This is a genomic window from Streptomyces sp. YS415, assembly GCF_023544665.1.
Classification (GTDB): domain Bacteria; phylum Actinomycetota; class Actinomycetes; order Streptomycetales; family Streptomycetaceae; genus Streptomyces.
On record NZ_JAMJFL010000006.1, the window covers coordinates 230,188 to 287,858 of the forward strand.

At 70.8% G+C, this 57,671-nt stretch carries 47 protein-coding genes (2 of these 47 only partly in view); 23 read left to right on the plus strand and 24 right to left on the minus strand.

Annotated elements, in window-relative coordinates:
• Positions 1 to 714 carry the beginning of a PLP-dependent aminotransferase family protein gene (locus M8H82_RS10365; RefSeq protein ID WP_250072403.1) on the minus strand. The gene continues 729 nt to the left of window position 1, outside the view, so only the first 714 of its 1,443 coding nucleotides appear in the window; it begins with the start codon at positions 712 to 714; the stop codon falls past the left edge of the window.
• A gap of 116 nt (positions 715 to 830) precedes the next feature.
• Here M8H82_RS10365 and M8H82_RS10370 point away from each other — a divergent pair, with 116 nt between their 5' ends.
• Together M8H82_RS10370 and M8H82_RS10375 are read left to right on the plus strand one after the other, a co-directional pair.
• Positions 831 to 1,424 (plus strand): TIGR03086 family metal-binding protein, encoded by a 594-nt coding sequence (locus tag M8H82_RS10370; protein ID WP_250072404.1) that lies wholly within the window; start codon positions 831 to 833, stop codon positions 1,422 to 1,424.
• Positions 1,425 to 1,579: 155 nt separating this feature from the next.
• Positions 1,580 to 1,897, plus strand: a complete 318-nt coding sequence (locus M8H82_RS10375; protein WP_250072406.1) for a hypothetical protein — start codon at positions 1,580 to 1,582, stop codon at positions 1,895 to 1,897.
• Between the two features lie 27 nt (positions 1,898 to 1,924).
• Here the strand turns inward: M8H82_RS10375 and M8H82_RS10380 are convergent, their stop codons facing one another.
• The 3 genes from M8H82_RS10380 to M8H82_RS10390 all read right to left on the minus strand — a co-directional run bounded on the left by M8H82_RS10380 (position 1,925) and on the right by M8H82_RS10390 (position 4,391).
• Entirely contained in the window at positions 1,925 to 2,764 is an 840-nt protein-coding gene (locus tag M8H82_RS10380; RefSeq protein WP_308293243.1) for an aldo/keto reductase, read from the minus strand.
• Between the two features lie 97 nt (positions 2,765 to 2,861).
• Positions 2,862 to 3,623, minus strand: a complete 762-nt coding sequence (locus tag M8H82_RS10385) for a hypothetical protein (RefSeq protein ID WP_250072410.1) — start codon at positions 3,621 to 3,623, stop codon at positions 2,862 to 2,864.
• A gap of 267 nt (positions 3,624 to 3,890) precedes the next feature.
• Positions 3,891 to 4,391, minus strand: coding sequence for a hypothetical protein (locus M8H82_RS10390; protein WP_250072412.1), 501 nt, complete (start codon positions 4,389 to 4,391; stop codon positions 3,891 to 3,893).
• 310 nt (positions 4,392 to 4,701) lie between these two features.
• Between M8H82_RS10390 and M8H82_RS10395 the strand changes: the two genes are divergently transcribed.
• Positions 4,702 to 5,274, plus strand: a complete 573-nt coding sequence (locus M8H82_RS10395; RefSeq protein ID WP_250072414.1) for a transcriptional regulator — start codon at positions 4,702 to 4,704, stop codon at positions 5,272 to 5,274.
• A 109-nt stretch (positions 5,275 to 5,383) separates the two neighbouring features.
• On the opposite strand, the gene M8H82_RS10400 is transcribed toward M8H82_RS10395, so the two are convergent.
• Positions 5,384 to 5,755: a hypothetical protein gene (locus tag M8H82_RS10400; protein ID WP_250072416.1), complete on the minus strand. Its 372-nt coding sequence runs from the start codon at positions 5,753 to 5,755 to the stop codon at positions 5,384 to 5,386.
• Positions 5,756 to 6,355: 600 nt separating this feature from the next.
• Here M8H82_RS10400 and M8H82_RS10405 point away from each other — a divergent pair.
• From M8H82_RS10405 to M8H82_RS10440, 8 genes are all read left to right on the plus strand, one after another.
• Positions 6,356 to 6,967 carry a hypothetical protein gene (locus M8H82_RS10405; protein WP_250072418.1) on the plus strand — a complete coding sequence of 204 codons (612 nt, stop codon included), beginning with the start codon at positions 6,356 to 6,358 and terminating at the stop codon, positions 6,965 to 6,967.
• The gene (locus tag M8H82_RS10410) at positions 6,964 to 7,572 is read left to right on the plus strand and encodes a toxin (RefSeq protein WP_250072420.1); all 609 of its coding nucleotides are present in this window, start codon (positions 6,964 to 6,966) and stop codon (positions 7,570 to 7,572) included. Before M8H82_RS10405 ends, M8H82_RS10410 begins: the two co-directional genes overlap by 4 nt.
• A gap of 169 nt (positions 7,573 to 7,741) precedes the next feature.
• Positions 7,742 to 8,905, plus strand: coding sequence for an MAB_1171c family putative transporter (locus tag M8H82_RS10415; RefSeq protein ID WP_250072422.1), 1,164 nt, complete (start codon positions 7,742 to 7,744; stop codon positions 8,903 to 8,905).
• Positions 8,898 to 10,292, plus strand: coding sequence for an NAD(P)/FAD-dependent oxidoreductase (locus M8H82_RS10420; RefSeq protein ID WP_250072424.1), 1,395 nt, complete (start codon positions 8,898 to 8,900; stop codon positions 10,290 to 10,292). Before M8H82_RS10415 ends, M8H82_RS10420 begins: the two co-directional genes overlap by 8 nt.
• A gap of 174 nt (positions 10,293 to 10,466) precedes the next feature.
• The gene (locus M8H82_RS10425) at positions 10,467 to 11,063 is read left to right on the plus strand and encodes a hypothetical protein (RefSeq protein ID WP_250072427.1); all 597 of its coding nucleotides are present in this window, start codon (positions 10,467 to 10,469) and stop codon (positions 11,061 to 11,063) included.
• 11 nt (positions 11,064 to 11,074) lie between these two features.
• A complete protein-coding gene (locus M8H82_RS10430; RefSeq protein ID WP_250072429.1) occupies positions 11,075 to 11,671 on the plus strand; it encodes an ImmA/IrrE family metallo-endopeptidase in 597 nt (198 codons plus the stop codon).
• Positions 11,668 to 12,864, plus strand: coding sequence for an MAB_1171c family putative transporter (locus M8H82_RS10435; protein ID WP_250072431.1), 1,197 nt, complete (start codon positions 11,668 to 11,670; stop codon positions 12,862 to 12,864). The genes M8H82_RS10430 and M8H82_RS10435 overlap by 4 nt, the downstream gene beginning before the upstream one ends.
• A 218-nt stretch (positions 12,865 to 13,082) precedes the next feature.
• Positions 13,083 to 13,562 carry an ATP-binding protein gene (locus M8H82_RS10440; protein WP_250072433.1) on the plus strand — a complete coding sequence of 160 codons (480 nt, stop codon included), beginning with the start codon at positions 13,083 to 13,085 and terminating at the stop codon, positions 13,560 to 13,562.
• A 32-nt stretch (positions 13,563 to 13,594) separates the two neighbouring features.
• Here M8H82_RS10440 and M8H82_RS10445 read toward each other — a convergent pair whose 3' ends face one another.
• The 4 genes from M8H82_RS10445 to M8H82_RS10460 all read right to left on the minus strand — a co-directional run bounded on the left by M8H82_RS10445 (position 13,595) and on the right by M8H82_RS10460 (position 22,187).
• Positions 13,595 to 15,970 carry a SpoIIE family protein phosphatase gene (locus M8H82_RS10445; protein WP_374211647.1) on the minus strand — a complete coding sequence of 792 codons (2,376 nt, stop codon included), beginning with the start codon at positions 15,968 to 15,970 and terminating at the stop codon, positions 13,595 to 13,597.
• A 235-nt stretch (positions 15,971 to 16,205) separates the two neighbouring features.
• Positions 16,206 to 20,474 carry a HAMP domain-containing protein gene (locus M8H82_RS10450; RefSeq protein ID WP_250072435.1) on the minus strand — a complete coding sequence of 1,423 codons (4,269 nt, stop codon included), beginning with the start codon at positions 20,472 to 20,474 and terminating at the stop codon, positions 16,206 to 16,208.
• A 466-nt stretch (positions 20,475 to 20,940) separates the two neighbouring features.
• Positions 20,941 to 21,873, minus strand: a complete 933-nt coding sequence (locus M8H82_RS10455; RefSeq protein WP_250072437.1) for an anti-sigma factor RsbA family regulatory protein — start codon at positions 21,871 to 21,873, stop codon at positions 20,941 to 20,943.
• Entirely contained in the window at positions 21,870 to 22,187 is a 318-nt protein-coding gene (locus M8H82_RS10460; protein ID WP_250072439.1) for an STAS domain-containing protein, read from the minus strand. The genes M8H82_RS10455 and M8H82_RS10460 overlap by 4 nt, the downstream gene beginning before the upstream one ends.
• 316 nt (positions 22,188 to 22,503) lie before the next feature.
• On the opposite strand from M8H82_RS10460, the gene M8H82_RS10465 reads away from it, so the two are divergent.
• On the plus strand, positions 22,504 to 22,926 hold the full coding sequence (locus M8H82_RS10465; protein ID WP_250072441.1) for an ATP-binding protein: 423 nt from the start codon (positions 22,504 to 22,506) through the stop codon (positions 22,924 to 22,926).
• A 105-nt stretch (positions 22,927 to 23,031) separates the two neighbouring features.
• On the opposite strand, the gene M8H82_RS10470 is transcribed toward M8H82_RS10465, so the two are convergent.
• Positions 23,032 to 24,213: a phospholipase D-like domain-containing protein gene (locus tag M8H82_RS10470; protein ID WP_250072533.1), complete on the minus strand. Its 1,182-nt coding sequence runs from the start codon at positions 24,211 to 24,213 to the stop codon at positions 23,032 to 23,034.
• Positions 24,214 to 24,471: 258 nt separating this feature from the next.
• On the opposite strand from M8H82_RS10470, the gene M8H82_RS10475 reads away from it, so the two are divergent.
• Entirely contained in the window at positions 24,472 to 24,642 is a 171-nt protein-coding gene (locus M8H82_RS10475) for a hydrophobic protein (protein WP_250072443.1), read from the plus strand.
• 94 nt (positions 24,643 to 24,736) lie between these two features.
• Here M8H82_RS10475 and M8H82_RS10480 read toward each other — a convergent pair whose 3' ends face one another.
• Both M8H82_RS10480 and M8H82_RS10485 read right to left on the minus strand, forming a co-directional pair.
• Positions 24,737 to 25,144, minus strand: coding sequence for a DUF3224 domain-containing protein (locus M8H82_RS10480; protein ID WP_250072446.1), 408 nt, complete (start codon positions 25,142 to 25,144; stop codon positions 24,737 to 24,739).
• 78 nt (positions 25,145 to 25,222) lie between these two features.
• Positions 25,223 to 25,576, minus strand: coding sequence for an STAS domain-containing protein (locus M8H82_RS10485; protein ID WP_250072448.1), 354 nt, complete (start codon positions 25,574 to 25,576; stop codon positions 25,223 to 25,225).
• A gap of 529 nt (positions 25,577 to 26,105) precedes the next feature.
• Here M8H82_RS10485 and M8H82_RS10490 point away from each other — a divergent pair.
• The 6 genes from M8H82_RS10490 to M8H82_RS10515 all read left to right on the plus strand — a co-directional run bounded on the left by M8H82_RS10490 (position 26,106) and on the right by M8H82_RS10515 (position 29,777).
• A complete protein-coding gene (locus M8H82_RS10490; RefSeq protein WP_250072450.1) occupies positions 26,106 to 27,305 on the plus strand; it encodes a hypothetical protein in 1,200 nt (399 codons plus the stop codon).
• A gap of 12 nt (positions 27,306 to 27,317) precedes the next feature.
• Positions 27,318 to 27,905 (plus strand): hemerythrin domain-containing protein, encoded by a 588-nt coding sequence (locus M8H82_RS10495; RefSeq protein ID WP_250072452.1) that lies wholly within the window; start codon positions 27,318 to 27,320, stop codon positions 27,903 to 27,905.
• A gap of 89 nt (positions 27,906 to 27,994) precedes the next feature.
• Positions 27,995 to 28,246: a hypothetical protein gene (locus tag M8H82_RS10500; RefSeq protein ID WP_250072454.1), complete on the plus strand. Its 252-nt coding sequence runs from the start codon at positions 27,995 to 27,997 to the stop codon at positions 28,244 to 28,246.
• A gap of 241 nt (positions 28,247 to 28,487) precedes the next feature.
• Entirely contained in the window at positions 28,488 to 28,904 is a 417-nt protein-coding gene (locus tag M8H82_RS10505; protein ID WP_250072460.1) for a CBS domain-containing protein, read from the plus strand.
• A gap of 125 nt (positions 28,905 to 29,029) precedes the next feature.
• Complete coding sequence (locus tag M8H82_RS10510; protein ID WP_250072461.1) at positions 29,030 to 29,290, plus strand: DUF5133 domain-containing protein; 261 nt, start codon at positions 29,030 to 29,032, stop codon at positions 29,288 to 29,290.
• On the plus strand, positions 29,274 to 29,777 hold the full coding sequence (locus tag M8H82_RS10515) for a DUF6098 family protein (protein WP_250072463.1): 504 nt from the start codon (positions 29,274 to 29,276) through the stop codon (positions 29,775 to 29,777). The genes M8H82_RS10510 and M8H82_RS10515 overlap by 17 nt, the downstream gene beginning before the upstream one ends.
• 13 nt (positions 29,778 to 29,790) lie before the next feature.
• Here the strand turns inward: M8H82_RS10515 and M8H82_RS10520 are convergent, their stop codons facing one another.
• Entirely contained in the window at positions 29,791 to 30,324 is a 534-nt protein-coding gene (locus M8H82_RS10520) for a hypothetical protein (RefSeq protein WP_250072465.1), read from the minus strand.
• 135 nt (positions 30,325 to 30,459) lie between these two features.
• Between M8H82_RS10520 and M8H82_RS10525 the strand changes: the two genes are divergently transcribed.
• On the plus strand, positions 30,460 to 30,924 hold the full coding sequence (locus M8H82_RS10525) for a hypothetical protein (RefSeq protein ID WP_250072467.1): 465 nt from the start codon (positions 30,460 to 30,462) through the stop codon (positions 30,922 to 30,924).
• Positions 30,921 to 32,108, plus strand: a complete 1,188-nt coding sequence (locus M8H82_RS10530; protein WP_250072470.1) for a zinc-dependent alcohol dehydrogenase — start codon at positions 30,921 to 30,923, stop codon at positions 32,106 to 32,108. The genes M8H82_RS10525 and M8H82_RS10530 overlap by 4 nt, the downstream gene beginning before the upstream one ends.
• Positions 32,109 to 32,191: 83 nt before the next feature.
• On the opposite strand, the gene M8H82_RS10535 is transcribed toward M8H82_RS10530, so the two are convergent.
• The 10 genes from M8H82_RS10535 to M8H82_RS10580 form a co-directional block, all read right to left on the minus strand.
• Positions 32,192 to 32,515 carry an alpha-amylase gene (locus tag M8H82_RS10535; RefSeq protein WP_250072472.1) on the minus strand — a complete coding sequence of 108 codons (324 nt, stop codon included), beginning with the start codon at positions 32,513 to 32,515 and terminating at the stop codon, positions 32,192 to 32,194.
• Positions 32,516 to 32,659: 144 nt separating this feature from the next.
• Positions 32,660 to 35,323, minus strand: coding sequence for a hypothetical protein (locus M8H82_RS10540; protein WP_250072474.1), 2,664 nt, complete (start codon positions 35,321 to 35,323; stop codon positions 32,660 to 32,662).
• Between the two features lie 6 nt (positions 35,324 to 35,329).
• Positions 35,330 to 36,427: a hypothetical protein gene (locus M8H82_RS10545; protein WP_250072475.1), complete on the minus strand. Its 1,098-nt coding sequence runs from the start codon at positions 36,425 to 36,427 to the stop codon at positions 35,330 to 35,332.
• The gene (locus M8H82_RS10550) at positions 36,427 to 37,500 is read right to left on the minus strand and encodes a hypothetical protein (protein WP_250072477.1); all 1,074 of its coding nucleotides are present in this window, start codon (positions 37,498 to 37,500) and stop codon (positions 36,427 to 36,429) included. The genes M8H82_RS10545 and M8H82_RS10550 overlap by 1 nt, the downstream gene beginning before the upstream one ends.
• Complete coding sequence (locus tag M8H82_RS10555) at positions 37,494 to 40,055, minus strand: hypothetical protein (protein ID WP_250072478.1); 2,562 nt, start codon at positions 40,053 to 40,055, stop codon at positions 37,494 to 37,496. The genes M8H82_RS10550 and M8H82_RS10555 overlap by 7 nt, the downstream gene beginning before the upstream one ends.
• Entirely contained in the window at positions 40,052 to 43,666 is a 3,615-nt protein-coding gene (locus M8H82_RS10560; protein ID WP_250072481.1) for a tubulin-like doman-containing protein, read from the minus strand. The genes M8H82_RS10555 and M8H82_RS10560 overlap by 4 nt, the downstream gene beginning before the upstream one ends.
• Before the next feature lie 102 nt (positions 43,667 to 43,768).
• Complete coding sequence (locus M8H82_RS10565; RefSeq protein WP_250072483.1) at positions 43,769 to 46,042, minus strand: vWA domain-containing protein; 2,274 nt, start codon at positions 46,040 to 46,042, stop codon at positions 43,769 to 43,771.
• 398 nt (positions 46,043 to 46,440) lie between these two features.
• Positions 46,441 to 47,634, minus strand: a complete 1,194-nt coding sequence (locus tag M8H82_RS10570) for a hypothetical protein (RefSeq protein WP_250072485.1) — start codon at positions 47,632 to 47,634, stop codon at positions 46,441 to 46,443.
• Complete coding sequence (locus M8H82_RS10575; RefSeq protein WP_250072487.1) at positions 47,631 to 50,591, minus strand: DEAD/DEAH box helicase; 2,961 nt, start codon at positions 50,589 to 50,591, stop codon at positions 47,631 to 47,633. Before M8H82_RS10575 ends, M8H82_RS10570 begins: the two co-directional genes overlap by 4 nt.
• Entirely contained in the window at positions 50,585 to 52,375 is a 1,791-nt protein-coding gene (locus tag M8H82_RS10580) for a hypothetical protein (RefSeq protein ID WP_250072489.1), read from the minus strand. The genes M8H82_RS10575 and M8H82_RS10580 overlap by 7 nt, the downstream gene beginning before the upstream one ends.
• Positions 52,376 to 52,891: 516 nt before the next feature.
• Here M8H82_RS10580 and M8H82_RS10585 point away from each other — a divergent pair.
• On the plus strand, positions 52,892 to 53,176 hold the full coding sequence (locus M8H82_RS10585; protein ID WP_250072491.1) for a DUF3253 domain-containing protein: 285 nt from the start codon (positions 52,892 to 52,894) through the stop codon (positions 53,174 to 53,176).
• Between the two features lie 649 nt (positions 53,177 to 53,825).
• A complete protein-coding gene (locus tag M8H82_RS10590; RefSeq protein ID WP_250072493.1) occupies positions 53,826 to 56,600 on the plus strand; it encodes a glycosyl hydrolase in 2,775 nt (924 codons plus the stop codon).
• A 101-nt stretch (positions 56,601 to 56,701) separates the two neighbouring features.
• On the opposite strand, the gene M8H82_RS10595 is transcribed toward M8H82_RS10590, so the two are convergent.
• Positions 56,702 to 57,671: the 3' portion of a LacI family DNA-binding transcriptional regulator gene (locus M8H82_RS10595; protein WP_250072534.1), read on the minus strand. The gene runs 41 nt beyond the window's last position; the window shows 970 of its 1,011 coding nt (coding positions 42–1,011); its start codon lies beyond the right edge, outside the window; the stop codon is at positions 56,702 to 56,704.

Consider the following 57,671-nt stretch of genomic DNA (forward strand, 5'->3'; position numbering starts at 1 on the left):
GTCCACCGGTACGCCTGTGACCTCGGCGCCCTGTGCCAGGAAGGGCAGCCGGGCCGGTGGGTAGCCGGGCTCTTCCACGGCCACCCGGTCGCCCGGTTCGAGCAGCACCCGTCCGATGAGGTCCAGGGCTTGCTGGGTGCCGTTGGTGATCAGTACGTCGTCCGGGCCGGTGCGCACGCCGCGGGAGAGGCCGATGTGCCGGGCGAGTGCGGCCCGCAGCCCGGCGTGGCCGGCCGGATCGCCGTACCCGACCGCCCCGGCCCCCGACAGGCGCAGTTCCCGGGCGATCAGGGGGCGCCAGGAGTCGTAAGGGAAGAGCCGGGCATCCGGCAGTCCGACCCGGAAGTCGTGGGCCGCGTTGGTCGGTCCCGTGAATTCCGGGTCGGCCCAGGGGGACAGGCCCGCCCACAGGGCGCGGGGGCGCAGTCCCGAGGCGCCGGTGTCGGTGGCGGTCGCGGCCCCCTGCGTGGGCAGTCCGGTCGTACGCACAAAGGTCCCGGAGCCGACTTTGCTGTCCGCGTATCCCTCGGCGACGAGCCGTTCGTAGGCGACGCCGACGGTATTGCGGGCCACCGCGAGGCGCCGGGCCAACTCCCTTGTCGGGGGCAGCGGATCGCCGGGCCTGAGCAGTCCGTCATGGATCGCGGTGCGCACCTGGCGGTAGATCTGCCCGGACAGGTCGCGTTGTCCGGCCAGCGTGACGTGCACGTCCATCGCGGCTCTTTCCGTTCCGGGCTCACCTGTGTGTGCTTCTCACCCGGCCAGTGGCCCAATCACTTGGCAGCATATTGGCTCTGGAGCTGAGCCACTGCGAAATTTACGCTCCTGTCATGGACATACGACGACTGGACCGCCAGGCGCTGTTGCTGACCGGGGAGGTGATCTCCCAGGTGAAGGCCGATCACTTGCGGTGGGCGACGCCGTGCGCGGACTGGACCCTGTACGGCCTGGTTCGTCATCTGGTCAGTCAGAACGAGGGGTTCGCCGCCGCTGCCCGCGGCGCGGGCGAGACGTGGGCCGTGTGGCGCGACGGCGACCTCGGCGATGACCCGGCCGGCGCGTACGAGGCCTCGGTGGACCAGGTCACCGCAGCGTTCGCCGAAGACGACGTACTGGAGCGGAGGTTCGCGCTGCCGGAGGTCGGCGAGGGCTTCACCGTTCCGGGCTGGACAGCGATCGGCTTCCACCTGCTCGACTACGTGGCCCATGCCTGGGATGTCGCGGTGACGATCGACGCGCCGTGGGCGCCCTCCGCCGAACTCACCACCGCCGCCCTGCGCATCGCCGCCCTGGTCCCGGACGAGGGCCGCGGGCCCGGTGCCGCGTTCCGCCCGCGGATCACCGTCCCCGACGACGCCCCGCAGGGCGACCGGTTGCTCGCCCTGCTCGGCCGCGACCCGTCGTGGACGCCGACGCCATGCTGACCAGCCGCTGGTGCCAGGGCCCAGCCGGAGACCGGCTCGGTAACCGCTCAGCGGCGCACGACGCCGACAGCGGCATGCCCGGTCGCCCGAGCGGCCCGCTGATCGTCAGCGTTACCGACTTCACCAGCGACGCATACTGGGACTTGCCCGGAATCGTGCGTCGCGGCTTGGCGCTGCGGCGGCACTGGCCGCATCTCGGCGGAGCCGTCGGCATGTGGCTGTGGGTCGCGCCCCTGACCCGCCGCTGCGGATCGATCTCGGTGTGGACGGAGCGGCGGGCCATGGCGGAGTTCGTACGCCTGCCGGACCATGTCGCGATCATGGACGAGTACCGGGAGCGAGGCACGACCCGGTCGGTGCTCTGGGAGTACGAGACCTTCGACGCGGCGCAGATACGGCGGGACGCGGAGGCATGGCTGAGGTCCGACGACCGCTGCCGTGCCGCGGGGGAGGCGCCCCGGCAGCTCGGCTGACGTGGAGGTGGCCGGCGCGCAGGCGCCCTATGCCACTTCGGCCAGACGGTCGAGGCGCTCACGGTGCACCGGCGTCATCTCGATACGCTCCGCAGCGAGGTTCTCCTCCAAGTGAGCGATCCGGGCGGTGCCCGGGATCGGGAGGATCACGGGGGAGTGGCCGAGAAGCCAGGCGAGCGCGACCTGGGTGGGGGTGGCGTCGAGTTCGGCGGCCACGGCGGCGACCTCCGCCTGCGCCCCCGAATCGCCCCACGCCACGGGGCGCCACGGCAGGAAGGCGATGCCTGCCCCTTCGCAGGCCGCGAGCACGGCCTCGTGCTCGCGGTCGAGCAGGTTGTACCGGTTCTGCACGCTCGCGATGTCGACGATTGCGCGTGCCTGGTCGAGTTGGTCGACGGTGACCTCGGAGAGCCCGATCCGGCCGATCTTGCCCTCGGCCTGCAAGTCCCGCAGCGTGCCCACCTGGTCGGCGAGCGGCGTGTCGGGGTCGATGCGGTGCAGTTGCAGCAGTTCGATCCGCTCCATACGCAGTCGGCGGAGCGCCTGCTCGACCTGCTCCCGCAGCACGGCCGGCCGCCCGTCGAGCTTCCAGTCGCCCGAGGGGCCCGACCGGGCAACGCCCACCTTGGTGGTGATCAGCAGCCCGTCCGGGTAGGGGTGCAGTGCCTCGACCAGCAGTTCCTCATTGGCTCCTCCGCCGTACAGGTACGCGGTGTCGATCAGGGTGACACCCAGTTCGACGGCTCGCCGGGCGACGGCGAGAGAGTTCTCGCGGTCCGGGCCCGGGTCCGTCGGCAAGTGCATGGCCCCGAACCCCAGCCGCCGCACTTTCAGATCCCCGCCGATACAAAACGCTGCCGATGTCACGTGTTGACTTCCCCCTCGCTCAAGAGGCAACGCTAACAGCGCAGTTGACCTTCCGGAACAGGCCCCCGTGCGGCCTGCTCATGCCTGGAAGGCGACCTCACACCTCGGTGATGAGCGGTTCATGGAAGACCGCGACGAGCCGGTCGCTGAAGGAGCCGGAAGTACCGCCCCCCGCCGCCTCGGCGCGGTACGTCCGGATCGCCGCGTCGGCGAGGGTGAGAGTCAGTACCGGGCAGTCCGCGACGTCGTTGGTGTGCTCAGGTGAGCACTTGTTGATGCTGAACAGGTCGTGGCCCGGGCACACGGCCGCGGCAGGCAGCTCCACCTCCAGGAGCAGCTCCTTGCCGGGATCGACGCGGAAACTGCCGGACGCCGGGATGTCGAGGGGCTTGCCCGGGTAACCACCGTCCACGACCGTCGCGGTGAGCCCGCGGGCGGAGGCACGGCTGCCCTCACCGTGCGGTCCGTAGAGATCGACCGTCACCCGGCCCTTGGCCAGCGGCGCATCGAGCACCAGTGGCCGATCGCCCGTGCGGATGGCCGCATTGACGGTGAAGCGGCGTTTGCCCGGCGACTTCGCGCCCGGATCGTAGGCGCCCCAGCTGGTGAGCACCAGCTGGGGATCCTTGCTCCGCTCACCCTTGCCCAGCGGCGCCGGGCGGGGCCAGTCGTTCACCCCGCAGTTGGAGAGTTGGGCCGTGCCGCCGCCGGGGAGCGGGCTGTCCCGCAACGGCTCGGCAGGAGCGGGCCGTTCCGCGGATGCGGGCCGGCCGGACATGGTGGCGGAGTACGTCAATACCAGCAGACCCACGACCAGCACGGCCAGGATCAACCAGGAACGCAGGGAAAGGCGGAACACTCAGCCACGCCCTCTCGCCCGGCCGGCCGCTGCGGCACCGCCCCCAAGTCGCCCCCGGCCACCGGCCGGCGGCAACGGACCACGGTCCGGACGGGTCGTACACGTGCTCCGCTTGCTGGCGGAGAGGATCAATGCCACGGCGCTCATGATTCTTCCTGCGCGTCCGCCGGTAAGAGTGTCACTGCGCCGATACCTCAAGCGGGCCCGACTGCCATGCGGGCGGGTCGCTTCGGGGAGGAAGACTTGCCCGTGCTCGGCCGAACCGGCCTACGCATAGGGCCGGATGGCTACCGTGACATCCATGTCGAAGGCGTTCGACCCCGCCGCGGACGGCAGGTCCAGGACGCGGTCGATTGCGCGGTTCAGGCGGCCGCAGCCACTGGTGCCGGGGGCGGCGAACTCGGTGTCCTGGGCACTGAAGGCGACGATGAGGGGGTCCTTGGACAGCACCCGGGTGGGCGCGGTGTCCTTGAGTACGAGGTGGACTGCGTCCTCATTGCTGCCCACCGAGCAGCCCGACGACGGCAGGGCCGGCAGGACGCGTGCCGCGCCTATGGCGAACTTGATGTCGAATTCGCCGCGCCGGGTGTCGTCGGACAGGAAGTCCGAATAGCCGCCGTACTGCGGAGTCAGGGTGAGCGGGGTGCGTCCTACCCGGACGGGTGCCGCGGCCATCTCCCCGAAGACCTGGCGGAATTCACCGTCCACGCGGCCTTCCGCGAAGGCGATCTTCATAGGTTCGGTGAGCGGCTCGTCGACGGCGCCCATGCGTAGATGCCCCGTGGCGTGCATGACTTCGCAACGCCAGGTCCCGGGGTCCGCATCCGCGGGCAGCTCGTCGACGGTCGGGCAGGCGGAGAAGTCGAACTCGGGCAGAGGCGCTGTTCCTTCAGCTCCCTGAGCAGGTGCGGCGCCCAGGGACAGTCCGGCAAGCAGTGCTCCCGCGGCAGCACATGTGAGGCGATGGGCGGTGCGCTTCAAGGTCACTCGGTTCGGCGTCATGCGTCACAGCATTGCAGAGGTTTCTCTGCAGAGGAAGGTCTGCAGAGAAATGGCTGCGGTCGGTTAGACTGCCGCCATGACGAAGGAGCGGAGAGCCGAAGCCGCAGAGCGGCGCACCGTCGACAGCCCTGAGGTGCTCAAGGCCCTCTCGCATCCCCTGCGCCTGCGCATCCTGCGCCATCTCGGCTCGGCGGGCCCTGCCACCTCGACCACGCTGGCCGCCGCCCTCGGCGAGAACACCGGGACGCTCAGCTATCACCTGCGCATGTTGGAGCGCAGCGGCCTCATCGAAGACATCCCCGAGCGCTCCACCGGGCGTGAGCGCTGGTGGCGCGGGGTACGGGGCCTCGACATCCGCAGACCGCCGCAGAGTGAGATGACGGAGGCGGAGCGGGCCATGTCGGCCGAGCTGGACCGGATGAGGATGGAGGAGGACGTCGAACTCGCCCGGCAGTTCACCGCTGGACAAGCGGAGTCCGAAGGCTGGATGCGCGGTTCGCGCAGCCTCAGTCACCTCACGAAGGGGGAGCTGGCCGCCTTCCATGACGACTATCTGGCCCTGCTCGCGCGCTATTCCCGCGGACCCGAGGACGCCCCCGACGACGCCCGCCCCGTACTCCTGCGCTGGTTCGGCCTGCCCGCGGACTGACTGGCGGCGACCGGCGAACTGTCGGACCGACCGACGTGCCGTACGGACGGGTTGAGGGAACGGGTCGGGCGACCACGGTCTCCTGGTATGCCCAGAGCGACCGCCTTCGTCATGGGCGTTCCGCGTCCCCGTCTGCCGGATCGGTGGTAGCCGCTTCTTCCGCCGGGGCGGTACTTCGGGTGGCGGCGTTGCGGGGTGCGGGGATGGAGGGCGGAGGGCTTGGGTAGACGCTCCGGCGGGCGCGGGTGCTGATCTTGCGGAGGTCGCGGCGGGTCTGGTTGAGGCTCCGGGAGAGGGTTTCGATGACCGAAGCGGCCTCGGTGAATGCGGCCGTGCCGGAGGCGGCGGGCGTCCAGGTCCCGTTCGGTGCGTGCTCGGCGGCAACGGAAGCGCAGACGGTCAGCAGGTCTGTGATCACTTGATGGAGCTGGCGGAGATCTGCTTCGGTGTCGGCGGGGGTTCTTGCCGACTGCATGGTCACTTCGTCTCCCTTGGTGAGAATGTGCGCTCGGCATCGGAGCGGCAGTTGGTGGCCTCGCTTCAGGGCGCCCCCGGGAGGAAGTGACCCGCGCGGGGCCATGCGGCAACGGCGGCAGTGCGGCCCGGGCGCAGGGCATGTGCAGCGGGCGCACCGGTGACGGATGCAGACCGGTACGGGCACCGCGTGACCCCACCAGCGGGAGCCGGTTCCAGCGCAGGCGGCAGCGAGTGCGGCGTTACCGCTGGTCTGTGCTGAGCATGCATCGGCGAGTCTCCCGGACAGTTGCGTGACGAGGCAGGGGTCATCACGGGCAGCGATCGTGTCCCCCATCGGGCTGCCGTTGTTCGCCGATAGTGCTCCAGGCATAACCCGGCTGTCAACGATAGTTTTAAGCTGGCAAACGATCGTTTAGTGCGGGTCCGGTTCGGGTGCTTTCGCCGCGCAGGGAGCGGGTGCCGGGTCTGCCCCCGTCCGGGTGGAACGCCGGGAAGATAACGATCGCTTGTGGCGAATAAACGATCGTTGAACACGCTGGGAAGCAGCGCGTACGCTGCCGCGTAGCGTCAAGCGAGCCGCCACCGGCTTTCCAGGGAGTCATCGTTGGAGCAACACACCCCACTGCATAAGACGCTTCAGCGCCTGGACGACCTGATCGGCGAGCGGGGCTTGAATCGATCGGACATCCTCGATCCGCAGACGCTGGCCGCCCGGACGGCGTTGCCCCAGAGCACCGTCCGCAGCCTGCTCAAGGGGGCCGCGCCACCGGCGGACACCGTCAACGAGCGCGTCTGCGCACGCATCAAGGCGCTCAGCGACGCCTATCTCGCCCGCAGCGGCAAGCGCATGTCCGATCTCGCCACCGCCGTCGCCGCCCGACTGGAGATCTCCGACGTATGGGCGCGCTCGGTCTGCGACGGCAAAAAGATCCCCAACGTCACGCATCTGCACCGCCTGGTGCAGTTCTTCGACGTCGAGGGTGGCGAGTCGTTCTTCACGGCGCCCGCTGACGAAGCACTCAACCGCGTACTGCTGCCCGCGCTGCAGCGACTGGAGCACCCGGAGCAGGACCCCGTGGCGGCCCTGCTGGACCGGTACGGAGTAAAGGGCGCGGACCTGCGGGCTCACGGCTCCGTCTCGCGCGTTCAGCTGGAGCGGATCCTCGAAGGAGTCCTGCGGTCGGTGGCGCCTGAGGAGGAGGATCCCCAGCGATGAGCACCAAAGCGATGAAGTTACTCCTGGCCGCGCTCGGTGAAGAGGCATCGACCTCACTGCAGCGGCCGGCCGAACCCAGAGACGTCATGCAGGAGTTCTGCCGGGCCATGAGCGTGCGGAAGGGCCGCAGCATCACGCTCGAGTTCCGTGCCTTTCCCCCCGACATCGCGGTGTCGGGCATACGCCTTGACTTAGGGGACCGCTCCATCATCGTCGTGGAAGCCTGTACTGCCCCTGAGGCCCAACTGGTGATCCTCGGCCACGAACTGTGGCACGAAGAGGAAGACGACCGCGGCCATCACATCCCCGGGCTGCAGGCGGCGACCCGTACGCTGAGCGCCGCCCAGGCACCCGACGCCGTCCGCGAAGCCGTGGAGCAGATTCTCCACGAGCACGAAGTGCCCCGCGAAGCCATACTCACGGTGGCCGCCCGATCAGACTCCGCCTCCGAACACGAAGTGGACGCCGAGACCTTCGGTCTACTCTTCGGCCGCGAGGTGCGCCCCTGGATGAAGGGACGCTACGCGGAAGGACCCGTCAACGCCGCGACCGTCGAGGGACGCATCAACCTGTCCCTGCTCAACCGCAGGGGCCGCATCCTGTGACGCCTCCTTCCTCCACCGCGTCGTCCCGCGGCTCCGCGCAAGCTCACGCGCTGCCGGCCCGCGAACGCCTGTGGCAGCGCCACGCCGCCCCGGCGAACGTCACGGCTCACCAGGCTGAGTTACGCCGATGAGCGCGGCCGGCTTCCATATTCCGTACACCCTGCCGATCGTGCTCCTGATTCTGGCACTGGGCCTCAAAACGCCCACCTTCATCCGAGCCTGGAAGGATCCGGACGTCCGGGCGACCACCCTGTTCCTGCTGCTGGCCTCCGCGGTGTTCGTGTCCGCGGTACCGGCCAGCATCCACCGGATCAACACGATGGCCGGGGTGCCGAATATCGCCGCACCCTGGGTGTACTCGCTCCTGACAGCCTTCTGCGCCTCCTGCCTGACCATGGTCATCACTTGGCGGGACGAACCGTCCTCACGGCGCAGCGACCGGATATGCCGCATCTGGCTGATCTACCTCGGCATCATCGGCGCGCTCTGGGTCACGTTCTTCCTCGGCGACGCCCCCACCGAGCGCATCTACGACCTGGACACCTACTACGCCAGGCAGCCCTGGATGCGCGAGCACATCCTTCTCTACCTGGGCGCGCACATGGTGTCCGCGCTGGTCGCCGCGTACATGATCTGGAAGTGGATCCCGAAGGTGAGCGGCGGCTGGCTCAAAGCCGGACTGGTCTTCCTCCAGGCCGGCTACGCCTTCGGCCTCCTCTTCGACGTCGCCAAGCTGACAGCCGTCGGCGCGCGCTGGACCGGAGGGAACCTGGACTGGCTCTCCACCAAGGTGGCGCCGCCCTTCGCGATCCTCGACGCCAGCCTCGTAGGTATCGGCTTCATCCTCCCCCAGGGCGGCCCGTTCCTGCAGAAGTGGATCCGTGACCAACGCACCTACCGGCGGCTGCGACCGCTCGCGCGGGCGCTGCAACCCGTCGCCCCGCCCGCCACACGTGCCCGCGTCGGCAGATTCGCCCCGCTCGACCTGCGCGTCCTGCAACGCCAACAGCGCATCCACGACGCACTGCTGCGGCTGACCCCCTTCCTCGACACCGGCCTGCACCAGCGGGCCTATGAAGAGGCCCGCAGCGCCGGCCACCGCGTGGAACACGCCCGCGGCATCGCGGGAGCCGTCGCCATCCGTGCTGCCCTTGCCGCCTCGACCGCCCCGCCCTCACCGGGCCGCCGCCCCGGCAGCGGTGCGCCCGCCGTCCGCTCCCGCACCGGCCTCGACGACCTCGACGCGATCGCCCACGCCCTCCATCGACCCCGCACCGTCGAGGCCATCTGGCAGCGAGCGGCCTGCAGAGAAAGTGACACCGGACATGTCTGACCCAGCACGCCGCCCGACCGCCATCATCGTCGGAGCCAGTGCGACCGGCTTATTGGCCGCCGCCGCGCTGGCCGGTTCCGCCGAGGTCACCATCGTCGAGCGCGACCACCTGCCGGACGGCCCCACATCCCGCCGCGGCGTCCCGCAGGCCCGGCACGCGCACCTCGTATGGAGCGGCGGGGTGAAGGCCTTGGACGACCTGCTGCCCGGCGTGGTCGACGAGGTCGTCAGCCGCGGCGGGCGTCTCGTCCACATCATGGGCGACATGGTCTCCCGGGCCCCCAACGAGGTCTGGTTCCGCCGCTTCCAGGCAACCCACCACCGCAACCTGGTCTGCTCCCGCAACCTTCTGGACGCCGTCCTGCGCGAGCGCGTACTCGTCGACGAGCGCCTCACCGTGCTCCAGAACACCACCGCACTGGAACTGCAGGGCAACGCCCACCGCGTCACCGGAGTCCGCGTCGACAGCGGCGGCGAGATATCGACGATCGGCGCGGACCTGGTCATCGACGCCTCCGGCCGCGGTTCCCACACGTCCCAGTGGCTCGCCGGCCTGGGAGTGGCCCGCGTCGCCGAACGCACCGTCGATGCCGGTGTCGCCTACGCAACCCGCCTCTTCCGCGCCCCCCACAGCGCCGCCGACCACGGTTTCCCGCTCATCAACGTCCAGGCCAATCCCGCCAAGGCACCCGGCCAGGGCGGCATCATCCTGCCCATCGAGGACGGCCAGTGGATCGTCACGCTCTCCGGCACCCGCGGCGGCGAGCCCACCAGCGATCCCGACGCCTTCCTCGACTTCGCCCTCGGTCTCGCCGACCCCGTCATCGGCGAACTCCTCAAGAACGCCGAACCGCTCGGCGGCGTCGACACCACCCGCTCCACCGCCAACCACCGCCGCTACTACGAAAAGGCCAAGCACTGGCCCGAAGGACTCCTCGTCCTGGGCGACGCCGTCGCCAGTTTCAACCCGGTCTACGGCCACGGCCTCACCGTCGCCGCCCAATGTGCCCTCGCCGTCCGCGACCTCGCGCGCACCACGCCACTGACTGCCGCGGGCACCGCCCGCCGCATGCAGCGAGCCGCAGCCCGTCCCGTCGGCGCCGCCTGGGACCTGGCCGTGGGACAGGACGCCTTCTATCCCGGCGCCACCGACACCCCGCCCAACGCCGCGGAGCGGTTCCTGGCCCGCTTCGTGGACCGTGCCGTCGAGACCGGCGCCGCCAACCCCCGCGCCCTGGAAGCCCTGCTGGACGTGATGAGCCTGGAAAGGCCCGCAGCCCGGCTTTTCTCACCCGACATGCTCATCCCGATGCTCTTCGGCCCGAAGAAGCCGCGACTGCAGGGCCCGCCGCTGAGCGAAGCCGAACGCAAGACCGCCACCTCCTGAAAGGCACACGTGCCCGCCGTACGCCACGTCGACGGACCTCTCCCGCCGGCGCCGCAGCATGCCGAACGGAGAGGGACGGCGCAAAGAGTGCGTTACGGCACACGAGTTGGCGACGTACCGTTCGACATCAACAACTCAGACTCCCCATCCTCACCCTCGATCCCAGGAGCACCTGTGGAGCCCGAACTGCACGAGACGCTTGAGCGCCTGCACCGGCGCATCGAGGAACAGTCTCTCGGCAGTTCGGACCCGCTGGACCCCTCCGCCCTGGCGAGGAGGACCGCCTTGCCGCGAGCAACGGTCGAAGCCCTCCTCCGGGGAGAAACCCCGGAGCCGCACCGGGCCGGCCACCGGGTCAGCGACCGGCTGAAGGCCTTCACACGGACGCACCTCGAGGACACCGGCCAGACGTTGCCCGACCTCGTGTCCCAGGTCCACGACCAACTGGGCATCTCCCGCCGACGCGCCCGCGGCTTCCTCAACGGGAAGAGGACACCGCATCCCTCCCATCTGCCCCGGCTGGCCGCCATCCTCGGAGCCGAGGACGGCGCGGAATCCTTCACAGCGCCGCCGGCGCAGGTCCTCAACCGCGTCCTTGAGGCCGAGCTCACCGAACCCCGGCGCCCGGCCACGATCGAAGACGTCATGAGAAAGCACGGTGTGCTTTACACCGACCTGCGGCTGCACGGAACCATGGCAGCCGACCAGTTCGAGCAGTTCATCACCAAGATCATCGAATCCCTCAACCCCCCGACAGGTGACAAGCAGTGAGTGCCAAGGAGATGAAGGCTCTACTCGCACAGCTCGGCGCGGCGGCAGCGCAGCGGATCACCCGGCCCGCTGAACCGCGCCCGCTGATGCACGCCTTCTGCGCTGCCATGAGCGAGCGCCGCAGCCGTCCCATCCGGCTGCTCTTCAGCGTCTTTCCCGCAGACCTGGAGATCTCGGGCGCCCGGCTGGACTGCGGGGACCATTCCGTTATCGTGATCGAGGAACGCGCCCTGCCCACCGCCCAACTGGTCATCCTGGGACACGAACTGTGGCACGAGGAGAAGGGCGACTGCGGCCAGCACCTCACCGGCCGCGTTCCGCCCGCCGCCCGCAGCCACGGCGCGGACCAGCCCGCTCCCGACCTGCAACACGCCATGGCACGCATCCTCGCCGAGCACCACGTGCCCCGCGACGCACTCCTGCAGATCGCCGCCCGCGCCCGGTCCCACGACGAGAGCGAGGAGGCAGCAGAGACCTTCGGGCTGCTCTTCGGCCGAGCGGTCCGCTCCTGGATGACGGGCCCGCACGCGCTGGACCCCGTGAGCGAATCGACCGTCGAAGGCCGCATCAATCTGTCGATGACCAGCCACCACGGGCGCGGCCTGTGAATCTCACCGACCCCCACCTGCTGTATCTGCCGCCCACCGCCCTGCTGATCGCCGGACTCGCCCTCAAGTCCCCGGCGATCCTGCGCTCGTGGAAAGACCCCCACACCCGGGCCACCTGGTTCGTCCTGCTGTTCGCCGCGGCCGTGTTCGTCTCGGTGACACCGGCGAACATCCACCGCATCAACACCGTGACCGGCGTACCGAACATCGCGGCACCCTGGACGTACTCCCTCATCAACGCGTTCTGCGGCGCCTGCCTCACCATGATCATCACCTGGCGGGAGAAGCCCTCACCACGCCGCCATCGCAGGATTGCCTGGACCTGGGCCATCTACGCAAGCGTCATCGCCGCCCTGTGGATCACGTTCCTGATGGCCGACGTGCCCCACGAAAGGATCTACGACCTCGACACCTACTACGCCACCACACCCTGGATGCGCGAACACATCGTCCTCTACCTGGTCGGCTACCTGACCTCGACCGTCGTATCGGCGTGGCTGATCTGGACATGGATCTCCCACGTCCACGGACGCTGGCTGAAGGCGGGCCTGGTCTGCCTGCAAAGCGGCTACGCCATGGGCATCGCGTTCGTGGCAGCCAAAGCCTGCGCCATCGCAGCCCGCTGGACCGGAGCGGACTGGGACGCCCTCAACACCAAGGTCGCGCCCCCCTTCGCACTCCTGGGAGGCACCCTGGTCGCCGCCGGATTCATCCTCCCCGTGGCCGGACCGTTCCTCCAGAAATGGGTACGCGAACAGATCCTCTACTGGAGTCTCCTGCCGTTGGCCCGGGCCATCCGGCGCGTGGCACCCTCCGCCGCCAGAGCCAACGTAGGCCGCTTCGCACCCCTGGACCTGCGCCTCATGCAGCGCCAGCAGCACCTCTACGACGGACTCCTGCGCCTCGCCCCGTACTACGACGACACCCTGTACCAGCGCGCCTACCAAGCATCCCTCGACCAGCACGGCGGCAGGACCGCTCGCAGCCTCGCCGGAGCAGTCGCCCTCCGCGCAGCACTCGACGCCTACGGTCGACAGCAGGTCCGCCGCGCTGAAGGGCAGCCCGCACAGATCGCGGCGGAAGTCGCCGACCATCTCGCACCGATCTCCCGCAGGATGATCCGACCGCGCAGAGTCGAAGCCCTCCACCGGCGCCTGACGACCCACCCCGAGGCTGCGACCGCACAGCTCTGAAGGATGCCCGGACCGCCCCAGTGCCGCTGCCCGGCCGACATCGGCATGCGCGCTTGAGGCAACGCTCACGTACACGTACGCCGCAGCATGGTGTAAATCTCTTTTGTCGGATGGGGCTGAGGAGCCCTGTGCCGGGGCAGCCGAGAGGTAGCCGTGCGATGCTGCCTCGGCGCAGCGTGCATTTTGCGTGATGATCATGTGAGACGGGGACGGGGTGCATGGGCCAGACCGCAGGAAATCAGGGACAGAAGACGGGGGAGAGGGAACCGCTGTGGGCTTCAGCAGCCTTCGACGGCGATTCCTCCTGCATCGGCGCCGCGCGACGCCTGGCCACCGGCTTTCTCGGCGAGGTCGAAGCGGTGCACGGGGTGCCGGTGTCCGAGCGGGCGCTGGGCATGACGCAGCTCGTGGTCAGCGAACTGGTCACCAACGCGGTGAAGTACGCGCCGGGGCCGGTCATGCTCGATCTGCGGATCGTCGGCGGTGCGGTACGGGTATCGGTGTGGGACAGCGACCCGGTCCTGCCGGACGTCGCCGCCACCGATCCGCGCCGGGTGGGTCGGCACGGCCTGGAGATCACCCTCGCCGTCAGCCAGGGCTACGAGGTCCGCCGTGAGCCGGTCGGCAAGCGCGTCACGGCCCTGATCGCGCTGGCCGACGACCCCGGCGGGCACATCGCCGGCAGCACTGCTCCGTGACGTGCCCCCGGCCCGAAGTCCAGGGCTTCCCGTCACCCGAGCCGGATGCCCACGATGCACGTGTCGTCGTCGGTGTCGGAGTTGCTGTAGGTCAGCAGGCGGTCCAGCTGCTGGTCGAGTGTGCTGGGCGCCGTGCGGGCAGTGGTCAGCAGATGGACCAGGGACTCCTCCACGGACCGGTCGCGGCGTTCGATCAGGCCGTCCGTGTACATCAGCAGGGTGTCGCCCGCAGCCAGTTGGATCTCGCCCTCCTCGTACCCGACCTCCGGCAGTGCTCCGAGCAGCATCCCCTTGACCAGGGGCAGGGCAGCTGCCTCACGGCCCTGGACGAGCACCGGCGGCAGGTGGCCCGCCCGGGCCCAGCGGAGCGTCCGCAGGGCCGGGTCGTACAGACCGCACACCGCCGTCGCGGTGACGGCGCCCGTCAGGTGGTGCGCCACGATGTTGAGCCATGACAGCAGCTGGCCCGGCCCGGCGCCGGTGACCGCCAGGCCGCGCAGGGCGTTGCGCAGGACGACCATGCTGGTCGCGGCCTCTATGCCGTGGCCGGCCACATCGCCCACGCACAGCAGCACCTGGCCGGTGGGCAGCTCGACGGTGTCGTACCAGTCGCCGCCCACCAGCTGCTCGGTCTCCGCGGGCCGGTAGCGGACGGCCACCTGGAGGCCGGGGACCTCCAGCGGTGTCTGCTCGGGAGGCATGATGGCGTGCTGCAGCTGCAGGGTGAGCCGGTTGCGTTCGGTGGCCTGCTGTTCGGTGTGCGCCAGCTGGTCGCGGGTGGCGGCGAGCGCCACCTCGGTCCAGTGCTGGGCGGAGATGTCCTGGCAGGCGCCCCGGACGAGGAGCAGCCGGTCGTCGGTGTCGAGCACCGGCTCGGCGACGATCCGGATGTGGCGGGTCACCCCGTCCGGTCGCTGGAGCCGGAAGGCCGCGGCGGCCGGACGCCGGTGGTGCAACAGCGTGCGCAGGAAGCGGCGGATGGCGACGCCGTCATCCGGATGCGCGTGGGCCGGCAGGTTCTCCAGGGGCACCGGGGTGCTCGACTGCGGGCGACCGTAGAGGTCGAACAGCTGCCCGTTCCAGGTGATCTCACCGGTCAGCACGTTCTCCTCGAAGCCGCCGATGCGGCCGAGGCGCTGGGCGTGCTGGAGCAGGCTGGCCAGTCGCGCCGTCTCGTCCTCGATGCGCCAGATGAGCAGGACGGTGGTGCCGTGCCGGCTGATGCTGATGTCAGCGACCGTGGAGAGGGAGACCTGGTCGACGAGGGCGGTGAGGTTCATCCGGCGGGCCCGGAAGGGTTCACCGGTGGCGTACACACGCTCGATGCGCTGGAACAGCTCGCTGTCCCCCGCGGCCATCGGGTACGCCTCCAGCAGCAGCGCGCCGCTCACTACCGCACGCGCCCGGCCGGCCGGGTCCAGGAAGCGGTTGTTGACGTGCTGGATGCGGAAGTCCACCAGGTTTCCGGCGTCGTCCAGATGGGGCACCAGGACCAGCGCGGGATCGTGCAGCCCGTCGGCCAGGTCCATCAGCTCCGCGGCGTCCGGCAGGACGCGCGGCTCCTGGGCGGGACCGTGCAGCAGCGTGTAGGTCTCCAACGTGTGACCGCACAGCTCCGCCAGGGCCTCCACCTGACGGACGATCTGCGGCGGCTGCGGCCCCAGGGGCGTCGGCCAGGCGATCTCCAGTACGCCGTGGATGCGCCCTCCGGTGCCGGCGGGCAGGGCGACCCGGCCTCCGTGCGGATGATGGTGCAGGCCGATGCTGGGCAGCCCGGTCTCCGCGAGGGACGTGAACCACTGCCCCGTGCGCTCGCTGAGGCCGCGCCGCGCCACCGTCGCCACGTCCGGAGGGACGTACCGCCAGCGGGCGGCCTCGGCCGGGGAGAACCCGGCGCTGCCCGCCAGGGTGAGCGAGCCGTCGGAACCCGCGGCCCACACGGCCACGGCCACCGCGCCGAGCGGCCGCAGCGCCTGCTCCAGCAGGGCTTCGGCGACGGCCTGGGTGTCGTCCGCGGCCAGCGCGCCGCTCTCCGCCGCGCGCAGGCGTACGGCGGCCGATTCGGCCTTGGCCTCCTCCGCGGCCCGGGTGGCGGCGAGGAAGGCGTCCGTCACCTCGGACATACGGTCCCGGGCCGCCTGGTTGATGATGTCGACCGCGAGTTCGAGGGGGGTGACCTGGGCCTGGTCGGCCAGTTCGGCGAGCTGCCGGGCGGCCTGGGCCGGCCCGCACGTCAGCCGTTCGACCAGGATGCCCTTGGCGAGTTCGATCAGGGCGCGTCCCTCGGCTTCCGCCTGGGCGGCCCGTACCTCACGGCTGAGCCGCTCCACGGTCGCTGCCAGTCTGCCCACCGGTGAGGCGGCGGGGACGTCCGCGGGATCCGCGAGCGCCGCGTCGGCGTAAGGCACCGACAAGGAGTCGGCGGAGGGCACCGACAAGGAGTCGGCGGAAGGCACCGACAGCGACGATGACGCGCCGGGAGTTGCGGATTCAAGCTCCGGCGCACCGCCCTGATCCGGTTCGCCCGGATGCTCGGACTTGCTCACGGTGTGAAGGCTCCTCGGCTGAAGCGCCCTGGGGCGCGGAACGGCAGACGCTGCGGGGCGTCCGTCCCACAGGGGTGCGGGACGGACGCCGGGGTGCTCATACGGGCAGCCAGCGCCGGACACAGGCGATGAGGTCGCGTGTGTCGACGGGCTTGGTGACGTAGTCGCTGGCGCCCGAGGCGAGGCTCTTCTCCCGGTCGCCGGGCATCGCCTTGGCCGTGACGGCGATGATGGGCAGTTCCGCGTACTGCGGCATCTTGCGGATCTCGGCCGTCGCGGTGTAGCCGTCCATCTCCGGCATCATCACGTCCATGAGCACGAGCGCGACGTCCGGGTTGTTCACCAGCGTCTCGATGCACAGGCGCCCGTTCTCGGCGTGCAGGACCCGGAAGCCGTGCAGCTCCAGGATGCCGCTGAGCGCGAAGAGGTTGCGCGCGTCGTCGTCGACGACGAGGACCGTACGGTTGGCCGGCGCGTCGTCGACGGGATGCGGCGGCACAGGCCGCGAGTCCTCGGCCCGGACCAGGGACAGTACGTCCCCGGGCTCCTCGGCGGACAGATGCAGGACGATCCGCTCGCGCAGCTCGTCGAGACTGGACAGGAACTCGAGTGCCCTGCCCGCCGAGTGGGACCGCAGCGTCTCTTCCCGGACCGGGTCGGTGCGATGACCGCTGTGCACCAGCACAGGAACACTCGCCAGCGCCGGGTCACCCTCCAGCGCCTCGAGGAACCGGGAGGCCTCACCGTCCGGCGTGCCCAGCTCCAGGACGACGCAGTGGCACGGGTCGGCCGCCAGGGCGCCCGCCGCCTCCTGCGCCCCGACAGCGGTGATGATTTCGACCGCGGGCCGCTGTCCACCGTCTTCACGGCCGTGTGCGAGGTCCGCGACCACGCTCTCCGCCACGAGGGTCAGCAGGCCGCGTGGTCTGTCCTCCACGACGAGCAGGCGCCGGGGCCGCGGCCCGGGTCCGATGCGGGGCACCTGCACCGGGCGTGACAAACCCTCGGGCACCGACTCGTCCGGAACCCGCTCCGTGGTTCCGCCGTGTTCGAGCAGTTCCCGGAAGTCAGGGCGGGCCACCGGCAGGAACAGCGTGAAGGTGCTGCCCTGACCGGGCGTGCTGTGCACGGTGACAGCGCCGCCGAGCAGATGGGCGATCTCCCGGGTGATGGACAGGCCCAGACCGGTGCCGCCGTACTTGCGGCTCGTCGTGCCGTCCGCCTGCTGGAACGCGCCGAAGATCGTCTCCAGGTGCTGCTCCGGGATGCCGATGCCGGTGTCCGTCACACGGAAGGCCACCACGGCGCCGCCCCGGATCACCCCCTCGGGCACCTCGTCGTCCACCGCCGGTTCGATGCTCAGCTGCACGCCGCCCCGCTCGGTGAACTTCACGGCGTTCGACAACAGGTTGCGCAGCACCTGGCGCAGCCGCGAGTCGTCCGTGAACAGGTCCGCGGGCGCGCCGGGCGCGGTCGTCACCGCGAAGTCCAGGCTCTTCTGCGTCGTCATGGGCCGGAAGGTGGCCTCGACGTACTCGATGAGCTGCGGCAGCGCCACCCGCTCGGGCGTGACGTCCATCTTTCCGGCCTCGACCTTCGACAGGTCGAGGATGTCGCTGATCAGCTGCAGCAGGTCCGAGCCCGCGGAGTGGATGATCTGCGCGTACTCGACCTGCTTCGGGGTGAGGTTGCGGGCCGGGTTCTGGGCCAGCAGCTGGGCGAGGATGAGCAGGCTGTTGAGCGGGGTGCGCAGCTCGTGGCTCATGTTCGCCAGGAACTCCGACTTGTACTTCGAGGCCAGCGACAGCTGCTGCGCGCGGGTCTCCAGTTCCTGCCGTGCCTGCTCGATCTGCAGGTTCTTCGCCTCGATGTCCCGGTTCTGCGCCGCCAGCAGCGAGGCCTTCTCCTCCAGGTCGGCGTTGGAACGCTGCAGTTCCTCCTGCTGCACCTGCAACTCCGCCGACCGGTCCTGGAGCTCGGCCGTCAGGCGCTGCGACTCGGCCAGCAGTTCATCGGTGCGCGCGTTGGCCACGATGGTGTTGACGTTGACGCCGATGGTCTCCATCAGCTGTGCGAGGAAGTCGTGCTGGATCTGTGTGAAAGAGGTGACCGATGCCAGCTCGATGACCCCGAGGACCTGGTCCTCGACCACAATGGGCAGCAGCACCAGTGCGGTCGGCACCACCTGACCCAGGCCCGAGGAGATGGTCACATAGTCCGCCGGCAGGTCATCCACCGTGATGGTGCGCCGGCTACGGGCTGCCTGCCCGACCAGGGTGCGGCCGAAGGCGATGCGCGTGGGCCGGGCGTCGTCCTCCGGGTAGCCGTAGGAGCCGACGAGCCGAAGCTGGGGGCCCTTTTCGCCGTCCTCGGCCAGGTAGAAGGCCCCGTACTGGGCTGCTACCAGGGGAACCAGCTCGTCCATGATCAGTTCGGCGACCACGGGCAGGTCGCGGTGGCCCTGCATCAGGCCCGAGATCCGGGCCAGGTTCGTCTTGAGCCAGTCCTGCTCCTGGTTGGCCCGGGTGGTTTCGCGCAGGGACTCCACCATCGAGTTGATGTTGTCCTTGAGCTCGGCGACCTCGCCGGAGGCCTCGACGTTGATCGAGCGCGTCAAGTCGCCCTCCGCCACGGCGCTGGTGACCTCGGCGATCGCGCGCACCTGCCGGGTGAGATTCCCGGCCAGCTCGTTGACGTTCTCCGTCAGGCGCTTCCAGGTGCCCGAGACGCCCTCCACCTCGGCCTGGCCGCCGAGACGGCCCTCGGTGCCGACCTCGCGGGCGACGCGGGTGACCTCGTCGGCGAAGGCGGAGAGCTGGTCGACCATCGTGTTGATCGTCGTCTTCAGTTCGAGGATCTCGCCGCGGGCGTCGACGTCGATCTTCTTCGACAGGTCACCCTTGGCCACCGCGGTCGTCACGAGCGCGATGTTGCGCACCTGGCCGGTGAGGTTGTTGGCCATGGAGTTGACGTTGTCGGTGAGGTCCTTCCAGGTGCCCGCGACGTTCGGCACGTGCGCCTGGCCGCCGAGGCGTCCTTCGGTGCCGACCTCGCGGGCGACGCGGGTGACCTCGTCAGCGAAGGCCGACAGGGTGTCGACCATCGTGTTGATGACGTCCGCCAGGGCCGCGACCTCGCCCTTGGCCTCGACCGTGATGCGCTGCGACAGGTCACCGCGCGCCACGGCGGTGGCGACCTGGGCGATGGAGCGGACCTGGCCGGTCAGGTTGGAGGCCATGACGTTGACGTTGTCGGTGAGGTCCTTCCAGGTCCCCGACACGCCCCGCACCTGGGCCTGCCCGCCGAGGCGTCCTTCGGTGCCGACCTCGCGGGCGACGCGGGTGACCTCGTCGGCGAAGGCGGAGAGCTGGTCGACCATCGTGTTGATGGTGCTCTTCAGCTCCAGGATCTCGCCGCGGGCATCCACGGTGATCTTCTGGGAGAGATCACCCTTGGCCACCGCGGTCGCCACCAGCGCGATGTTGCGGACCTGGCCGGTGAGATTGCCCGCCATGAAGTTCACGGAGTCGGTCAGATCGCGCCAGGTGCCCTTGACGCCCTTGACGTCCGCCTGTCCGCCAAGGCGTCCTTCGGTGCCGACTTCGCGGGCGACGCGGGTGACCTCGTCGGCGAAGGCGGAGAGTTGGTCGACCATCGTGTTGATGGTGCTCTTGAGTTCGAGGATCTCGCCGCGGGCATCGACGGTGATCTTCTGGGAGAGGTCGCCCTGGGCCACCGCCGTGGTCACCTGGGCGATGGAGCGGACCTGGCTGGTGAGGTTGCCCGCCATGTGGTTGACGGAGTCGGTGAGGTCGCGCCAGACACCGGCCACACCCGGCACCTGGGCCTGTCCGCCGAGGCGTCCCTCGCTGCCGACCTCGCGGGCGACGCGGGTGACCTCGTCGGCGAAGGCGGACAGCTGGTCGACCATCGTGTTGACGGTCTCCTTCAGCTGCAGGATCTCGCCGCGTGCGGGCACGTCGATCTTCTGGGAGAGATCACCCTTGGCGACCGCCGTGGCCACCTGCGCGATGTCGCGGACCTGGGTGGTCAGGTTGCCCGCCATGGCGTTCACCGAGTCCGTCAGATCGGCCCAGGTGCCCGAGACGCCCGGGACCTCCGCCTGACCGCCGAGCGTCCCCTCGGTGCCCACCTCGCGGGCCACCCGGGTCACCTCGGACGTGAACACGGACAACTGGTCGACCATGCCGTTGAAGACCTTGGCGATGTCGCCCATGAGGCCGTCGGCGTCGACCGGCAGACGGGTACCGAAATCCCCGTCCCGTACGGCCGTCAGACCCGCCAGGAGCCGCCGCAGCTCCTGATCACCCTTCGAGACCTCGGCGACCGCGCTGTTGCTCGTCATGCGTACCCTCGTTCCGCTCCCCAGGAGTCCTCGTCACCGAGAACTCGGAACCCCCCGAACCGATCGGCGGCTCGGCCGTCGTGCGTGCAGTTCCGCAGTTCACGGAAGTACGCAACGAGAAAAACACGCCGCAGGCTAACCCAGATTACCGGCGCGGAACAAAGCGTCGGACCCGGCCGGGAACCGAAGGAATGCGGACGGCTCGGAACGTGCATGGCCGAGCCCAACATGGGTACTTGACTCGATTTTTCAGGCATGGAATGCGTCTTCGTAGCATGGCGGCAGCGCCTGCTTGCGGACAGTGACGGAGCCGCCGACTCGCACGGGGCAGTCCCTGTTCCGACCGTCCCACTGCTACGCCTTCAAGGCGCCGCGCCGCCTTGGGGCGGCGCTCACTTCCTTCTCGCCGAACCGGCAAGCAGGCGGGGCGGCCGGCCACCCGGGCCGGTGCCCGCCCTCGCCAGCGTCACACGCTGACGTACACGCGGACGGTCGTGCCCTCGTCGGCGGTGTGCAGGCGCACCAGGTCGGCGACGTAGTGGACCAGCAGCAGCCCTCGCCCTCCGGGCTTGCCGTGCTGCGCCGGGCGGCGGCCGGCCAAGGGGTCGGTCAGCCGTCCCGCATCGCGGACCTCGATCACGACCTGCTCCTGCTCGGCCCAGACCGCCAGCGTTCCTCGGCCACCGCCGTGCACCACGCTGTTCGTCGTCAGCTCCGCGATCACCAGCTCCGCATCCATCAGCCGCTCCCCGGCCACGCCCAGCCGAGCCGCCTGAGCGACGCCGAACTTGCGGACCGCCGGAAGCTCCTCGGCCTCATAGGAGAAGACGGCGGCGTCCGGCACGGGCGTCAGCGCCTGGTTGTAGCGGGAGACGACCGCTTCCCAGTCGTAGGCGTCGCTGGTCTCCTCGCGCCCGTCACCGCTGATGAGGGTGGGGTGGGTGATCCGTGCATCGGCGATCACCTCGGGATCCAGCCGTGCCTCGTCGTAGGGGCACAGGATGGTCACCGCCCGGCCCTCGAACGCGGCGTTGATCAACGCCTCGTGCTGCGCGCACGCCGGGTATTCCACCGCGCTGCGCCCGGCCCAGATCGGCTCCCCGATGATCCGCACCCGACCCTTGGGGTGGGCGTCAGCGAATCCGCGCAGCACCCTGGGGATGATCCGCCCAGGGTTACGGCCGGCCTCGGTCATGTCCAGGAACAGGACGCCCTCGGCGTCCGCGCCCAGCCCGTTCTTGATCAGCTCCAGGTTGGGGCCGGGCACCGCGACGGCCATCGGCTCGCCGTTCGCCAGCCCCTCCTTGAGGAACGACACCGTCTGCTGCGTGTACTCCTGCTCGCCGCGGTAGAACAGCGCGGGATGCACAAAGGCTTCGCTGGCCTGCACCGGACTCATCGCGGCGCCACCTCGATCTGGTTCAGGCCGGGCCAGAACATGGCCAGTACCGACGGCAGCTGGGGCGGCGGTTGCTCGACAACCACCCGCCCGTCGGGCAGGTTCAGGGCGGTGACCGCCAGCGCCGTCACCCCGGCCACATCGATGAAGACCACATCGGACAGCTCCAGGTAGGAGACGTCCGCATGCTGCCGGGCCAGGTCGGACAGCGCCTGCTCCCAAGCAGGGCGGGTGAGCGCGCTGATCTCACCGCGGGCACGTATACCGGAACGACCGGTCAACGGGCTCACCTCCAACGTGACCCTCCCTGGCATCGCAGGACCGGCCTTTCCCACCACATGTGGGCCATGCACGCTCGGTCTCCTTCACCCACCGACAGCAACTCGTCGGCTGCCCCTTCCACAGTACGGGCAGCAGCAAGCCTTCTGGGCCCTTAGCCTATAGGGCGCTCCAGTCGCCCGGGTGGGCACGTGCCCGGCTGCCGGGTGCGCGTGCCGGGGTCGGCACCGCCGCCCTCGCCCTGCGGCCACCGACTCAAAACCGGTCCAAAGCGTGGCTCCTCGCGTCAGCACGTATACAGCGGGTACCCGCGACAGGGCACAACGGGTTCCGTTGCAAGGAGGGGTCATAGTGGATGAATCGTCGCTGCGAGCGGTGGGCTGGGCACGCTCGCTGCCCATGAACACCGGCCCGAAGGCGGCGCGTGACTGGGCACGCGAGCACCTGCAGACGCTCGGCTGGGCGCACAGCGCCCCCCAGACCATGGACGACGTGCTGCTGACCGTGTCGGAACTGGTCACCAACGCCCACGTCCACGCGCACTCCACCGCTCGGCTCGTGCTGGCCTGGGACGGCCGGTGCCTGCACGTCACCGTGCACGACGACGACGCCGCCCTGCCCACCCCACGCACGCCCAGCGGCGACCGTCTCGGCGGGCGGGGCATGTTCCTGGTGGACGCCCTGGCCGACGAGTGGGAAGCCCGTCCCTGCCCCGACGGCAAAGCTGTCACCGCCTGCTTCCATCCGCCGCAGGCGGCCGAGGACGCCCGCTGAGCGGCGCCGACTCGCCGCACGGAACGACGACTTGCGCTGCCCACCCCGATGGGCCGGGGCTCGGCCAGGTGACGCCCGGGTGGGCATCCGCACTCTGCCCGCCGGCTACAGGAAGCGGCGGATGGGGGCGACGGCCGCTTCCCCCAGCCGCCGCGCGGCGGAGCGGCGGCTCCAACGGCCCTTCTCGATCCGCTCACTGACCTGCAGGTCCTCGTCGAAGTGCCGGTTGAGGGTGGCGGCGAAGTCCTCGTCGAGCACGGCGAGCATGACTTCTTCGTCGTGATCCAGGGAGCGGCGGTTGAAGTTGGTGGAGCCGATCAGGGCGGCGACCTGGTCGACGGTGATGACCTTGGCGTGCATCATCGTCGGCTGGTACTCGAAGATGCGCACCCCGCAGGCGAGCAGGTCTTCGTAGAAGTGCTGGCCGGCCAGCTGGCAGACGCGCTTGTCGGTGTGGGGGCCGGGCAGCAGGATCTCCACCTCGACGCCGCGTCGGGCGGCCGCGCACAGCAGGTCGATGAAGTAGGCGTCGGGGGCGAAGTACGCGGTGGCCAGACGGAATTGCTGCTGGGCGCATTCGATCATGACGCGCAGCAGCGTCTGCATGTCCTGCCAGCCGAGGCTGGCCGAGCCGCGGACGACCTGGACCACGGCGTCGCCCTCCGGCGCGTGGTCGCTGAAACGGTCGTGCGTGTCGAAGAGGGTGTCGTGGCATTCGGCCCAGTTCTGAGCGAATGCGGCGGCTATGCCGTCCACCGCGGGTCCGCGTACCTGAACGTGGGTGTCGCGCCATTCATGTTCATTACGAGCGTCTCCGCACCATTCCTCGGCTATACCCACCCCACCGGTGAACGCTGTCTCCTCGTCCACGACAACCACCTTGCGATGGCAGCGGTGGTTCTGCTTGAACGGGTTGAGATACAAGGGCTTACGGAACCACGCGACTTCGACGCCGGCCCGGTCCATCAGGTCCAGTAGATTCCGTTCAATCTGCCGACTGCCGAAACCGTCCAGCAGCAGTCGCACCCGCACGCCGTTGTGAGCCCGGTCAGCCAGCGCCTCGGCGAACTGGCGGGCTATATCTCCACGCCAGTACACGTACGTCATCATGTCGACGGTGTGTTGGGCGCTGCGGATGCTCCTGAGCATTGCCGCGAAGATCTCGTCCCCGTTACGCAGGGGCAGCAGGGTGTTGCCTTCGGTGGCGGCGATGCCGATCAGTCGCTCCAGGCGGCGCCGGATCCGCTGCTTGTGCTCCGTCGGTGACAAGGACGGCGCGGCTGTCACTCGGGACCCTTCCGACTCGGTGGGTGTGCTGGTCACGGCTTCTCCTCGCCGGTTGAGAAAGGCCGCCCCGTGCGTCCGGCACCCGCCGAGGCGAGCCGACTGTACACAGACAGAGTGAACCGGGACAGTGCCGGTCGCGGCGGATCCGAAGAAGAGTAGCGGCGCACCATATACCGCACGGCAGAGGGATCAAACCCGGGAACTCGTATGCATGCCACGTCATAGGCCGGGCACATGTTTCTGCGGAGGTCGATAAAAATGGTTCCCCTGCTTCTTGTTCTGCTTCTGGCACTTCTTCTTTTCGGCGCCGGCTTCGCTCTCAAGGCATTGTGGCTGATAGCGGTCGTCGTTCTCGTGGTGTGGTTGCTGGGGTTCGTTATGCGGCCCCATGCCAGCAGCGGCCGTCGGGGTCGCTGGTACCGCTGGTAGTCAGCACTAGATGAGCAGGCGGGCTGGGCCAGAGAAATTCTCTGGCCCAGCCCGCCTGTGCTCTCTCAGGGAATTTCGCGTCTGATGTGCTGCATTACTGGTCGAGTTCGTAGTCGAACCAGATGCGATGTGTACCGTCCGCATCGACCTTGATGCCTCCGGTCCCGCTGATCCCTGTCAGCTCGCTCGTTCCGCTGCCCGGAACGATGACGAAGAACTCGTCCTGCGGGCTCTCGCCCAAAGTCGTTTTCGAGTGGGCGAAGTTGAAAGAGCCTGCCCGGCCGTTGAGCGCCCCGTCGAAGGACTCCATGGCGACGTAGGAGCCCACGCCGGACGACTCGTTGAACGCGGACGTGAACACGGTCGCCGAGCGCCCGACCACTTCGCCCTCGTATGTCTTGTCCATCGTGGCCACACCGACGGGGACGGCGGTCTGGATCTGTGGATTGTGCGCCGGGACCGGCGTGAAGTCGGCCACCTTGAATGTTCCCGAAGCTCGCATCCCCGGATCCTAGGGCGCCCCACTGACAACGGCTCCGGCTGGACCTCGTCACCTGCCGGATCGAGCAGAGGGCGGGTATCAGGCGGCGCTGTCCGGGGCGATGGCCTGATCGACAGTGGGGTACAGCGGAATGACGTCGTCGAGGCCGACGATGCGCAGGACCTGGAGCACGGGCGGGGGAACGTGGGCCAAGCGGAGCCAGCCGCCACACTCCCGGGCCGCGTTGTTCGCGACGACGAGGACGTTGATGCCGCTGGAGTCCATGAAGGTGACGTCACGAAAGTCGATGACCGTGTACCGGGCGGAGCCGTCATCGGTGGTGAGCGCCTGGCGGAAGGTGTCGGCCGTGGTGTGGTCGATCTCTCCGGCCAGGTCGAGGACGTGAACGCCAGCGGTGGTGCGCTGGGAAACGGTCAAGCGTGCCTGGCTCATACCGCCTCCTGTCTGCCCGCAATGGGCCCTCATCGCTACGAATACCACCACCCGCGCAAAGTACGTGGCACCACGGTATCAATCAGGTGGCAGGCTAGGTTGCCCAGGAGCCTGGGTGCTTGCTGTAGGTCAAGTAACAGTGGCCGACTGCGGCTTCCGGGAGGGCATGAATCAGTGGAGCGACCGCGGTGTCCACGTCCCGCACTGCAGCGCTCCGTAGACCCGGTTCTGCACCGCACCGCGGTCGTAGCCGACCTCCGATCTGATGCGGTGGCCGTCCGGCGATCCGCCTGGCCCGGGCGCGAACGTGCGGGGAATCACCGTCCGGGCTCGGCCCGGGCACCCCGCGCCGATCCGCACGGCATGCACCCCCGGTTGACCCGCCAGGGGGAACCCGGCGGCTCGCGGGTGAGAGCGGTGGCTGGAAAGCGCCCCCCGTGAACAGACTGAGAACCACCTCTGTGCTCGTCGCCCAGAACGGGGTACCCCAGGGGCGCGCGAGTCCCCTCGTCATCAGGAGGAACCCCCCATGACGTTCAATCCTCTGGAACAGCGGGGCATCCCGCTGGACCGCCAGCTGCGGAGCTGGCGTGAGCTCAACGTGGATCCCATCGACCCGGACCACTGCGACCCGTACACCCGCTGTCGCATCATCGCGATGAACGGGATCGAGGTGGAGGCGATCCTCTTCAGCCACCAGCTCGCCCGCAACACCGTCGACCCCGAGGTCAAGCGGCAGCTGGCGCGGGTGCGCTACATCGAGGCGCAGCAGCAGAAGGTGGTGAACTGGCTGCTCCCCGGTGTCTCCTCGGTGCTGGAGACGACCATCGCCTACGAGCAGGTAGCCGTGGACCTGACGGCGTGGGTGGCGCGGATGGAGCCGGACCCGTACCTGAAGCAGGCGTACCAGTTCGGCGTGCTGGAGGACTTCGACCACCTGTACCGGTACGCGAACCTGTACGAGATGATCGAGCACCGCAAGGCCGAGTCGATCGTCGACAACCTGACCGAGGTCATGCCCGGCCGACCCACCCGGTTCCACCACCGCGATCCGGTCGACAATGTCCGCGACCCGTACGCCAAGGACGAGACGAATCCGCTGTCGAAGCTGCACGCGCTGACGATCATGGCGGCGGAGCAGCAGACCATGAACTTCTACATGAACACCGGCCCCACCTACATGGAGCCGATCGCCCGTCAGCTCTACCAGGAGATCGGGCTGATCGAGGAGGAGCACGTCACCCACTACGAGTCCTTGGTGGACCCGGGGGAGACGTGGTGGGAGCAGCTCGTCAACCACGAGTACAACGAGTGCTACCTGTACTACTCCTTCATGGAGCAGGAGAGCGACCCGAAGGTCAAGGCGATCTGGGAGCTGCACCTGAACATGGAGCTGGAGCACCTGCACGCCGCCTGCGACCTGATGCGCCGCCACGACGGCCGCGACCCCGCCTCCGTGCTCGCCCCCGAGCTGCCCAACGTGCTGACCTTCGAGCCGAACAAGGCCTACGTGCGCGAACTGCTCGACACCCAGATGGACCTGACCACGCTGGGCGCCGGCTACGTCCGTGAGGCGCACGAGCGGTTCGAGAAGATGCAGGAGCAGATCCACGGCGGCGAGGCACCGCCGAGCGACCGGGTCATCACCCAGCACGACGAGATGTTCGGTCGCGAGTACCGCGTCCAGACCGAGGGTGAGCACCCCGACCCCGCGCAGCGCGAGAAGTAGGGAAGGGCTGACATGACCGAGCTGCACACCCCGCACGCCGGGGACGACCAGGCCAAGGACGACGACGTAGTAGCGCTGCTGATGCGCCAGCACGGTGACATCCGCAATCTCTTCGACGAGGTCGAGGCATCCACGGGTGAGGAACGCCGGGACGCCTTCCGCCGGCTGGTGCGCCTGCTGGCCGTGCACGAGACCGCCGAGGAAGAGGTCGTCCACCCCTTCGCCCGGAAGAGTCTGCCCGGAGGCGAGCAGGTGGTGAAGGACCGTCTCGCCGAGGAGAAGGCGGCCAAGGAGACGTTGGCCGCCCTGGACGAGCTGGACACGAACGATCCGAAGTTCATGCCTCAGCTGCTGAAGCTGCGCAGGGACGTCCAGGAACACGCCCGGGCGGAGGAGCGCTACGAGTTCACGCACATCCGCCGCAGCACCGACGCCGGCAATCTCGCCGCGATGGCCAAGGCCGTCAAGGCAGCCGAGGCGATGGCGCCCACCCGGCCTCACCCGGGCGTCGAATCCGGGGCGAAGAACATGGCCCTGGGCCCCGTCGCGGCCCTGATGGACCGCACCAAGGACGCCGTGCGCCAGGCCATGGGCAAGTAGGCCCGCAACAGCCGTGACCCGGGGCCGGGCGGGCCCCTGCTCGGCCCCGGTCACGCACTCCGCGGACGGCAGCATCAGGGAGAGAGTGCATGAGGATCGATGAAGCGCTGGTCAGGGAGCTCCTGGACGCTCCTTCGAACGATACGGTCGTGGTGCTCCTGAAGGGCCGCGCTCAGGTAGTCGAGCAGGCTGACCTCGGCAGCGAGCAGTACCGCGGGGCAGCCGTGCTGATCTCCCGGGCGGAGCTGGTGGAGCGGATGGGCACACCATCACCCGCCGAGGCGGACGTCACGCGCCTTTCGGCTGCTTTGCAGGACGCCGCCGACAAACTCGGCGCCTGACACCACCACGCGCCGACGCGGCATGTGGGCACCTGAAGCTGTCACTCCGTACCAGCAGGTGACAGCACATGCCGGTGCCCCCAAGGAGCGGTCCGCGTGCCGCTGCCAGAACGGTGAGTTCGGGCCACGGCAAACGTTATAGCCGGTTGCAGTGGGGAACCCAACCCCCGACCACCCAATGCGACCGTTCGCCGACGCGACAGTCGGGGACGGCTTTCACCCACAGGGAGTGAATCATCCGATGACGAAGGCGCGGGACATCATGACGGGCGGGGCCGAGTGCATCGGGGCCGAGGAGACGGTCCTGGACGCGGCCCGCAAGATGAAGGATCTCGGCGTCGGTGCCCTGCCGATCTGCGGCACGGACAACAAGCTCAAGGGCGTACTGACCGACCGGGACGTCGTCGTGAAGGTCCTCGGCGCGGGCAAGGACCCGGCGACCTGCAAGGCCGGCGAGCTGGCGCAGGGCGAAGCCGTGACCATCGGCGCCGACGACGACGTGGAGGAGATCCTGCGCACCATGACGGAGCACAAGGTGCGCCGTCTGCCGGTGATCGACGGTCACGACCTGGTCGGCATGGTCGCCCAGGCCGACGTCGCCCGCTCGCTGCCCGACCCCAAGGTCGGTGACCTGCTCCAGGCCCTGTCGACCGACTGAGTCGAAAGACGGTTGCCCGGGCCCGCGGCCGCTGCGGTGGATGGCACCGGATTGGCGGCCGGGGCCCGGGGGCACCCGGGCCGGTGTATGACCCAGGTGAGCGACGGTGACGAGGGAGGCTCCTGATGCTCTTGGCGCACCCCGTCGTGCTGACGAGTCTCGACGAGCAGTACGAGACGCTGCACAGCCCGAGCGCCGACATCGGCACCCGGGCAGCGCGTCGGCGTACGGCTGACGTCGCCGACCCGCTGTGGATGTCCACCGGCCCCCGTGATCTTCCCGCCGCCCTTGTCGCCGCCCGCCACCGGCTGCCCGGGGCCCGAACCGACGACTGCTGCCTGACTGCCCCGGCAACGGTCCACGAGCGCCATGACCAAGACCACTGACCTGCCGACCTTCAGCAGCCTCGATGAGCTCACCCGGCTCATCACCCACCGCCGCGGCCTCTACGTGCGCTGGTCCCACGGGCCGGCGAGTGACCTCCCGAATCCGAGCAGCACGGACGAACTGACCGGGATCAAGCTCCCGGGGCTGTCGGCCAACCCGCTCGACCTCGAGGACTGGTGGGGCAAGCGGCCCGTGCGGATCTGGGTCGCCCGTCGGTTGTACGACTACTGCCACCTGCCGCGCGTCAAGGACGCCCGCACCCGGCCCTGGGTCCTGCACGGCTGTGAGACGGGACGCGGACCGGACAACGAACCGCTGGTGACGGAGATCGAACCCCTCGGCTGGATCGCCGACGAGGTGATCACGGACGCCTGCCGCATCATCACCGAACAGCCCGGGCGCTGGGGCACACTCGACCGAGTCGAGCCCGAAGAGGAGTCCCCCTCCTCCCTGCAGCCGTCGGCGAGGAGGCAGGACCGCCGGTAGCGCTCGGAGGGCGCTACCGCCTGCGGGCCTGGTCGCGAGGCAGCGGGCCCACATCCGGCCGCCGACCGGGGCGCATGGCCGCGTGGCGCTGCCCGGGTCCGGGACCTGAACGAGCGGCCAAGGCATCGGCGACGGCACCCGTTGCGAAGGCGTACACCGTCTTGTGCAGCAGGTCGACGACGAGTTCGCCGCGCGGCCACGTCTGGGGCGGCGCGCCCACACCGGTGGCGTTCTCCAGGATCTGGTCGCTGGTGAGCCGGACGACGGCGAACTTCCCCGAAGCCCAGGGACCGCGCAGCCCGACGTGCGACATCACCGACCGCAGCACACCGAAGAGGACACCCTGCCCCGCGTGCATGGCCAGGTTCACCGGCACCGGCTGGCGCCCGGGATAATCCCGCATGCCGGTCAGCCGTTCCAGGGTCCGGGCGGGCACGTGGGAGTCACGGCGCCCCGTCAGCCGCTGCTCCGCCTTCTCGCCCAGCGTCATCACCAGCACCCCGGCCGTGCCGGCCACCACTCCCTGCCACAGTGCGCGCTTCATCATGCAGCGGCGAGTACCCACGGCTCCGCGATCCCACCTGCCCACCGGCACCTCGCCACCGTCACCCGTTTCGTTCGCTGGGCCCCGGAAACCCGGCGCCGGACGGGGGCCGCCGGACACCGAAACGGAGGGCATTCGATGAACAAACTGTGGTGGGCGGTTCCGGTCGTGGCCGCCGGGGCGGCGGCCGCGCGGCGGTCCCAGCCTTCGCACCGGACCGACGGGCAGGCGCACGATCGCTGGCTCACCGTGACGATCAACCGGACGCCCGCGGAGGTGGGATCGGAAGGCAAGCCGCCGACACCGCTGGACGAACTGGCGGAGCGGATCGACATAGAGATCCGACCGGCACCGGGCGACCGCGGCACGGAACTCGCCGCACGGTTCAAGGAGCCGGTGCCCGCCGTGTCCACCGCCGCGCCCGCGCGCCTGGCCGGGCAGGACCCGCGTCAGGAACTGCGGCGCGCGCTGCGGGACGCCAAGGCGCTGCTCGAGGCGGGTGAGGTGCTGCGGCCGGACGCGCCGCCGACGACCCGTCCCACGCCGGGCGGCAAGCTGATCGAGGTGTTCACCCGTCGCTCCGGTGGGGAGGGAGTGCTGTGAAGGCGCTGTGCTGGGAAGGCGTGAACAAGCTGTCCGTCGAGCAGGTCCCCGATCCGGAACTGCACAACGACCAGGACATCATCGTGCGGCTGATCGCGGGCACCACCTGCGGCTCCGACCTGCACCTCATCGGCGGCTACATCCCCGCGATGCGCGCCGGCGACGTGATCGGACACGAGTTCATCGGCGAGGTCGTGGAGACCGGCCCCGCCGTGCGCAAGCACAAGGTCGGCGACCGGGTCGTGGTCTGCTCCTTCGTCGGCTGCGGGCGCTGCTGGTACTGCGCCAACGACCTGTGGTCCCTGTGCGACAACACCAACACCAACCCCGGTATCGGCCAGGCCCTCTTCGGCTACGAGACCGCCGGCATCTTCGGCTACTCGCACGCCATGGGCGGCCTGCGCGGCAGCCACGCCGAGTACGTTCGCGTCCCGTTCGCCGACTACGGCGCCTTCAAGGTGCCCGAGGGCGTCGACGACACCAGTGCCCTGTTCGTCTCCGACTCCGTGCCCACCGGGTGGATGGGCGCTGACCTGGCCGGGGTGAAACCCGGTGACGTCGTCGCCGTCTGGGGCTGTGGTGCGGTCGGGCAGATGGCCGCCCGGGCGGCCATCCTCAAAGGCGCCGAACGGGTCATCTCCATCGACCGCATCCCCGAGCGACTGGCCATGACCGAACGCTACGTCGGTGCGGAGACCATCGACTACACAGGCACCGACGTCGCCGCGGAACTGCGCGAACGCACCGGCGGGCGCGGTCCTGACGTGTGCATCGAGGCCGTCGGCATGGAGGCCCACAGCGACGGCCCGATGCACCTGTACGACCAGGCCAAGCAGCAACTCCGCCTGCAGACCGACCGGCCGACCGCGGTACGCCAGGCCATCCACGCCTGCCGCAAGGCCGGCACCGTCTTCATCCTGGGCGTCTTCGCGGGTGCCGTGGACAAGTTCCCGCTCGGCGCAGTGATCAACAAGGGGCTCACCGTGCGCGCCGCCCAGATGCACGGCCAGCGCTACATCCCCATGCTGCTCGACCGGCTTGCCGCGGGGGAGATCGATACGGCCCACCTGGCGACCCACACCCTGTCCCTGGACCAGGCGCCCACGGCGTACGACATGTTCAAGCACAAGTCAGACGGCTGCGTACGGGCCGTCATCCGCCCCGACCACCAGGACGCCGCCTGATCATTCGGCTGGGAACTCACCGGGCCACCGAGCGTCTGGCCCGGTGACGCTCGGCGCTCGCGTCCGGAAGGTCGCTCCGAGGCTCAGGCGGGGTCACACGTCCGCAGTGCCGTGACGTAATTGCCGTTCGTTCCGTAGCCGGAGAAGGTTGCCCAGCCGCCGGGCGCTATGACGCGGCAGGGGGCCCACTGGCCGTTCGTGTACTCGACCGTGACGGCGACGGTGTCGCCGCAGCCGTTGTGGACGTCGGTGTAGCGCCAGCTCTGGAAGTACTCCACGCACTCCGGGGCCGGCGATCCGGTGACCGCGCCGGCGGACGGGGCGGTGCACAGGGACATGAACAGACCCGCCGTGGCCAGGGTGGTGAGGGTGAGTGGGCGCAGTGTGCGTGCAACGTGATGATTCATGCGCCGGATTCTTGGGGATCGTCGGACATGCATGCAAGTTTCTGCAAGGGTTTTCAGCCAAGACTATATAGATCTTTGAAGGGGCAGGTCAGGTAAAGTTTCAACGGTTGAAACCTCTTGCACATCCTGCAGATATAGCTTGCGTCACGACACCCACCAGAAGAGCAGGGTGAAGACCGCCAGTACCGCTACTACGAGGACGAGCACCTTGCGGGTGTCGTCGCGCGGCGTCCGGTGGACGGCCCGTGCGGCCCGCTTCCGTCGGCGCGATGCCGTTCCGGCCGCGGCGGGCGGCTCGTCCCCTCGCGGGGTCTCCTCCTCCCACGGGCCGAGCCGGGCCAACTCGCGCCAGACCGTCGGTGCCAGGTCCGGTGGGGGAGCGCCGGGGTGGAACGCGGCCTGCTGCCAGAACTGACGCTGCTCGGCGCCCGATTCCGCCCTGCACGCGAGGACCAGGGACGACAGGCCCCCGCTGAGACGGGCTTCCCGCGCGTGCGGCCGCACGGCCCAACGGAACATCCGCACCGCTCCGGCCGTTCCGCCGTGCTTGACGTCGCCCTGGGAGGCGAGCGCGGTTCGCCAGCCGTGATGCAGATACATCCGTCGGCCGAGCAGGATCGCTGCGAGATCGAGGGCCTCCGGGAGAGTGCGCCACATAGTGCGCTCCTCCAGCGCGTTCAGGAGCCGGACAGCGTGCTCGGGCTTCAGCCCGGGATGGTCGAGGGTGTCGCAGAGGTCCCGGTCGGGCAGCCTGCGCAAGGTGTCCGCGATCACTTGCGACGTGGCCGGCGCCGAACTGTCGGACGGCCTCGTCAGCCACTCCAAGAGCAAACCGGCGTCCCCGTGCGGCCGCTGCTGGTACCACTGCGGTGACACCCACTTGCCCAGTCGGCGCAACCTCCTTGCCCTGACAGGCAGTTGAGGTCCCGGTTCGTCTGCTCGTACTCGGGTCGGCGGTTCGCCCGGGCCAGTGTTCCCCTGCGCGGACCGCGGTCGCGGCGGCAGGGAAGCGCGCGGTCCGGAGAGATCGAGCAGCGGGGCGAAGGGATCGGGCGTACGGTCCGCCGAGCCCCTGGGGGCGGAGGGGGGTGGGGCAGACGCGTCGGACGCGGCACTGCTGTCGGTGAAGGAGCTTCCGGTGGGCGCGGCCCGACCGGGTGCCGGTTCCTTCGGCGCTCCGAACGGGACATCGCCGTGCGGGTCGGCCGATTGCGTACGGCCGCCCCCTGCGGCGTGGCTCATGTGCCCGGTGCCAGTGATCGGGATTCCCTCCGGTTTCCGGTGAGGGGAGGGGCCGAGAGGCGGTTCTCCTTCGGAGGGGATCCTCGGGACGGAGGGAGGCCAAGCCGCGAGCCAGTCCGCCGAGGGGTCGGGCGACTGGGGCAGGTCGCCCGCGGGCTGAGCCGTTCCGGAGTCGGCGGGGGCGGCCTGGCCATGAGGCGCATCGGCCGCAGTCACCGGCCCCGCAGCCGGACCGGCCGGGGCGTGCTGCTCCAGCCAATAGTCTGACCTCGGTGCCGAAGCGTGAGGGCTGTGGGCCCGCGGCGCGGCGGACGCGGGAGCCTCGGTCCCTGCCCCGGTCGTTGAAGGCGTCGGCGTGCCGCCCACCGGCAAGGGTTTCTCGTGAGGAGCGTGCCCCTGCTCGCCCTCCTGGACATCGGCCGCCGACGCCGTCGACGTCAGATCGGCATGTTGCCCGGAACCGGTGCGTTCGGCGGGCTCCGGCACAGGGGCCTCGGGCACGGCCGCCGGGCCCGACGACTGGTCTGCACCCCGGAGTGTGCCGTGCCCGCCAGGCCGGATCGGCCCACGGGAACCGCCGTCGCCGAACCCGGCAGCCGACTTCAGCAGGTCGACGCCCGGCCGCAGCTTTCCGGTCATGGCGCGATCCCCGGACAGGTCGCCTCGCAGCGCACGTTCCAGCGCGTCCAGCCGGTCCCGCAGGCTGCGGGTGTACGGAGCGGAACACGCCGCCAGCACCTTGGTCAGGTGCTCGGGACGCGCCGGGTCGGTGATGAACAGGCCGACCAGTTCGGCTGCGACCGCGCGGGCCTGATCCTGGACCGTGTCGGAGAAGGTGATCCGCTGCGCCGCCGAGCCTCCCACGGCCGACCGGGGCCACTCCGGCACACACACCAGCCGCAGACCCGCGTGCTCCTGCGTGTCCAGGGTCGCGAACGTGAACGCCGCGTCGCCCAGCCACGGGCCGAGCATCGAGCACAGTCCCCAGATCAGCAGCGGCGCGTAACTGTGGTTGTCCGGGTCGCAGATGTCACGGCGCCGGAAGGTCAGGCGATGTTGCGGTGTCCTCAACAGCTGTGCCACGGCCACTTCGAGCTGGTGCGCGATGAGCGGCACACTGCGGACGTACCGAGGCAGCGCCTCGTCGGTCAGCTGCCGGACGACGCCGACCGGGAGGGGATCGATTCGTCCCGTGGCGTCGTCGGGGACACCGGTCCACTCCCACTGGGACGCGGCCAGGCTGATCGACTCGTGTGCCGTCAGCACCTCGGGGGTGCCTACCAGAGCGTGGGAGACAGTGCTCTCCCGGCCTCGCGCGTCCAGCACCGGCCGACGGTGGATCAGTACCGCCTCACCTGTGCCCGGCACCAGGTGCCGCACCAGGCTGGCGCGCCTGCTGCCCGCGCCCTCCACCCGCAACAGCGGGGCCAGCAGGGTCCTCAGCTCCTCGGCGCGCTGGTCGCCGCACGAGTACACCGCGGCGGCGATCCCCGTCACGTACTGGTTCTGATTGCCCTCCCAGCGGAACAGCAACTGGTCGAGGGATTCCGCAGAGGTGTCCGCCACCGCCGATCAGCCCCTCGCTGCCGCGGAGGACGCCTTGGCGTCCTTCGTGAGCATGCCGCACATGGCGAGGACGGACACGAGCGGGCCCAGGACCCGCCGGGAGCGCACCCCGTGCGGGAACCGGCTGTCCTGGGCGCTGCCACCGGTCGCCGAGGCGAAGTGCAGCGTGCAGCGCAGGGCGCTGTCGAAGGGCCGCAGCCAGCCGGGGGCGGCGTGCCGGCGCAGGAACGCGTAGGCGTCCCGGCTCTCCTCCTGCAGCAGACGCGGGTCGAACGTGGTGTTCGACGCGTCGTCCGTCAGCCAGCGGTCAACCGGCGGCTCGAATCGCAGCAGGTCCGCCTTGCCCACCACCAGGGCGGAGGCGACGTTGAGGTAGCCGCCGCTGTGCGGCAGCCGGTCCAGCACCGTCTCGAACGCGGGGTCGTTGCCCGTGACGGTGAGCTGGGCCTGTCTGCGGGGCTCGTCGAGCTGGGGCATGCGCAGCGCCAGCAGCGGGTCCACCACGAAGATGAGGGCGTCCACCCCGAGCAGGAAGCGCAGCAGGCTGTCCGTGCGCAGCAGGTCCTCCCCGCCCAGGTCGAAGAAGGCCACCGGCCGCACCTGGCCGTCCGCGCCCGTCAGCAGCAGCGCCTCGACGAACTCCGCGAACGACGTCTGTCCCGTGGCCTCCAACTGCCGGCCCTGCCTCAGCCGGGCCACCCGCTCGCGGACGAACTGGGAGTGGTCCGCGGGGTTCACGGACTGCCAGTTCACCCCGTACGGCTTGAGACCACCGTCGATGACCGCGGCCACCATCTGGGTGAGCAGATGGCTCTTTCCGCTGCCCGAAGCGCCGATCATCGCCACGGTCAGCGGCCGGCCGTTCGTCAGGTACGGCACGGGAACGAAGTGCGGATCGGACGTGCCGTCCCCCGCGCAGCTCTGGAAGGCGGTGCGCAGGATGTCCGGCCGCTTCAGGGGGTTGGTCAGCTCGGAGGGATCCAGCCGTTCGTACTGGAGGGTCTCCGAGCGTCGGAACAGCCGTGCCTCGTCGTAGCGCACGGTCTCCAGGCAGTAGGGGCACAGGATCTGTCCCGGCTCCAGCGGTGCGGTCGACTGTGTCATCACTGTCCCCTCGCGTCACGGCCGCCGGCGTGTCCGCCGAACCAGGCTCGTCTTCTGCCACGGGTCTCCTGGGGTGGCACGGACGTGCGGGATGCGCCCGCGGCGGGCGTTTCGACGCCGTGCCCGTATCCGTAAGGGCCCAGCCCCGCGTCCCGGCGTTTGCGTTCCATCGCCCGGTCGTAGTCCTGCCGGTGGGGTTCCAGCGGATCGGGCCTGGCCTCGACCAGCGCGGCCGGGTCGGGCCCGGGCATCAGCAGGGCGAGCACCTCGGCGGGTGCGGGGCGGTCCTCGGCCACGGGTGCGAAGGCGTCACCGAGAGGGCGCTCCAGTGACCGGTAGGCGGCCAGGTCCCGGGGCGGCCCCTCCGGGTTCCCTTGCTGTCCGGTCGCCAGCTGGTAGACGATCTGGGCCACGCTCCACAGGGCGTCGCGTGCGTCGGCGCGGCCCACTCCGTGGCGCTGCTCGGGTGCGGCGTAGGGCGGCACGCCGAGGGGCACGCGCCGTGATCCGATCCGGGCCACCGCACCGAGGTCCCAGACTTGCGCCCGCTTGCCGTCCCAGCGCACCGCCGCGGGGACCAGGCCTCGGTGGACCAGCCCGAGGCCCTCCAACAGCCGGACGGCCAGGACGAGGTCGCGTTCGATGGTGCGCTGTTCGGTGGTGGAGATGCCGTATCCCAGCTGGACCGCGGCCTCGCCCCGCGGCGCCTGGTAGAGCACGAACGGCTCCTCGGCGTCCATGTCGTAGCCCACGAGCGAGGGGAACAGGCTCTGGTACGGGCTGCCGTGGAAGGCCCGGTGGAGGCACAGCGCGGCGCGGATCTCGGCCTCCAGTTTTCGCGGGCCCTCCCCGTCGGCGCCGTCGGCGGCGCCACTGAGCCGCACCGCGCGGACGCTGCCGCCGAGCAGGACGTCGTGCGCCGTGAGTGGGGGAGGGGTCGTCCTGCGCCGCTCCGCGCCCAGGCGGGAGAGGACGGTCTGGCGGGTGCCCTGTGGGCTGATGAAGGTCAGCCGGACCGGTGCGCCGTCGAGGTCACCGAGCCCTGGCTGTCCTGTGCTGTGGTGGGTCACCATGATGTGCCGTCGTCCTCCCGGCGCCGCGGCCCGCCGCCTGCGCCTTCCGTGTGAAATGCGTGGCTGTCCGCATGGTCGTCCCAGGTGTCGGCGTACTGGCGGACGCTCTTGATGACTCCGTGCCGCAGTGGCGTCAGCCGGAGGGTGCCGCTGTAGCGCCCTGGGAAGGTGGCGAGCGTGGTGGGGCCCTGCCCTTCGTGCGGCCCCTGGCCCGTTTCCGGGCGCGCGGTCGCCGTGTGCGGCGCGAACCGGATCTGCCGGATGAGGGCCGGGTCCTTCCTCAGGAGCGCCGACTGCTCGGCGGTGACGAGCTCGACCGGCTCCAGCCCTTGCGCGTCGTCGAGGTCGTCCATGGGGCGGCGGGGGGCGATGCCGAGCAGGGCCTCGGTGTCCTCGGACCGCTCGACGCGCCGGGCGAATGGTGGCGGCGCGATGACACCGTGGCGGTCCAGGTGCCGGCGTGCGGCCGTGAAGATGCGGCGCAGTCCGGCGTCCACCGTCTCGGACTGGGCGGCCGCACCCTGCCCGCGGTGCGTGCCCGACCAGTGCGGCGCCAGGGCGGCGAGGACGGCCGCGCCGAGGTCGCCGCGCAGGGTGTCCACCAGGGCGGGGCCTCCGTCCCCGGCCTCCCGTCCCAGCCAGCGCGGTCCGGCGACCGGGTCCGTGTCCTCCCCGGTGCTCCAGCCGCCGTCGACCGGGTCCGGCGTGTCGGCCGTGAGCGCCTCCTGCCAGCCGTCGTCCATCTCGGGCCGGATGCGTGGCGCGCCCGCCTGTTCGGCGAAGTGCTCGGCGGTCTCGGCCGCGGCCCGCAGGGCACCGGCGGTGGTGCGCGCCAGGTCGGCCGTGTAGATGCGGTGCTCCGCCGCCCACCAGCGCCGCCACGCGCCGTCGGCGAGCAGTCGGTCCAGTTCCCCGAGCAGGCCGGTGGCCTCCGCGGCACCGGTCCGGCGCCACCAGTCGTCGACCGCCACGCGCCAGCAGCGCACCACGAGGATCCAGGCCAGCATGAGGCCGAGGCCGAGGCCGGCCGGCGGGGCCCAGGCAGGCAGCGGCTGCGCCGAGGCCAGCAGCACACCGGCCGCGGTGCCCGGAAGCAGCGCGGTGAGCACCACCAGGGCGGCGGGCAGCGGGTTGCCGCCCAGGCCGCCGGGGCGGTGCAATCCCAGGCGCAGGCATCCTCCGACGGCGGCCAGCAGTACCACCAGCGCGCCCAGCGTGCCGGGCCAGGGGGCGAGGGCGGAGAGCAGACCGGCGCCGAAGGCCGGCGGCGCGGTGCGGGAGAAGGAGGCCCGGACCGTGAAGGGGCGCCGGGGTGACACGCGGTCGAGGCGCTCCGGCGGCACCCGCTGTTCGACCTCGGTCAGCACCTCGGCACCGGACGCCGGAGCGACCTGCTCCGACAGCGCCACCAGACGCGCCGACAGGTCCCGAAGGGCGACGCCGTGCTCCAGCAGGCTCTCGGCGCGGGCGCGCAGCGAGCCGCGCAGCTCCTCGCGGCTCCCGGCGTACTCGGGCATCACCACCTCGGGTCCCGCGGGGCCGCCGCCCGCCCGGGGCCCGGTGCCCGTGCCCAGTGGCGTGTCGTGCTGGAGCGCCTCGAGGACCAGTCCGCGGTGGTGCCGCAGGGCTGCCGCGGTGTCCTCCACGGCTGCCGCCGCCCTGCGTCCCGGGCCCGCCTCCAGCAGCCCGCCCGGACCGCGCAGCCGGGTGTGTGCCGCGCGCAGCGCCGCGATCGCCTCGGCGCACCGGCGGTGGGAGGCGTCGAGCCTGCCACCTGGCAGGCGGCGTGGACGGTCGGCCTCGCCGCCGGGACCGGACAGCAGCGTGGCCACGGGGCCGGGCAGCTCAGGACGCGCCGGTCCATCCGTGGGGTCGACGGAGCCCGCCAGGCGCTGCAGTGCCTCGGCCCAGGCCCGGGCACGCGCCGTCGGCGACAGGTCGTGCTCCAGGAAACGGACCGCGGGTACGGCGACGGAGTCGTCGAGCCCGGACAGGGCTGCCAGGACCGTGTCGAAGAGTCCGCCCAGCACATCGACGAGCACGGCGAGGGCGGCCGGGTCGTCGGCGGTGACCTCGGGATCGCCGGCGATCCGGGCGGCGCGCAGATCCCCCACCCACAGCAGTCCGCAGTCTCGGTGCCGCAGCGCGGCGGGCCGGGTCAGCTGCGGCCCGAGCCCGGTGGACGGGGTGGGCGCGGGTCCGTCCCCGAGCACCGCCAGCGGATCCCAGGCGTCGAGCGGCGGAGGTGCGTCGGGTTGCTGGGGGGCGGGCAGTGCGCCGACCGCCAGGGCGAGGACCGAGGACTTCCTGCCGTAGCCGATGGCCTGCTCGTACACGCTCTGGTGCGATGTGAGGCCGTCGGGGGTGTCGATGAGGAGGAAGCGGTAGTGCCCGCTCGCGGGCTCGGGCCGGCCGGCGTCGCGCAACTGCCCGTTCACGGTGGCGCGCAGCCCTTCGTGGCCGGTCAGCTCCGCCGCGCCCGTCCGCAGGTCGAGGACGATCAGCGGACCGGTGGGGGAGCCGTCCCCGGCGATGGTGTGCACTGGGCGGTTCACTCCACGTCCTTCCAGGTGTCGCCGGTCTCGCCCGTGGAGTAGGGGGTGTCGTCGACCGGGCGGTCCCCGACGAGTCCCGGACCGCGCCACGGGGCGTCCGGTTCATCACCGGGCCAGCCGTCCGGTCCCGCGCCGTCCGTGCCGTAGGCCGGGGCGAAGGGCGGCAGGGGCAGCTCGGCGGATTCCGCGTCCTGCGCAGCGCCGTTCGCGCCGGCCCTGTGCGGGCGCGGGCTGTTGCCGTTGTCCCGGAGGTCCCAGGGGAAGGCGGCACCGTTGCGGGCGCCGAGCGGTTCGGGGGGCTCGGCACCGGACCAGGACGGCGCGGGTTCCTCCTCGGGGGAGGTGTCCCGCCGGGGCCCGCGGCTGCCGCTGCCGGCCGCTCCGAACGGGTGCTGCGCGGGCACGGTCACGTCCGGCTGGTGCGGAGGCTGCCCGCCGCCTCCCGTGCCTGACGGCGGTGTTCCGCGGCGCCGCTGCTCCTCGGCCTCGGCGTCCATGTCCAGCAACACCTCGCGCAGCGTGCGCAGGGTAGGTGCCAGTGCGTGCTTGTCGGTGAACGGCGTGTCCAGCGCGGCCGGCAGCAGTTCGGTCCAGAACTCCAGCAGCGACGTCGCCCACTCCGTCGAGGGGCCGCTGGATCGCGCCATCCGGTCCCGGATGAAGTCCACCTGACGCTGCGCCAGGCTCTCCACCACGTGCACGTACAGCGGGTGGGGCGCCGTACCGGAGGTGGTCATGGCCCCGTAGCCGCCCTCCATCAGCGCCTTGCAGTACGTCTCCACGATCTCGCCCTCGTCGAGCAGCGCGACCTGCTCGTAGGCGTGCAGCAGCCGTGCCCAGCCGGAGATGCCGTGCCGGGAGGAGTCACCGAGCCGCAGCTCGATGCCGGGCAGGTGGTCGCCCCCGCCCTCGTGCAGGCGGACGAGCACCTTGCGGGGGTTGTCCGCGTCGCCCTCGACCACCTCCACCTGGCCCTTCCACAGGGCGCACAGCAGACGGTGCAGGATCTCCCTGCGGTCCTCCGGGGTGCTGGCCAGCCACTCGCCGCCGTAGCCGAGGCGCTGGCGCCAGTCCAGGTAGTCCGCCGCCTCCTCGGCCTCCTTGGCCCTGGCCCAGCGCGACAGCACCTTGCGCACCTCGGGCACCTCGGTGAGGCTCATCTCCCGGCGGAACAGGACGACCGTGATGGAGTCCGTCTCCACGCCGTTGAACTCGATGGTGCCGCGGGGCAGCGAGAGGTACTTGTGGAGGAACTCCTCGACGGTGTCCTTCGCCTGGGAGACGGGGTACACGACGAGCACCTTCAGCGGGCCGCCCCCTTCGGGCACGAACCCGTGCGGGATGAGCCCGGCGATCTTGGACCGGAAGTCCTCCAGCGCCCTCTTGCCGACCTGGTCGGCGGCGCTGCCGACGCCCGCGGCCGCCTCCAGCAGCATCCCCATCGACGGCAGCAGCGGACGTTCGTCGTGCCGGATGCCGCTCTCGGCGAAGAGTTCCTTCACGCGCTGCTCGATCGCCGCCTTCACCGGGGCGATCGCCGCCTCGGCGTTTCGGCGCCCGAGGAGGCGGGCCGCCTGCCACTGGTCGCCCGCGACCATGGAGTGCACCAGACCGGCCTCGTCGTCGGTGTCCCGGAGGTTCTCCCGCTTGGTCAGCCGCTCCCGCACGTCGTCGTAGAAGTCGGTGAGGCTGTTCTGCGGCGGCAGCAGGTAGGAGACGCCGGTGCGCTCGTCGTACAGCTCCAGCAACTGCTCCTTGTACGAGCGGGGTTCCTCCTCCTTGTGTTTGTGGAAGGTCTCGACCAGCTGTGTGATCTCGGCGACCAGGGCCGAGGCCCTCGGGCGCCAGCGCTGCTCCTCCTTGCGCCACGCCTCGTGCCAGATCACCTTGGCGCGCATGGCGTACCACTGGTCCTGCGCCTCCCGGGCGCGCACCACCTCGGCGTCGCCCCACTGACGCGGGGTCAGGCGCCCGGCGAGACCGTCCTTGATCCGCGGCACGGCCGGGGGCTGCATGACGCGGTCCCCGGCGGGTTCGCGGCTGCGGTTCTCCAGCATGCCGAGGACTCCGTTGCGGGTGACCGGGTCCGAGTCGCCCGGAACGCCTCTGACGATGCGTTCGACCTGGAAGGGGTCCATGGTGCGCAGGGCCCGTTCCAGGGCGGTCTGCGGGGAGAACTGCTCGGCGAGGACGGGGGCACGGCGCGCCGCCCGGCGCCGCAGGTCCTCCAGCAGCGTCTGCATGTCGGTGATGCGGGTGCGCAGTTCCCTCTCGATGGCGGCGCCGCCGCGGGGCACCGAGCGTGGCTCGGGCAGCGGCAGCGACTCGCGGTTCCACAGCTCCTCCAGGCCGGCGTCGGCGAACATCCGGCGCACGGTGCCGGCGTACTCGTGACTGGGCTGGGCGGAGCTGTCGGCCAGTCGGCCGACCCCCTGGGCGAGCAGCCGCGCGGAGACCAGGTCGGCCAGGGGTTCGAGCGGAACGGTCATGGATGCGACCAGTGCGGTGGACACCCCCCGGTGCCCGATCCCCGACTTGGCGCGGATACGGCGCTTGGCGTCGCTGTTGATGAAGCTGGAGGCGAAGGTCTGGTGCTCGTCGTCGCGGTGCGGGGCGTCGCCGAGTTCCGCGCCGATGAGCGACATGATCAGGGACACCATGGACCGGCGCAGATCGTCCTGGCGGATGCCCGCCGTCCTGCTGAAGAGGAACGCGGTCGGCATCACCCCGGCGTCGAGACGGATGATCCGGTCGTTGGGGTAGTGGATCGTGGTGGTCGAGGCATGGTCGACGTCACCGATGACGTCGTCGGCGGTCGGCACGTTCTGTTCGTCGACCAGCCGGAAGAGATCCACCACGGCCCGGGCCGCGTTGAGTTCGGCGTCCCGGCCGCCGCCCTTGGCCAGGGGGAAGGCCGAGGGCATCACGACGAGCGGGTAGATGCGGACGCCGGAGAAGTTCTTCTCCTTGAACGCCTGCCCGATGAAATGCAGGTAGTCGAGGAAGATCCCGGTACCGGTGCCGCCCGCCACCGAGAAGGCGACGAAGACGTCGCATCCGGTGATGGGTCCGCCGCCGAGCCGGCTCAGCTCACCGCCGGAGCGTCCGATGATGTCGATGGCCTGCTGCAACGGCCCCATGACAGGGGCCAGATCGTCGCGCAGCAGGGTGCCGAAGAGGGCGGCGCGCCCGACCGTGGGCAGTGCGCCGGCGCCGTTGCGCAGGGGGGTGATCTTGGGTTCGGCGCGGCGCGGCGGAAGCCAGTCGTGGGTCTCGCGCGGCAGGGCCGCCCGCAGTTCCCGGGTGACGCTGGGGGAACTGTCGTAGCCGGGCAGCAGGTCGTGGGTGGCGCGTGCCGTGCGCCGGTACGCCGCCTGCAGCGAGGGTTCCACGCTCATGTGCGGCAGCCGCGCGAGCTCGGCCTCGCTGTAGTCGGCGTAGACGAACTGCAGGCATTCGGGCAGTTGGTAGCGCTGGGTGATGCCGACGCGGTTGAGGGCGGTGCCGTCCGGCCCGCACAGCTGAGCCCGAAGCCGCCGTTCCAGCTCGGCGCCGACCAGCCCTCCGGTGCCGCCCAGGCCGACGAAGAGCATCGGCTGGTTGATTCTCATGGTGTGGCCTTCCGCCAGCCGGGCCGACTGCGGGCCCGGTCCGTGGTGGTCGACACCGGCCACCGCGGCACGGGTGAGGTGCGGCGGGCCGGAGTCGCGCTGTCAGAGTTCGGGGTGGTGCGCCTCGGCCGCGTAGGGGGACCACAGCTCCGGGTCGGGCGGCGGGGTGTCGTCTTCGTCGACGGCTTTCAGGACGAGGTCGTCACCGATGCGCAGCCCCTGGCCCGGAGCGAGGTTCTTCTCGACGTTCCCGTCCGGCATCCGGAGGTCGGCGCCGCCGTCGGGGTTGCGGCGCATGCCCCAGGTGCCGACGTCGGAGCGCTGGACGCGGGGGCTGTCGCTGTCGGTGTCGACGATGTCGAACCGGTACCAGCCCTCGCGCCCGGGTGTGACCGGGTGGCGGGCCAGCTCCCTGCCCCAGGTGTCCTCCAGCACCAGCGTGCCGCGCGGACGCCGGGCCGCCCTGCGGCGCAGCCACAGGAACGCCAGGACCACGCCCCCGAGCGCCAGGAGGGCGAGAGCGAGGGCCGCGGGGCGGCCCCACCGGTCGAGGGCGTCCGGTTCGCTGCGCACCGTCACGGTGTCCAGGAGCCGCCCGTCCAGTACGGTGCCCTGCTCGTCGGTGACGAGGATCTTCCCGCCGAGTGCGCTGCCCTCGTCGGTGACGGGGAAGCTCAACTGCCCGGCCGCACCGACCGAGAGGCGGACCATGATGTCGTGGCCGCTGGTGCCGGCGGGCACGGTGACGCGCTGGGGCGTCAGGCGCAGTCCGGCTCCCTTGGTGTCGGCGAAGGCGAGGGACAGGGTGTGGGCGCGCGAGTCCCTGTTGTCGACGGTGAGGCGTGCCTCGTGGGTGTCCCCGGGGTGGAGCCGCGCCCCGCCGAGTGCGAGGACCGCTTCCAAACGTTGGTTCGGCTGGGAGACGGCGGCCGGCTGGGACCGTACGTCGGGGTCGAGGCCCACGGCCGATACCCGGGACTCGAACGTGAGGGAGCCGGTCGCGGTGTCCGGTACGGACACGGTTCCGGAGAAGCGGCCGTCGCCGGCGCTCTCGTCGGCGCCTTTGCCGTCGTCGGCGAGGCGGATGGGCACCGCCTGCCCGATGCCCTGTCCGGTGAGGTTCCCGGTGACCTTGATGCCCTTCAGGTCCCGCTTCTCCAGCCGGGTCTCCTGGAGGGTGAGGATCGGCACGTACATGTCGACCTCGCTCCCCGCGGCGGGGGAGTAGGCGCTGAGGGAGATCGTCGAGCGCACCGATCCGTGCCAGAGCACGTTGACGGAGGCGGAGCGCTCGCGATGGTCCTCGGGCGCCTCGAGCTTGACCGTCCAGCGGCCTGCCAGAGGGCGCGTGATGCGCAGCGACTCGGTCGCCCTGCCCTGTCCGGAGAACGTGTACGTCGAGTCCTCGTCGCTGTCGGAGGGCTTGATCTCGCGGCCGTCGGGGGCGTGGTACGACGCGGTGACGGCGGGATCTCCCTTGGAGACGACGATGGTTCCCTCGGTGGCGAGCGGTGAGATACGGACCGTCAGGTCACCGGGCGGCCGCCCCTGCTCCCCCTTCTCGTGGTACAGGCAGCGGGCGGTGGCGAAGGTGCTCTGCAGCTCGGCGTCGAGATCGTCCCCGCGCACCACCCGGGCCTGCGGGCGGGCTCCCGGGATGTTCGTGCAGCCGGTCTGGTAGCCGGCGGCGGCCATGTCCCGCAGCGCAGTCTCGTTGGCGTCACCGAATCCGAGGGGCCAGATCTGCACCTGGGCTTCGGCGGCGTCGGCGAGCACGTCGGCGAGGTCGGCCTCGGCGGCTTCCTCGGCGCTCTTCGCGTCGAGGTCCTTGTACTTCAGGCTGTCCTCGACGTCGAGGATGCCGTCGGTCAGCAGGAACAGGACGCGCGGGGTGTCGCCGGGGCGGGCGCCGAGGTCGGCGACCGCCTGGCGCACCACCTCGATGAAGTCGGTGCCCGCGCCCTCGTCCTTGGTCCGTTGCCGCAGTCGTGCCGCGCACTCGGCGATCTTCTCGCGGCCGACTGTGTCGAGCGCCCGGGAAGGACAGACCTTGTCGACGGCGGTCTGGCCCTTCTCCTCGGCGCTGGCGAAGCCGAGCACCTCCATCGTCGAGTCGTTGGACGGCTCGCCCATGGCGATGGCGTTGACGGCTTCGCGTTCCCGGTCGATCTCCCCTTCCTTGAGGCTGCCCGACTGGTCGACGGCGACGACGTAGTCCACTGGTTCGTCGGCCGCCGTGCCGCCCGGTGAGGGCGCCGCCACAGGTGCCGCCCCCACGTGTCCCGACAGTTCGGCGGTGGCCAGGAGTACGCCGACGACAAGCGCGGCGAGGCGTCGTACGGCCGAGCCGCACGGCCGGCTCATGGTTGCTGTCACTCTTGTTGTGCTCCCCACGGCCTCGATTTGAGGCCTCCCTCGTGAGCCGGGCCTTCCGGGTGGTCCTTCCGGAAATGCCGCGCGTCTTGCCGGTCCGCGTCCTTGGGTCGCTGCCCACAAGATGACGCCCTCTCCCCAGGGGCGGCTCGTGTGGCGATCACTTTAATTTCATTGGCTGATCGCCATGTTGTATTTCGGCAACACTGCATAAAGATTGCCTGATGTTCGATTCGAAAGAATCGCAAATGAATTTCAATCGGCTCATCGCTATCGTCCGTGATCACATTCGATCGGTAAAGTGCGGGTGCCGGAGTCGCCGACCGATGCCGCTGCGCCACATCCGTCCCGCGACTCTCCCCGTTCGCCCGACGGCATCGCTGTCATGGGCAGGACGGCGGTCAGCTGCCGGACAGGATGCGGCGCAAACGGTCACCGAGTGCTCGGCTTCCTTCCGCAACGGCCAGGCCGCACAGCGCGTCGTCGTCGAGCGGACCCGGCTCCAGGCGGGCGACGAGCAGCCCCAGCCGCGTGCGTACGGCCGCCGGCGAGCGCGCCGTGTCCAGGTGGGCCTCGACGCGGCGCACCAGCTCCCGGCGCCGGGCCTTCACGTCCTCGCACCACAGCTGGAACAGGCCGCCGCTCGGCAGGACCACCAGCGACCCCATCGGGGGCAGCGCCTTCTCGCCCGTGGTCCGGAAGGCGTCCCCCGCCAGTCCCACCCGGTGCGAACCGCCGTTGACCCGGCGCGGCCGAAAACCGCTCAGGCCCTTTGCGCTCAGCCAGCGCCCGGACTCCTCGTCGAAGTGCGACCGGGCGTCCTCGTTCGCCGCCTCCAGGGCGCTGAGGGCGGCATCGGAGGTCTCCAGCGCTGCTCCCAGCCGGGGGTCGTGCTCGCCCCGCAGCGGGCGGGTGCAGACCAGGTGCTGCGCTCCTTCGGGGCCGCGTGCGACGTGCACCACGCAGGCGGGCAGGTACTCCACCTCGTACCCGACGATGTCCCGGATCTCGATGGCCGAGGGCAGGTTGTACCGCTCCCGGTCGCTGAGGCCGGCCAGCTCTTTCACCGCTGCCTCACGGAACCTCTCGGGACACAGCAGGGGGATGGCGGCCCCTCTGTGCTGCCCATCTGCGGTCAGACCCGCCCCGGTCCGGTGGTAGTAGGCGCCGGTCAGCGGCTCGGACGAGAAGCCGTCGAAGCGCAGGATCCGCCGGTCGTCGAGCTCGACCGTGTACAGCGTCCCGTCCTCCAGGGACCGCCTGCCGAGCGCGGTCAGGGCCAGCGAGCCGTCCTCGCCCTCGACATGGCCGACCGCGCGCAGGAAGGCCAGCGCCTGCCGGACGAGCGCCGGGTCCAGCGAGAGGAACGTGGCGAGTTCGGCGGATCCGGTGAGCCCGGCCTCGCCGACGCCTCGGATCAGATAGCGGTCGATGAGCTGGTAGGGCTGCGCTTCGGTGACAGCCGCCCGCACCTCGACGCGCCAGAGGGGAAACATCACCGTGTGCGCCGACAGGGGCGCGGCCGCGAGGGCGAAGGCAGCATGTCCCGCCGCCTGGCCGGGGTCGAATCCCAGCGCCGCGGTACGGGGGTTCATCGTCCTGCCTCCTGGACGGGTGCTCCCGGCAGGAGCTCGCGCAGGTCCCGGTAGCGCAGGATCTGGCCCTGCGTGTCGACGTGTTCGCGCAGCGCGCGGGCGAGGTCGCGGAACTCGGGGTCCGTGGCCCGGGTGAGCGTGCTCAGGTCGCCGACCAGCACGAGCTGTCGCCTCGCACGGGTGAACGCGACGTTGGCCCGCCGGAGTTCGTCCAGGAAGCCCACGTTGCCGCCGGGGTTGCTTCGGGTGAACCCGTAGAGGACGACGTCCCGTTCGCCGCCCTGGAAGGAGTCCACCGTGGCCACGTCACCGCCGCCGGCGGCCGGTGGGGCGAGGCGGGAGCGGACCAGTGCGGCCTGGGCGCGGTAGGGCACGATGACCGCCCACTCCTCCTCGTCCTCGGCGTAGTGCTGGGCGAGGTCCGCGAGCAGCGCGGCCTCGGCGGTGTTGAGGTAGCCCCGCGCGCCGTCCGCGGTGCGGCGCGGCCGGCGCTCGGCGCGGTCGCCCGGCGGCAGGTCCGAGGTGTCGACCAGGACGAAAGGGCTGCGGAACAGCCGGGAGTTCACCGGACGGCGCCCGGCCGGGGTGATGAGCCGTCCGTCGTAGAAGACCCGGGAGCAGAAGTCGGCCACTTCCCTGGGCATGCGCCGCTGTTCCCACAGGCAGGCGACGGCATGCCCGGGCAGGCGTTCCCGGGCGAGTTCGAGGACGCTCCTGCCGATCAACCGGGCGGCATCCGGCTCTGCCTGGTCGCGCGCCCAGCGCATGACCTCCTCGTCCTGGAACGGGGGCAGCTGCCGATCGTCGCCCACGAGCAGGCCGCGCCGCGCCCGCACCAGGGGGACCAGCGCGTCCGCGGTGGTGATCTGCCCGGCCTCGTCCACGACGGCGAGGTCGAACTCCACCCCGGTGAGCAGGGCGGGCCCCGCGGAGCCGGTGCTGGTCGCGCCGACGACGTGCGCGTAGCGGATCAGTTCGGCCTGGAGCTGGTCAGTGGCCTCCGAGACGTCGGCGTGCCACTGGGACAGCAGCTCTCGCCGGGCTTTCAGCAGGGGTGCCGCCTGCCGCGCCCAGGCCGCGAACGCTGCCAACTGCCCGTCGTCGGGTGGCTTCGCGCCCTCCTGCCCGGGCTCGGGGAGGGGTGGTCCCTCCCCGACGGGGGCCAGCCGCCTGCGGCAGTGCCAGGCCCGGTCGACGGCGGTCAACCGCAGCTCACGGCACTCCCGCGCGGCCTCCCGCAGGGCCTCGTGCGCCGCTTGCACCTGCGGACGGTCGCGGGTCGCCGCCTCCAGCGCCGCCTCTGCCTGGCGCCGGGCGAGGTCGGCACGCGCGGTCACCCCTTGCCGTGTCTCCCATGCTGTCGCCGCGCGCGTCAGCAGCCTCGCGCTCCACCACTGCCGTAGCCGCCCCGGCACCGTGCGGCGATCGGCCGCCCGCCACCGTTCCCGGCGGTCCACCAGAGCGGCGTGGCGCAGGGCGGCCCGCGCCTGCCGGCGCCGGGCCCGCCTCAGACGGGCCTCGAGGCGGTCCACCCGGCTCTGCTCCGGCCCGGCCACCGCTCGTATCGCCGCGCGCCGCGCCACCCGGGCCGCCTCCTGCGCCTGCACCGCGGACTCCAGCCGGTCGAGGGCGTCGTCCAGGGCCTTCACCCATTGCGCCGCCCGGCCGTCGTCATGCTGCCCCAGACGCGTCCCGACCCGGTCGAGGATGCCCTGGCGCAACGCCGTGGCCCGGGTGTGGAGGAGGTAGGGGAGGGCCGCCTCGGACACCCTGCCCTCATGTCCCACCCGCACGACCAGCAGGTCATCGCCGAGCCTGCTCAGCACGTTGTCCACGGCCTGGTTGCTGTGCGCGGTGACCAGGACGCGGCCCGAGCGGCCTCCCTCCCGCGCCACCGCGCGCACCACTTCGGTGATCACCCTGGTCTTGCCGGTCCCGGGCGGGCCGATCACGACCGACAGGTCCTCGGTGGCGAGGGCCGTGGAGAAGGCGGCAAGTTGCCAGTCGTCCAGCCGCTCCACGGCGTTGCCCCGGGCCCGGCCCGTACGTGGATCCCGGGTCCCGGCCAGTACCGACAGCAGGTGCGGATTGCGGGCGGTGCCCTCCCGGAGGTCGGCGAGGGCTGCGGTACGGCGGGTGTGGGCGGTGCCGTTGGCGACCCGCTCCAGCTCGCCCTGCCGGGGCAGGAGGGCCCAGTCGACGGCGCGGTCGAACGCCACGGTGACGTGTGTCTGCGGGCCGACGGCCACGACCTGGCCGCGCAGTCCCGGCCGGCCGCGCACCTGCACCACCTCGTCCTGCCCCGGCGCTTCCCGGCCGTGCAGTGCGAAGACATACACCGAGCGGCTGCTCAGGCGCCGCTCGGCCGCCGGGCGCACGGCGCGGTACACGTACGGTGCGGTGGCGCGGACCTGACCGCGTTGGATCTCGAACTCCTTGTCGACCACGCGCTGCAGCTCGCCGAGCAGACGCCGCTCGCGCCTGCCCGGCTCCGAGGCGGCCTTCCCGCCCGCCATGTCCTTGCGCAGCAGTTCCCACTCCTCGGACAGCGCTTCCCAATGGGTCTCGGCGCCGTCCGGGACCCCGCCGGGCGTGTAGCGCACGGTCCAGTCGGAGGGCTTCAGCAGCAGACAGCCCCGGGCCAGCGTGTGATGGTCCTTGAAGCACAGAGTCCGCACGGTGGTCATCCGGTAGCAGCGTGCCGGGCCGGCTCGCGTGCCCATGTCGGGGACGAGTACGGCGAGCATGCCGCGCCCGTACAGCAGGAGCCCTCGCTTGCCCTGGTGCAGGTCGAACACGGCCGGCACCTCTCCGCGTGCGCGGAATTCCGCCGTCAGGTCCTCGACGCAGCCGGGCATGCGGGAGTGGGCCCGGTGCAGCCGGCCGAGGTCTCCGTCCGCCGAGTCGGTCGGCACGACGACCACGGGACCCGGCAGGGCGACGGTGCGTGTCAGCATGCCGCCGCACCTTCGGCCGCCGTCCCGCGACCGTCCGTACGTGCTCCAGGGACCGTGACCCCCAGGTCGGCCGCGCTCTGCCGCAAACCTGCGGCCAGCGCCTGCCCGGTGGGACGTGCCGCCGGGTCGTCGTCGAGCGCCGCGTCCAGCAGGCGCTCCAGGCTCGTCGGTGCATCCGGAGCGTGCACGCGCACGGGCACGACGGCTTCGGTGTCCGGCGCCGTCCCGCTGGTCAACCAGTAGGTGAGCGACGCCAGTTGAAACACGTCCGTGGCCGCGCCCACCTGGTGCGGGCGGAAGTCCCCCGGCCACTGCTCGGGCGCCCGGTGTGCCGCCGGCCCCTCACCGGGAACCGGCGACCGGAACGCCAGGCCCAGATCCCGCAGGCGCAGCGCGCCGCCGTCGACGAGGAGGACCGCGTCCGGTTCCAGGCAGCGGTGGGCGAACCCCGCCCGGTGCAGGTCGTCCAGGGTGTCGGCCAGATCGGCCAAGGCGGGCAGTACGCGGTGCAGCAGGCCGCCGGGCAGCGGCCCTGTCTGCCGGTACGCCTCGGACAGTGTGGGCGCCGCCCCGATCGCCTTGCGGCCGGCACCGGGCCAGGCCAGGGACAGCAGGGCGCTGCGCGGCCCCAGGACCCGGTGCACTCCGACGGTCGGCAAGCCGGGCCGCGGGGCCAACTTGCCCAGCAGGCTGTTCTCGTGGCGCAGGGCTGACAGTGCCTCCTGCGCGAAGCGGCCGCGGTCGTCCATGACGTCGATGCGGCGCAGCCAGACGAAGCGCTGTCGCCCATGGGCCTTGGCGGGGCCGACCCGCAGGGCGCGGCCACGCAGCTCCCGGGCCGAGCCGTCGGCGAGGGAGCCGCGGCGCACCAGCCCTTCCTCCTGGAGCAGATAGTCGGCACCGCCCACGTCCACGAGCTCCCCGGCGGACCAGGTGTCCCGGCGCGGCGGCCGGGGCCGCGGAGCGCCGGCGCGCAGGGCGGTGCTGCGCGGGGCCGTGGCGGCCTGGGGTGGTGCGACGGTCCTTCCCGCCTCCCGGTCCTCAAGTCCTCGGATCATGCCGATGGCGAAGGCCGCGGCGTTCCGGGCGGCGAAGGCCTGTCCACCGCGCCGGTCGACGGCATGCTTGGCGCCGTCCGCCCTGTCGCTGATGCCGCGGACGGTCAGAGCGGGGCAGGCCCCGGACATCTGCACCGCCCGCGCCATCCCGGCGCTCTCCATCTCGATGGCCACGGCGTCCTCGTAGTGCGTGCGCAGCTGGTCGCGCAGTGGGGACGAGGAGCTGTTCAGCACGACCTCACCGACGGCCACCGGTTCGAAGTGCACCCCGGGCGCCGATGCTCCGGCGCCCAACTCCGCGACCCAGTCGCTCTTGCGGGTCCTCCTGGCCAGCTGGTCCAGGTCGTGGGCCAGTTGCCAGGCGCTCGGACGCGCTCGGAAACCCCCGGAGTCCTCCTTGCCGCCGTGGACGGCGTACACCTTGGTGGCCACCACCACGTCGCCGAGTGCCACATCCTCCTTGAGGGCACCGGCCACGCCCACGAACATCACCATTCGCGGCGCGAACAACTGCACGGCCTTGGCCGCCACGACGGCGGCGCCGTCGTTCCCCCGCCCGATCTCCGCGAGCGCCACCTGCCAGGGAGTGCCGTTGACCCAGCCCATCCGGTACTGGGTGCCGATGTCGTCCTCCCGGCCCCAGCGGCACCCCGCCAACTGGTCCTCCACCGCGTCGAATTCCACGGCGAGCGCGGTGAGCACGACGACGGTCCCGCCATTTCGCACTTCTGTTCGCGCATTTCGCACTGTTCCCCCCGGTGCTTCTTCGTCGAAAGCACGGTCACTGTATCGACGGCGGTGGAGCGTGCAGGGGGAATTCGTGTATCGCGTTTACCGTGAGATCGAACTCATGAACGGAATTTGAAAACGAATTACTTCGTCCGCGCCGAACTCCTGGCGGCCGACGCGAGGATGATCTGGAACACCGGCTGGACACTCCCGCAGCTGCCGGAGGGGTCCTCGGTGTAGGGGCGAGGATGTCCGCCGCGGTCGGTGCCGTCACAGGCCGCGTGCCGCTCACGAAGTGTGGCCGATGCCGGCCCCCGTGGCCGACGGGGTGGCTACTCGGTGTGAGGCGCTTGCTTCCGGCGGTGCGTCGACGTCTCCTTCGACCGGGCCCGTACGCCGGCTCTTCCGGCCCCGCCGGTGACACCCCCTTGTGCTTCGGCTCCCCGGCACCCCCGTCACCGACCTGCCGAGGTCGTGGTGCCCGCCCCGCCGTGGCGTGGTGATACTGGGGGAGTGACCGACGCCGAACGGCCATCGGACGAGCGCCTGGACCAGCGCCTGGAACGCACCATCCTGGAGCTGCTGGAGCGTCGCGACCCGGCCGCGACCATCTGCCCCTCCGACGCCGCGCGGGCGGTGTACGAAGGGGACGACGACGGCTGGCGCGCACTCATGGAACCCGCCCGCCGGGCGGCCCGCCGACTGGTCGACGCCGGGCTGGTGGAGATCACCCAGAAGGGCCACCCGGTCGCGCCGGCGACGGCCCGAGGACCGATCCGCATCCGCCGGACCCGCTGACCCACCTCGGCCCGCCGTGCAGCACACCTCGGATCCGGTACGCGGATGTCTCGGGGCAGCGCGCCGATGGTCCGGCGCCCGCCTGCTGACCGGTCCGACCGCAGGTTCCGACGTCGCAGACAAATCCGCCGGACGATGATCGCGATGGGCGTACCAGACGTGGATTCCCCCATCAGGCGCTCGACGGACACCACGCAGACACGAACCCCGCGCAGATGGTGACGTCCGAGCTGGACCTGTCGCTCTGGAGCGACCGGTGTGAGCGGCCGCCTGGTCGTATGCAACCTGGCGGCTCGCGGCAGACCGTTGCGCCGACGGCGGGTTCGACGCGGCGCGGCGGGCAAGTACGCCCACCAGCTCAAGATGGCTGTCCAGGTGTCGCCAACCGCATCCTCTGCGCAAGCAAACGGTGAGAGCGCTCTCAACGAGCATGGGAAGCGTGCCCGTCCACAGGTGATCCGTCAAGACTCGAAGGCAAAAGGGGCTTCGAGCCGCGTTTGAGGACCGTCCAACTGCCTTCTGTGTCGCATCTATTGACGTCGAGGTTTCAACAGTCTTACGTTTCCGGCCAACTGAGAGCGCTCTCGAAATGTTCCGGACACCACCGTGAGACCCCCCTATCCGTCGTGACGACACGAGGTGCCCCTCCATGCCAGCCCCCCGCAACAGACCAGCCGCAGTGCTGGTCCTGGCCGCTGCCCTGGCCGCCACCGGACTCGGTCCGGCCGCGACCCCGGCTGCCGCCGCCACGATCCCCGTCGGCGCCGGCAGTTACTCCGACACCCGACCCGTCGGTACGGTCGGCCCCACGACCAACACCGGCACGCCGGTCACCCCCAAGGTGACGTCCGCCGCCCAGGGCAAGCCCGTGCCGACCAACGACTGGTGGTCATCGCTGGCCTTCCAGCGCTACGGCGACAACCCCCACTCGACCCCGATGTACGGCCACCCCCTCACCTACCAGGCCGTCTCCGGAGGCCTGCAGATCGGCTACCCCACCACCCCCACGATCGTCGGCGAGGGCCGCCAGTACGAGTACGCCCACAAGGCCGACCTCACCCTCGGCCTCACCGGGCTCAACTCGCCCGACACCAAGGCCGACGCCTGGAGCGACTGGACCGTCACGCCCTACTGGTCCGACGGCACCCGCACCCTGCGCACCACCATCGGCCACGGCATGCCCTTCGTCTACGCCAAGGGCTCCGGCGGCAACGCCCAGATCACCACCGCCTCCGCGCCCACCGTCTTCGCCGACCAGGGCAACGTCCTCGGCATCACGGTCGCCGGACACCACTACGCCCTGTTCGCGCCCACCGGAAGCGACTGGAACGTCTCCGGCTCCGCCGTCACCGCGGGCCTGGGCGGCAAGGACTACTTCTCCGTCGCCGTCCTGCCCTCCACCGACGCGCTCGCCACGTTCCGCAAGTACGCCTTCAGCTTCGTCACCGGCTCCAAGGTCGACTGGAACTACAGCGGCGGGACCGTACGCGCCACCTACACCCTCACCACCGAGGCCAAGGAGGGCACGGAACGCGGCACGCTCCAGGCCCTCTACCGGCACCAGTGGCTCAACACCACGGACGCGCTGACCCCGTACACCTACGTCTCCCCGCGCGGCACCATGAAGGTGCGCGAGTCCGCCTCGTTCACCACCTCGCAGAAGGCCTCCCCGGTCCTGCCCGGCCTGCCGAAGACGAACGGCGTGGACACCACCCGGCTGCGCGGCTACCTCAACGACGTCGCGAACGCCTCGGACCCGTTCTCGGGCGCCGTCGACACCTACTGGACCGGCAAGGCACTCGGCAAGCTCGCCCAACTGGTCCCGCTGGCCGACCAGATCGGCGAGACCGCTATCCGCGACAAGCTCCTCGGGCTCATCAAGGGCCGCATGCAGGAGTGGTTCACCGCGGGCGGCGCCAACGAGTTCTCCTACGACCAGGCCTGGAAGACGCTCACCGGCTACCCCGCCTCCTACGGCAGCGACAGCGAGCTCAACGACCACCACTTCCACTACAGCTACTACGTCTACGCCGCCGCGATCGTGGCCCAGTACGACCCTGCCTGGGCCGCCGACTCCGCCTGGGGCGGCATGGTGAAGACCCTGATCCGCGACACCGCCAACCCCAGCCGCACCGACAGCGCCTACCCGTTCCTGCGCGGCTTCGACGTCTACGCCGGCCACAGCTGGGCCTCCGGCCACCAGGGCTTCGCCGCCGGCAACAACCAGGAATCCTCGTCCGAGTCGACCAACCTCAGCGCGGCCCTCGTGCTGTGGGGCTCCGCCACCGGTGACCCGGCGCTGCGCGACCTCGGCAGCTACCTGCTCACCACCGAGGCGGAGGCCATCGCCCAGTACTGGTTCGACGCCGACGAGCAGGTCTTCCCCTCCTCCTTCGGCCACGACACCGCGGGCATGGTGTGGGGGAGCGGCGCGGCCTACGCCACCTGGTGGACGGCCAACCCCGAGGAGATCCACGGCATCAACGTCCTTCCGGTGACCGGCGGTTCCCTGCACCTCGGCGGCGAGAAGGCCGCCATCCGACGGAACCTGGCGGAGATGGAACGCGAGAACGGCGGCCCGGCCGTCGAATGGCGGGACATCCTCTGGGAGTTCCAGTCGTTCGCCGACCCGGCGGCGGCGAAGGCCAAGTGGGACGCGGGCCATGCCTCGTACACCCCGGAGGCCGGCGAGTCCAAGGCGCACACCTACCACTGGATCCAGACCCTGCACACGCTCGGCGCCCCCGAGCCCACCGTGACCGGTGACCTCCCCTCCTCGGCCGTGTTCGCCAACGGCACGAACCGCACCTACGTCGCCCACAACTACGGCTCAAGTGCCCGCACGGTGACCTTCTCGGACGGCAAGACCCTGTCTGTGCCCGCCCGTTCCACCGCGTCCGGCACCGGAACCGGCGGCGACCCCGACCCCGACCCCGATCCGCCGACCGGCAACACGTTCCAGCTGCGCTCCGGCGGCACGCTCACCACGGCCACAGGCGGCACGGCGGGCAGCGACACCATCGCCTCCGCCGGCGGCGCCAACCGCGACGGCACTCCGTACCAACCGCTCGTCTACGAGGCCCGCGGCGTCAACGGCACCCTCACCGCGGGCGCGAGCACCGCGTTCCGCTTCCAGGTCGACGCGGGCACCACGGTGGGCCTCGGACAGCAGGTGCGGATCAGCTACGACCTCACCGGCAACGGCTCCTTCGACCGCACGGAGACCTACAACTACTTCGCCACCGACCCGGTGGCGGGATGGGAGCAGTACGCCCAGACACGCGGCCTGAAGTCGGCCACCGGAAGCCTCGGCAACCTGGCGAACGGCACGGTCCGGCTGGAGGTGTGGAGCGCCATCGGCAACGGCACGTCAAAGCTCCAGACCGGCACGGAGAACTCCGTGCTGGTGATCCCCTTCAGCTGACCGGGACGGCTTCGTCCTCTCGGCCCCTCACGGGAACGCGGTGGGCACCGGCAACCGAGCCGGTGCCCACCGCGCCCGTATGCGCAGGGGCGCGCCCGGCGTCAGGCCGACGCCCGCCGCACCAGCGACGTCGGCGTGATGACGCAGTCAGGCGCAGGGCTCCCGGTCTCGTCGAGCATCCGCATCAACAGCTTCACCATGAGCCGGCCCATGCCCTCGATGTCCTGGCGGACGGTGGTGAGCGCCGGGTCGGTCAGCTCGACCACCGACGCCATGTCGTCGAACCCCACCACGGCCACGTCATCGGGGACCCGCAGCCCCCGCTCACGCAGCGCGCGCAGCGCCCCCAGCGCCATCAGGTCGCTGGCGACGAACACCCCGTCGACATCAGGACGCCGCTCCAGCAGCTCGGCCATGGCGAGGGCGCCGCCCTTCTCCGTGAAGTCGCCCTGGCAGACCAGCGCAGGCTCTGCGTCGACGAGGACGTCGTGATAGCCGGCGACCCGGTCCAGGGCCGCCGTCAGGTCGGCCGGGCCGGCGATGTGCGCGATGGTGCGCCGGCCCAGGGAGACGAGGTGCTGGACCGCCTGACGGGCCCCGCCGCGGTTGTCGCAGTCGACGTAGGGCACCGCGAGACTGCGGTCCACGACCGACCGGCCGCCGAACACGGTCGGAATACGGGACTTGTCGATCAGCGCCGGCAACTCGTCGTCGTTGTGCACGGAGAAGGCGAGCGCCCCGTCGACATGCCCGCCGCCGAGATAGCGGGCGATCCGCTCGTGATCTCCACGGCCCTCGACCCACAGCAGCACCAACTGCGCGTCATGCGCCGTGAGTTCACGGCTGATGCCGCGTACCTGCTGCTCGAAGAACGGGTCGGAGAAGATACGGAACTCCGGCTCCGCGATGATCACGGCCACTGCGCCGTTGCGCCGCGTGACGAGGGTTCGGGCCGCGTGATTGGGTACGTAGCCGAGCTCCTCGACCGCCTGGCGCACCTTGTCGACGAGCGGGGCGCGCACCCCCGCACCGCCGTTGACCACCCGGGACGCGGTAGCCCGGGAGACACCC

Bases quoted from the DNA above. Each gene is read 5' to 3' on its own strand.
- M8H82_RS10450 (WP_250072435.1), bottom strand. From the start codon at position 20,474: ATGACGAGCAACAGCGCGGTCGCCGAGGTCTCGAAGGGTGATCAGGAG.
- M8H82_RS10590 (WP_250072493.1), top strand. From the start codon at position 53,826: ATGCCAGCCCCCCGCAACAGACCAGCCGCAGTGCTGGTCCTGGCCGCT.
- M8H82_RS10525 (WP_250072467.1), top strand. From the start codon at position 30,460: ATGAACAAACTGTGGTGGGCGGTTCCGGTCGTGGCCGCCGGGGCGGCG.
- M8H82_RS10575 (WP_250072487.1), bottom strand. From the start codon at position 50,591: ATGCTGACACGCACCGTCGCCCTGCCGGGTCCCGTGGTCGTCGTGCCG.
- M8H82_RS10535 (WP_250072472.1), bottom strand. From the start codon at position 32,515: ATGAATCATCACGTTGCACGCACACTGCGCCCACTCACCCTCACCACC.
- M8H82_RS10550 (WP_250072477.1), bottom strand. From the start codon at position 37,500: ATGGTGACCCACCACAGCACAGGACAGCCAGGGCTCGGTGACCTCGAC.
- M8H82_RS10440 (WP_250072433.1), top strand. From the start codon at position 13,083: ATGGGCCAGACCGCAGGAAATCAGGGACAGAAGACGGGGGAGAGGGAA.
- M8H82_RS10480 (WP_250072446.1), bottom strand. From the start codon at position 25,144: ATGCGAGCTTCGGGAACATTCAAGGTGGCCGACTTCACGCCGGTCCCG.
- M8H82_RS10390 (WP_250072412.1), bottom strand. From the start codon at position 4,391: ATGGGCGCCGTCGACGAGCCGCTCACCGAACCTATGAAGATCGCCTTC.
- M8H82_RS10455 (WP_250072437.1), bottom strand. From the start codon at position 21,873: ATGAGTCCGGTGCAGGCCAGCGAAGCCTTTGTGCATCCCGCGCTGTTC.
- M8H82_RS10520 (WP_250072465.1), bottom strand. From the start codon at position 30,324: ATGATGAAGCGCGCACTGTGGCAGGGAGTGGTGGCCGGCACGGCCGGG.
- M8H82_RS10420 (WP_250072424.1), top strand. From the start codon at position 8,898: ATGTCTGACCCAGCACGCCGCCCGACCGCCATCATCGTCGGAGCCAGT.
- M8H82_RS10500 (WP_250072454.1), top strand. From the start codon at position 27,995: ATGAGGATCGATGAAGCGCTGGTCAGGGAGCTCCTGGACGCTCCTTCG.
- M8H82_RS10475 (WP_250072443.1), top strand. From the start codon at position 24,472: ATGGTTCCCCTGCTTCTTGTTCTGCTTCTGGCACTTCTTCTTTTCGGC.
- M8H82_RS10545 (WP_250072475.1), bottom strand. From the start codon at position 36,427: ATGACACAGTCGACCGCACCGCTGGAGCCGGGACAGATCCTGTGCCCC.
- M8H82_RS10505 (WP_250072460.1), top strand. From the start codon at position 28,488: ATGACGAAGGCGCGGGACATCATGACGGGCGGGGCCGAGTGCATCGGG.
- M8H82_RS10515 (WP_250072463.1), top strand. From the start codon at position 29,274: ATGACCAAGACCACTGACCTGCCGACCTTCAGCAGCCTCGATGAGCTC.
- M8H82_RS10395 (WP_250072414.1), top strand. From the start codon at position 4,702: ATGACGAAGGAGCGGAGAGCCGAAGCCGCAGAGCGGCGCACCGTCGAC.
- M8H82_RS10495 (WP_250072452.1), top strand. From the start codon at position 27,318: ATGACCGAGCTGCACACCCCGCACGCCGGGGACGACCAGGCCAAGGAC.
- M8H82_RS10485 (WP_250072448.1), bottom strand. From the start codon at position 25,576: ATGAGCCAGGCACGCTTGACCGTTTCCCAGCGCACCACCGCTGGCGTT.
- M8H82_RS10460 (WP_250072439.1), bottom strand. From the start codon at position 22,187: ATGCCAGGGAGGGTCACGTTGGAGGTGAGCCCGTTGACCGGTCGTTCC.
- M8H82_RS10370 (WP_250072404.1), top strand. From the start codon at position 831: ATGGACATACGACGACTGGACCGCCAGGCGCTGTTGCTGACCGGGGAG.
- M8H82_RS10430 (WP_250072429.1), top strand. From the start codon at position 11,075: ATGAAGGCTCTACTCGCACAGCTCGGCGCGGCGGCAGCGCAGCGGATC.
- M8H82_RS10570 (WP_250072485.1), bottom strand. From the start codon at position 47,634: ATGAACCCCCGTACCGCGGCGCTGGGATTCGACCCCGGCCAGGCGGCG.
- M8H82_RS10510 (WP_250072461.1), top strand. From the start codon at position 29,030: ATGCTCTTGGCGCACCCCGTCGTGCTGACGAGTCTCGACGAGCAGTAC.
- M8H82_RS10490 (WP_250072450.1), top strand. From the start codon at position 26,106: ATGACGTTCAATCCTCTGGAACAGCGGGGCATCCCGCTGGACCGCCAG.
- M8H82_RS10410 (WP_250072420.1), top strand. From the start codon at position 6,964: ATGAGCACCAAAGCGATGAAGTTACTCCTGGCCGCGCTCGGTGAAGAG.
- M8H82_RS10560 (WP_250072481.1), bottom strand. From the start codon at position 43,666: ATGAGAATCAACCAGCCGATGCTCTTCGTCGGCCTGGGCGGCACCGGA.